Here is a 57,671-nt window from a genome sequence, read left to right as displayed (position 1 = left end):
ACAACCAAGACATCATTCGAGCCGGTTTCCATTAAATCGGTTACCTGCCCTAAGTTATAGCCACTGCGATTAACCACTTGCATGCCTATAAGGTCACGCCAGTAATATTCATCTTCAGCTAGCTCTGGTAGGTCTTGTGGCAATGCCGCAATATCCATTCCAGTTAAACTCTGTGCTTGTTCTCTTACATCAAAGCCCGCAAGCTTAACGATGAAAGATTTGCTGTGTCGCCGCCATTCTGTCACTTCAATTGAAGTATATTCGCCAGAACGACCTATCAACCAAGGTTGATAGTTAAATACAGCTTCTGAATCATCGGTGAATGAGTTAACTTTAAGCCAACCTTTAATACCGTAAACGGCACCTAAGCGACCTACCACGATGGGCTGTTCTGTATTGCTCATCTTAACTCCACCAAAAAAACTGAATTATGCTGCTTTAGAGTCTTTGATTAGCTTAGCTACACGGTTAGAAACCGCAGCGCCTTGGCCAACCCAGTGATCAATGCGGTCTTGTTCCAAGCGAATACGCTCTTCTTGACCTTTGGCGATCGGATTGAAAAAACCTAATTTCTCAATAAAGCGACCGTCACGTGAATTACGGCTATCAGTAACAACTACTTGATAGAATGGACGCTTTTTTGCGCCGCCACGTTGCAAACGAATGGTAACCATATCGTCCTCATACTAGTTAAAAAATTTAAGGTCCCGAAATGGGATCCCCGCTAATTGAAGCCGCGGAATTGTACTCCTTTTTAGCTTAATTGCAAGCCATACACCGCTTTAGCGACAATCTAAATACACCGCTTCTTGCCGGCTTTAATAAGCGTGGTAATTCCATCGTGATTTAGCACTAAAAAAGCCGAAGCACATCAAGCCACTAGCTAGATGCAGGCAACAACTCAGCGGGCTTTGACTTAATCTAAGACTTGCACCAACATAAGCTTCTTTTTGCAGATATGTAGGCGATAAGTTTATGCAGTACCAGTGGATATTGTTTGATGCCGATGAGACGCTGTTTCATTTTGATGCCTTTGCTGGCTTACAATTAATGTTCTCGCGTTACGGTGTGAGTTTTGAACAGCAAGATTACCAACACTATCAAGCCCGTAACCTGCCGCTTTGGGATGCCTACCAAGCAGGCCAAGTAAACGCTGAGCAGCTACAACAGCAGCGCTTTGAATACTGGGCTAATAAACTCGAGCAACACCCTCAGCAGCTTAATGACGCCTTTCTAGTGGCCATGGCAGACATTTGTAGCCTTTTGCCTGGTGCTAAAGACTTGCTTGATGCCTTAAAGGGCAAGGTGAAAATGGGCATTATTACTAACGGGTTTACATCATTGCAAAATATTCGCTTAGAGCGCACCGGCTTAACCGGGTATTTTTCACCGCTGGTTATATCTGAACAGGTAGGCGTAGCCAAGCCACATAAAGACATTTTTGAACATGCATTTGAACAAATGCAGTATCCAGAGAAACACAAGGTATTGATGGTTGGGGACAACCCGCATTCAGATGTGCAAGGTGGCTTAAACGCTGGTGTTCATACCTGTTGGTTAAATAGACATGGGAAAGACAGACCTGCAGGAATAGAGCCTCATCATGAAGTGAGCTCACTTAAGCAGCTGCAAACCCTGTTAGAGGCGGCATAACTTTACGTACGCTTAAAAAGTCAAAAGGGGCATAGCCCTTCAGCTTCTGCCCCTTTCGGTTATATGACCCTTTGCCTTTCTTGGGTCTTTCTACTTTTGCTTTAAATAATGGACTGGTTACCAGTGCCTTTATCGCATTGTCATTTATTTGCCCTCGGCCATGCTCATGAGTAAGCACCAGCTTGGCGGCTTTTTTATTAGCCATAATATCCTCGTTTAACGGTGTAATTAAGTGCCTAATTGGTCACTTGCTGCGCAGTATATCGTAAACTGGCATAAACCCAAATCATCTTCACTTCCTTTAATCTGTTTTTGCCCTTAAGTATTCGGATTAAATCTACCCACTAAAAAAGTAGGCCGAAGCCTACTTTAGAACAACTCTAACTAGCCAAGCTTAGTGACTAATCATCCACGGCCGCATAGACGGGAACATTTTCTCCCCACTGGCGGTATAAAACAGCTTTGAGCCTCCGCGTTTAGTATGAGTACAACCACAACCCTTTTTCACTTTCTCGGCATTTTCAGCTCTGGTATCAGCCGTTGAATGTTGCGGTTCGTGCCGCGCTTGCTCGTTTCTCTCTATAGCTTGTTTAGTTTCTGCCGCCATATCGAGTACCGAGGGTGGCAACATAATCACCCTTGCAGATAACGCGTCACACTTCGGGCACTTAGCTGGCTTAGCACTATCGTCCATAGCGGCTAATTCATAAAACAAACCATGTTCAGCACATTTATAGTCATAAACTGGCATAGTTCACCTCGCTTACTTATCTAGGTCAGGCGCTAAAGGCATGTCAACGCTACCGTCTAGGTACTTGGTTGGGCCATCGGCATTAGGTTTGATATCAAACTCAAAGATGTCAGTTGGCAGCCACAAGGTGGCACACGAGTTGGGTACGTCAACGACTCCACTTAAGTGACCTTGTACAGGTGCGGTTCCCAACAGTGAGTAGGCTTGCGCCCCGCTGTAACCAAACTTCTTCAGATACTCAATGGCGTTCAAGCAAGCTTGACGGTAGGCCACGTTGGCATCGAGATAATGCTGCTTACCGTTTTCGTCAACCGAGATACCTTCAAAGATCAGGTAATCGTCATACCGAGGGGCAATTGGGCTTGGTTTGAAGATAGGGTTTTTAATCGCGTACTTAGACATGCCGTCTTTAATTAAGTTAACCCGTAAGTGAATCCAACCGGCCATTTCAATCGCACCACAAAACGTGATTTCGCCATCGCCTTGGCTAAAGTGCAAATCGCCCACCGACAAGCCGGCGCCTTTTACATACACTGGAAAATAGATTTTTGAACCACGAGATAAATCTTTAATGTCGCAGTTACCACCATGTTCACGCGGCGGTACTGTTCTTGCGCCTTCTTCAGCGGCGACTTTGGCTTCTTCGGGTTTCATGTTACCCATATGTGCGGTTGGCGCATAAGGCAGTGCCGCTAACATAGGTACTCTGTCTGGGTTGGTATCAAACAGTTCTTTTTCACGGCGGTTCCACTCGTCTAACATCTTCTTATCAGGTAAGCAGCCAATTAAGCCAGGGTGGATTAAACCAGCGAACTCAACACCAGGAATGTGTCGAGATTTGGTGAACATACCATTGAAGTCCCAAATCGATTTTTGCGCTTCTGGAAAGTGTTCATCCAAAAAGCCGCCACCGTTTTGCTTTGAAAAGAAGCCGTTAAAGCCCCACTGCGAATCATCAAAGGTACCAATATCTAGAATATCAACTTCGAGCAAATCACCGGGTTCCGCGCCTTCTACGCCTACCGGGCCAGATAAAAAATGCACCTGAGATAAGTCAACATCGCGAACATCAGAAGCGTCGTCGTCATTTTTGATTTGCCCGCCAGTCCAATCTACACACTCTAAAATAAAGTCATCACCGGGCTTCACCGTTGCGGCCATTGGAATATCTGGATGCCAACGGTTATGTAGCTTTTCGTTGTCGTATGCTGATTGTTTTAGGTCAATTTTAATGATTGTTTCTGCCATGGTCTTTCTCCTTGAATGTAAACTTCACACACTGGCCGTTTAAACCGACAAATATGCGGCAACTTGTTGTTCATCAACCTCGTCACGCTGAACGTCGTGAACGATTTGTCCTTTCTCTATCACCAATATTCGGTCTGCCACATCAAGGGCAAAACTTAATACTTGTTCCGATACCACTATCGACAAACCACGCTGGTCGCGGATTTGCTTTAGTGTTTTGGCCATGTCTTTAATGATGGAAGGCTGAATTCCCTCGGTAGGTTCGTCTAACAGCAGTACGCTGGGGTTGCTGGCTAGCGCTCTGGCTATCGCTAACTGTTGCTGCTGCCCACCCGATAAATTGCCGCCTCGGCGATGACGCATCTCCCATAACACCGGAAAAATACTGTATAAGTCGTCGGGGATTTTGCTGGAGCCAATACTGGTTAAACCTGTTTCTATGTTCTCTTGCACCGTCATAGTGGAAAAAATCATTCGCCCTTGCGGCACAAAGCCAAGGCCAGAAGCCACTCGTTGATGACTTTTTTGCTCACTTAGCGATGTTCCCTCTAGCTTTACTTCACCAGAACGACTTGGAATCATGCCAATCAAAGACTTCATCAAAGTGGTTTTACCCATGCCATTTCTGCCAAGAATCGCCACAATTTCGTTCTTCTTCAGGCTAAAGTTCATTCCTGATATCACTTCACTTTGACCATAAGCCACGTGGTAATCTGTTAGTTCCAACATCGCCTTCTCCTTAATGACCTAAGTAAACTTCAATAACTTTGGGATCGTTCTTCACCCGCTGCATCGAGCCTTCAGATAGCACCTTTCCCTGGTGCAACACGGTCACCCGATCTGCAATGTCTTCGACAAATTGCATATCATGCTCAATCACCAGCACCGAACGCTGCTTAGTGATGCTTTGTAGCAACTCTGCAGTTTGCTTGCGCTCGGCCACTGACATGCCTGCTACAGGCTCATCAAGCATCAGTAGTTCAGGGTCTTGAATCAGCAACATGCCTATTTCTAACCATTGTTTTTGGCCATGGCTGAGTAAGTCAGCTTGGTCGTGAAGCTTGTCGGTGAGAAACACCATTTCTGCAATTTCTAGAATCTTGTCTTGTACTTCCTGGTCACGTTTAAAGGTTAAAGCACCCCAAACGTTACGCCCCCGCGGGTAAGATATTTCTAGGTTTTCAAATACGCTTAGGTCTTCGTATATCGATGGTGTTTGAAATTTTCGCCCAACCCCTGCGTGCACAATTTGGTGCTCTTTAAGTTTGGTTAGCTCCTTTTTCTTAAATTTAATAGAGCCCTCAGTGGCTTTAGTTCGGCCACAAATAAGGTCTAACACCGTAGTTTTACCCGCGCCATTGGGGCCAATAATGACTCTGATTTCCTGCTCTTCTACATATAATGACAAATCATCTACCGCTTTAAATCCGTCAAAGGACACCGTTAACCCCTCAACACTTAGTACAAAGTCTTTGTCGCTAGTTTTTTGATTAAGCTGGGACATTACGGCTCTCCTCAAGTGATGATGACAGGCTAGACGTCACTGGTTCTTTAGCTGGAGTGGTGGTTTTTTCTGGAATTGGCGCTGGCGGAGTTAGCCCCACTTTTTCACGATTAATAAAGTGCTTAAACCAAGGTTGAATGTAGGTTTGATACAAGCCAGCTAAGCCGTCTGGAAACGCCAATACCACGCCAATAAACAGCGCCCCCATGGCAAATAACCACAGCTCGGGAAAAGACTCTGAGAAGCTGGTTTTGGCTAAGTTAACCAATAAAGTGCCGTATACTGCGCCCAACAGCGACAAACGTCCGCCTACCGCACAAAAGATCACCATTTCAATCGACGGCACGATGCCCACAAACGAAGGCGACATAAAGCCCACCTGCAGAGTAAACATTGCGCCACCAATAGCCGCAAATGCTGCGCCTATACAAAAAACAAAGATTTTGAAGCTTGCTACGTTGTAGCCAGAAAAGCGCACTCGGTCTTCTTTCTCGCGCATCGCCACCAGCAAACGACCTAACTTACAGCGTTTGATATACAAGGCTGCAAACAAGCACGCAAATAGCAAAGCAACGTTCACGAAGTAAAGAAGATACTGAGCAGACTCGGTACGAATGTCCCAGCCTACAAAGGTGCGTAAATCGGTAATGCCGTTTACCCCACCGGTATAGCCTTGCTGGCCAATAATCAAAATGGTGAGAATAGCGGCAATGGCTTGAGTAATAATGGCGAAGTACACGCCACCTACCCGTCGTGTGAACATCGCAACACCAATGATAAAAGCAAATATCACCGGCACCGCAATCACCGCCAATAAGGTAAAGCTTAAGCTATGGAAGGGCTGCCAAAACCATGGCAACTCGGTGAGCTGATTCCAATCCATAAAATCAGGAATACCAGGAGTAGACTGAATGGCAGTGGCTTCTGGGTTTGACGCTTCCAGCTTCAGAAACATCGCCATGCAATACCCACCTAAACCAAAGAATACCCCTTGGCCTAGACTTAAAATGCCGCCGCATCCCCAGCACAACACCAAGCCAATCGCGACGAAAGCGTAGGTAAGGTATTTGCCGATTAAATTCAGCCGGAAAATATCTAATGCCAAAGGTAAAACAAGCAATAAGATTACAGCCAATAAAAGGTACTTCCACCAATCTACTGGGCTACTATTCTGCGCAGGCGCAGCACTAATTTGTGATGACATCATCATTCTCCCTAACGACGAACCTTGAGCGAAAACAAACCTTGTGGGCGTAGCATTAAAATGCCGACCACGGTCAATAAGGTGAGAACTTTAGCCATAGAACCACTAAGGAAAAATTCCATGGTGGATTGAGCTTGTGAGATGGTAAAGGCAGAGGCTACTGTGCCAAGTAAGCTAGAAGCGCCACCAAATACCACCACTAAAAAGGTATCTACAATGTACAATTGCCCGGCGGTAGGTCCGGTAGATCCCACCATGGTAAAGGCCGAGCCAGCGACGCCTGCAATACCGCAGCCCAAAGCAAAGGTATAGCGATCCACCCTCTCGGTATTAATGCCCACAGCACCGGCCATAGCGCGGTTTTGCACCACTGCGCGAGTTTGTTTACCCAAACGTGATTTTTGCATCAACAAGTAAACGCCAATGGTGATAAAGATGGTGAGCACCATGACAAATATGCCGTTAATCGGCACTTCAATAATGTCGGTGATGGCGTAAGATCCCATTAACCAATCAGGTAAGCTCACCCCCACTTCCCTAGCACCAAATACGGTGCGGTAAAGTTGCTGTAAAATTAGGCTTAAGCCCCAAGTCGCTAATAAGGTATCTAAAGGGCGCTTGTACAAATGGCGAATCATTGCCCACTCCACAAAAGCGCCTAAGGCTCCGGTGACCACAAAAGCCAGCAACATGGCAATAAAGAAGTAGCCGTCAAATAAGCTAGGTAAATAGGCGCTAAATAGCTGAGAGGTAAGGTAGGTAATGTAAGCACCGAGAATCATAAATTCGCCGTGCGCCATATTAATCACACCCATTTGGCCGAATATAATGGCCAAACCTAAAGCCATAAGAACAAATACAGAAAATAAAATTAGACCGGCAAATCCCTGCATGGCGAAAATGGCGGTAAGCTCTGAGCTGGTATAATCGGCAAACATCTTGTGTTCCTCATTAAAGCTATAGAAAAGGAAGGTGACCTAGCGCACTAGGTCACAACACGTGGTTACTGATAACCTTTAGGGAATGGGTTTGGCTCAATCAGGTCTTCTGTTTCATACACCACTTCATACTGGCCATTCGGTAAGGCATGACCGATACGTGTTTTAGACCATAAGTGATGGTTTTCATGAACCTTCACATAGCCCTCTGGTGCAGTGGTAAGTTCAAGATTTGGTGAAGCAGCACGCACTTTATCAATATCAAACGAGCCGGCTTTTTCTACTGCGGCTTTCCATAACCATGGGCCTAAGTAAGCCGCCTGTGTTACATCACCAATTACGATGTCATCACCCCAGCGCTTCTTAAAGGCAGCAACAAACTCTTGGTTATTTGTGTTAGTCAGGCTTTGGAAGTACTTCATCGCCGCGTAAGCGCCTTGCATGTTTTCGCCACCAATGCCTAAGATTTCATCTTCGGTAACTGAGATAGTCAGAACCAATGGTTTCTCTTTGGTCATATCAATGCCAGCCGCTTTAAGTTGCTTGTAAAAAGCCACGTTAGAGCCACCCACAACAATCGCGTAGATAACATCAGGTTTTTTCAATTTGATTTTGTTGATAACAGAGTTAAATGAGGTGTGACCTAGCGGGTAGTACTCTTCGCCAACTACCTTAAGGCCTAATTTGTCAATGTGCTTACGAGCAATTTTATTAGAGGTACGCGGCCAAATATAATCCGAACCTAACAAGAAAAAGCTTTTAGCATCTTTGGTCTTGGTTACCCAATCGATACCAGAAATGATCTGCTGAGTGGCTTCTTGACCCGTGTAAATAACATTCGGTGACTGCTCCAAGCCCTCATAGAATGTAGGGTAATAAAGCATGCCGTTGTATTGTTCAAACACTGGCAGTACCGCTTTGCGCGATGCTGATGTCCAACAACCAAATACCGCAGCGGCCTTATCTTTTACTAATAGTTTTTTAGATTTTTCAGCAAAGGTTGGCCAGTCACTGGCGCCATCTTCTTGCACATATTCAATTTGACGACCCAGTACGCCACCCATAGCGTTAATCTGTTCAATCGCCAACATCTCTGCTTGTACCGAACCCGTCTCACTAATGGCCATGGTGCCAGTGATGGAATGTAAGATACCTACCTTCACAGTATCGTCGGTCACCGCTAAACCGGTGGTATTCACCTCGGCGGTGCTCATGGCAGCGGCTAAGCTTAGCTGTGACACCAACATAGCTGCTGGCAATGCCATCATTCCTTTTAGAATGTTCCGGCGTAGCACATTGCTTAAGCCTGATTTATTAAGTTTTTGCATAGTGATAGTCCCTGCTGAGTGTGTAAGACAATGTGTCCATACTTGCTGACTACCATTTTGCAAAAATCGGCTAAACAGCAAAATTAGCTAATTGCTCTAGCCCACTACGTCATTTGACGCATAGCCACAATGCAACGATTGATTTAGGGTCAAGACTCATTAGCGCATGCTGATAACAAGCCATCCCCATATTCTCAACCTATCAATAACATACTGATTCTATTGATATTTATGACATTACCATGATGGTGATTCGGCGTGATTAATGCTTACTTCTGGCTAAGCCAATAAAAGGAAGGCGCGTAAACCATGAAGGATCAGCACGTATTTAAGGCGAGGCGAAACTACAACCGCTGGGTCGCCAATCAAACCTTGGAAGATTATGCGCTGAGATTTACCTCTAAAAGTGCTAGGCAATGGTCAGTTGCTCGCGTCTCTAATACTGCCTTAGGCGCTATCTCTTTTCTTGCCTTAGAAGCAATAGGCGGAGCGTTAATGCTCAGCTATGGGTTTAGCAACTCACTCGCCGCAATCTTAGTCGTTTCAGCGATTATCTTTTTTTGCGGTATGCCTATCTCTTACTACGCGGCACGTTACGGCGTAGACATTGATTTGCTCACCCGTGGCGCGGGCTTTGGCTACATTGGTTCTACCATTACCTCGCTAATCTACGCCTCTTTTACCTTTATCTTTTTTGCCATTGAAGCGGCGATAATGGCCTCAGCCTTAGAACTATTATTTGATATCCCTCTAAGCATTGGTTACTTAATTAGCGCGATCGTTGTTATTCCTTTAGTTACCCATGGCATTACGTTTATTAGCCGCTTTCAGCTGTGGAGCCAGCCCCTGTGGCTAGTATTACAAATCACCCCTTTTGTATTTATCCTGTGGCACGAATCGAGCGCCATAGACAACTGGCTACAATACCGCGGCAACCAAGAAACCGGCTCTACAGGCCAATTTAACCTGCATCTATTTGGTGCAGCTTCGGGAATACTGTTCTCTTTAATGGCGCAAATTGGCGAACAAGTCGACTTTTTACGCTTTATGCCAGAGGCCAACAAAAAACATCGAGCATGTTGGTGGTTAGCATTACTCTCGGCCGGTCCCGGTTGGATAATTGTCGGCGCGGTGAAAATTTTACTGGGATCATTTTTAGTGGTGTTAGCGATTAACGCAGGGGTGAGCCAAGATGTGGCCGGTGACCCGATTCAAATGTACCAAGTGGCATTTTCATATATGACGCAGTCACCGCTGGTTGCCCTATCGCTTGCCGGTATTTTCGTACTGGTTTGTCAGCTAAAAATTAACGTTACCAATGCTTATGCTGGCTCTATTGCTTGGTCTAACTTTTTTTCGCGTTTAACCCATAGCCACCCAGGGCGAGTGGTTTGGCTGGTGTTTAATGTCATCATCGCGCTGCTTATTATGGAGCTGGGTATCTACTCGGCCATCGAAGATATTCTAGGTATCTACTCTAACGTGGCCGTGGCTTGGGTAGGTGCGCTGGTTGCCGATTTGATCATCAATAAACCCTTGGGTTTAAGCCCTAAACATATTGAGTTTAAGCGCGCTCACCTCTACGACATTAATCCGGTTGGGGTAGGTGCCATGGTATTTGCCTCGTTTGCCGGAATATATTGTTATACCGGCAACCTCGGCGATACCGCCCAAGCGCTAGCGCCGTTTATCGGTTTGGGCTGTGCATTTGTTTGCTCGCCCATTATTGCTGTGCTCACCCAAGGGCGCTATTACCTGGCTAGGGAGTCCACACTACCTAATACAATCCAAGGTGAGTGTACGGTTTGCCAAAATAGCTTTGAGATTGAGGATTTAGCCAGTTGCCCAGCCTACGGTGGAGCAATTTGTTCTTTGTGTTGCACCTTAGATGCGCGCTGTCACGATCAGTGCAAAACCAACGCCCGATTTGGCCAGCAATTAAGTCAGTTTGTAGCCTTAATTCTCCCTAAATCTGTCTCGTCGTTAATGAATACCCGCTTGTTGCACTTTTCTGGCTTGATGGCGCTAATCGCCATGCTTATCGCGAGTTTGTTTTATCTGGTGTACGCACGAATACCAGGAAGCGAAGTAGCCACCAAAGCTGCTATTTCAGCCACCTTAAGCCATATATTCTTTTTATTAATGATCATTATGGGGGTGTTGGTGTGGCTGTTTGTATTGGCCAACGACAGCCGCCAGTTTGCGTTAGATGAATCGCAGCGCCAAACCCAGTTACTCAGCCAAGAAATCTCTGCCCACGAAGCCACTGACCAAGCCCTACAGCAAGCGAAAGAAACCGCGGAATCGGCTAACCATGCCAAAAGCCGCTATCTCACCGGCATTAGTCACGAGTTAAGAACACCGCTAAATTCAGTCTTGGGTTATGCCCAGTTATTAGAAAAAGCCCCCACCTTGGCTAACGAACATGTGGCTAAAGTTTCGTTAATCAAACGCAGTGGCGAGCACTTGGCCGACATTATCGAAGGCTTATTGGACATTTCAAGAATTGAAGCGGGTAAGCTTGAACTGCAGCGAGACCAAGTGGAAATAGGTGCCTTACTCAACGACTTGGTCGATATGTTTAGCTTACAAGCCAAGAATAAAGGCATTAGTTTTAGCTACCAACCGAGTCCTTATCTACCTCATTGGGTAGTGGCAGATGAAACCCACTTACGGCAAATTTTGATCAACCTATTATCCAACGCGGTAAAATTTACCCAGCATGGTGAAGTCTCGCTAAAAGTGCATTATCGCAATCAAGTGGCCGAATTTACCATTAGTGATACCGGTGTTGGCATAAGTGAACAAGACCAAGAACGGGTCTTCAAACCCTTTGAGCGAGTGCGTCGCAGTGGTTCAGTACAAGCTCAAGGAACGGGCCTTGGTTTAACCATAACTCAATTGCTCACTGAAATAATGGGTGGCAATATCAGCCTCACTAGCGAGCCTGGAAAAGGCAGCGTATTTAAATTGAGTCTGATGCTCTCAAGCATTGAAAAAGCCCCCAGCCAAGCGCCAACCTTAGGTAAAATAGAATCCATAGATGGACCAAGTAAAACCGTTATGGTAGTAGATGATGACCCCAACCATAGAAGTCTAGTGCTACAAATTCTCCAGCCTTTAGGCTTTAGCGTGTTAGAGGCCAGTGATGCTATTGACTGTTTAAGTGCTCTAAAACACAACAAGGTTGATTTGTTTCTATTAGACATCTCCATGCCCGTGATGAGTGGTTGGCAATTACTGGCTGAGTTGCGTAAACAAGCGGTAGAATCACCCATTATTATGGTGTCGGCGAATGCTAATGAACCCTCGTTTTTAGACGCAGGGATCCGCCATGTTGAACAAGCTCTTCACAATGACTATTTAGCCAAGCCAATACGTTACAACGCGCTACTTGAGAAAATAGCCAAAGCCTTAGCCATTACTTGGCGATTTAGCTCAATAACGCCGCCAACACCACCTCAACCCTCTTCGCTAGTGACAAATACAGCGCCAACGATCAATCAACATCAGCGAGAACAGCTAAACGAAATTAACCAGATGGCGCAACTGGGTTTTGTACAAGGCATTGAGCAAGGGTTGCAGCACTTAGAATGTGACCCAAAGCTTTTAGTCATTACCCAGCAGTTCAGACAAGACTTAAGTCAATTTCAGTTTTCTAAAATAAGCATGGCTTGCGAACAGCTCATAGAAAAGGAGGATTTATCATGAACACGGCAAGCTCGAAAGGCGTTATTTTAGTAGTCGACGACGCGGCCGAATCTTTAACCATGTTAAACACCGCCCTCAACGAACAAGGTTATACGGTACTCATTGCCATGGATGGACAGCAGGCCCTAGATATTAGCCTACGGATTAATCCAGATTTAGTACTCATGGATGCCTTAATGCCCAACATGGACGGTTTTGAAGCCTGTCAACTGCTTAAACAAGATAGCGATTTTAGCGATATTCCAGTGATATTTATGACCGGTTTGAGCGACAGCGAATCAATGATTAAGGGCTTAGAATCAGGCGGTGTCGACTATATCCATAAACCCATAAAGCTCGATGAGTTATTCGCGCGAATAAAAGTTCACCTTAGCAATGCGCGCCTCACTCGCAGCGCTCACGGCGCTTTAGATGAGTTAGGCCAAGCCACCTTCACCATCAACAATAAAGCAGCTGTTATTTGGCGTAGCTCTAAAGCGGCCGCGCTTTTAAGCTCAATAAACATAGAGCTTAATCAAAACCTTGAATTACTCACCCAACAACTAAAAACGTGGCTTATGCATAAGCCAGAGAAACATTCGATATTGTCGCTAGCTAAACTAGATAAGCCGCTGCAGATCCGCTATCTGGGGCAATCATCCCCCGGAGAACACTTACTGCGATTAGTCGACAACGACGAGCACAGCATGCGCGATTCACTGCGCCAACGCTTTGCCTTAACTGAACGTGAGTCTGAAGTGCTGTTTTGGTTAGCGAGAGGAAAAACCAATCGTGAAATTGCCCAAATATTGGATATGAGTCCGCGTACTGTCAATAAACACCTTGAAGCCATATTTCAAAAGTTAGCCGTAGAGAACCGAACCAGTGCAACGGCAGTCTGCTTGGCCTATCTAAATGAAATATAAGCTAATGAATTAACGCATTTTTAAATAATGATTGTACCTGAACCGAGCAAGTTGGCTCGGGCAAGTGTAAACAATAGCTAACTGCAAATAAGGCTTTTCTGATGAATCCACGCCTTAGTCCTTCCGCTTAATTGTATAAAAAAGCTTATTGCCACTAGGATTAACAGCTAGCGAGGAGGCTTTATGAAGATTTCTCAAATCCGCATAGAACACACAGCAGGACAGGCTATTTTACGTGCCGACTGCGCGGGTTTTGACTTGTGGTATAAGTTTCCAGAGCAGTACCCTCCGGCCTTAAGTGCTGATCCCTTTATTGCAGCCTGCTTGCTAATAAGCATGGCCAAGAATCAAGATTTACAACTAGAAGATAGCGCCAACTACTCACCCACTTTGCTGAATAACCTAGAGCAACTGCAACATATTTTTAGCTACTGGCAGCCCTACCTTAAGCATCAACTGAGTACGATTAAAGTAAACGGCGGTGTCGCCATGGAGCCGGCTAATGCTAACAACGACACGGTGTCTTTTTTTTCTGGTGGTATAGATGGGAGTTACACCTTTAACCAAAAACAACAGCAGATAGACTACCTATTGTTTGCCAAAGGCATTGATATGCAGCTTTCCAGCGATAATTTGTATCAACAAGCCTTTAACTGCAACAAGCAATATTTGGCCAGTAAAGGCAAACAACTAGTCCCCTGCGAAACCAATGTGCGTTTTTTAGGTTATCACCACCAGCTAAATTGGGGAGTGTGTTTTGGCGGCGGTTTATCGAGCATTGCTTTAGCCTTGGGCGTGAAAAAATGCTTTATCGCGTCTGGGTTAACCTATGAAAACAATATTCCAGAGGGATCTAATTACATCACCGATCATTTATGGAGTAATCACCATACTCAAATAGAACACCATGGTGCAGCTTGTAAAAGAATCGACAAACTAAAGGTGCTAAGCCAAGACCCTGACTACCTAAACATACTACGAGTATGCTGGCACGATCATGGTTATAACTGCGGCGAATGCGAAAAATGCCTACGTACCATGAGCAGCTTGCGAGCACTCGGCATAGAGTGCAACACCTTTCCTAAACTTAGCGACCAAAAAATCAAGCAACGCCTCCGCCCACTAAAATTGTATAACGTGCATGATGTGCAGTTTCTTGAAGAAAACATCGAGCAGGCAAAGCAAGCTCACGACAAGGTATTAACCGAAGCCCTTGAGCATATAAAGCGAAACTTTCAACTACGAGAACTGGCCAATCAATTTGATGACTTAGTGCTTCACGGCTACGCCCACAAACTAAAACAACTCGTTAAAAAGCACTAGTCCGCCTTATGCGAATTCATCAACTTAACCTAGAAAAGCACCGCCGTTACAATAAACTCTCAGCCATGCTTGGGCCTTTTCCCTTATGGTTTAAGAGCAGCCCCGATTTGGTTTTGGCGGGGAACGATGCCAGCCCATTTATTTGTTCAGCCTTAGCCCCGGCGATGTTTTTGGGTGAAGATATCGTGGTAGATAGGCAGTATTACGTATCCGCAACCTTGCTAGAAAACTTGCAGAAAATCCAAACCATCATGCATGCTTGGAACCCCATTTTTAAGATAATCAATATTCAAGCCACCACTCAAAGCTTTAAACCGTCAAATAAACAGTTGGGTCATAGCGTATTTTTTTCTGGCGGCGTAGACGGCACCTATTCGTTGATTCAGCATCTAAACCAGCTAGAGAATCTTATTCTGATAAACGGCTTTGATTTCAGCATGGACAAAACCACGTGGCGCAATATGGTGGCACGCTGTCAGAGAACGGCTCACATCTTCGACAAGCGATTGATTTGTGTTGAAAGCAATTTGAAGGAGTTTACCGGCTGGACCCGTTTAGCGCGTTTCGCTAATTTTGGCGCTTCGCTTGCCAGCGTGGCACTGCTGCTTAACCCTAAAAGTGCTTTGTGCAGCGCAGCGGTTACTTATGATGCAGTGCACCCATCAAACGGCCACCCATTGGTAGATCCACTCTGGTCATCGGAGTCCTGTGAGTTATCACATGTGGGTTTAGAAGCAGATCGAGCAAAGAAAATCGCCGCCATCAAACACTACCCCGATGCCCTGCACAACTTATGGGTATGCTGGAAAGATCCAAACTGCAATTGCGGGCGCTGTGCCAAATGTTATCGAACTCATATGGCGATGCAGCTCAACGATATTACTAATTTTAAATTTTCTGAACCAATTACTACCACAGACTTAAAACAGCTATCACCTAAGAGTGAAGAAGACTTGTCGTTTTATGAGTATCTTTACCAGCTGGCTATGACTAAGCAAAACAAATTTCTCAGCCGTGTATTAAAGCAAATAATATGGCGTTACCGCAGCAAGCAATTTCTTCGTGAAACCGACCGTTTATTGCTTAACGCTAGTTGGGCTAAATGGCGACGAGGCAGGCTTTCTATCAACCAACTTGCTGATGTGAGCGTATTCCCTAAATACAGCGACCAGCGCCAACTCAAGGACTTGCAGCAACAACTTAAACAACAAAACAGTTTTATCTCTACTTCACAGCTAGGCAGTATTTTCGATTAGCGTGTTGTTAAACCGCTACCGTCGCTTTTGAAAATAACTGAACCACAAAAAAGCCGACCCTTAGGTCGGCTAAGAATGAACCCATCAGGTTACTTAGCGATTAAGTCTTTATAAGCAATGGTTTTACCCTGTGGCTTCTCGTTGGCTAATTTGGCTTTAGGTGAGCCAGGTTGGTTTAACCAGTAAGAGGCATCTTGCTTAGGATTAAGCTTAGGTCCACATTCTCCTTGCGCGCCACTGCGTTCTAAGCGAGTTAACACTTTGTCTTGGGCTGCGGCTAAACCATCCATCGCTTCTTGAGGTGTTTTCTCACCGCTGGCTGCTTCTGCTACGTATTGCCACCATAGTTGAGCCAGTTTTGGATAGTCTGGTACGTTAGTTCCTGTTGGCGTCCACTGAACTTGTGCATCACTGCGATAGAACTCCACTAAGCCATCCTAGCCCCCCGATGAAGTTGCTTACAGCCTCGTGACTTTACCCTCTTGGCTTTGTTTTGAGCGAGATAACGAGCTCGGCCCTTGACCATGTTGTCGAGCATCAAAAGTATAAACCGAGGTCGACTCTCCAGCGTAGTCAACTATGACTTCATAACAAGGAAAATACTGGTGTTCCGCAGCGACAGACACCTTCAGTTGACCATGCTCCCAATTGAAGCTAACTTCAAACAGCGCGTGAACAGAGCCAAGACCAATTCGGTCAACTACGGCGGTAAACACATCTTTTAAGGGCAACTCAAAGTCCACATAATCGCCTAACTTTATGGTGCTCTTCATTTCGCCAAAACTCGCGCCATCGTAAGGTGCGTATGGCCGCGCCCCTAACACTGCCAAAGTCAAAATCCTTCCATTGGCCCCTAGCTCTAGCAGCGATTTATCGCCAAGATTAACGTCGGTTTTATCGAAAACTGTCGCATCAGTCTCCTTACCTTCAGCCCACCAAACGTCACCAACATTCCCCGTAGAATCTAACTGCGTATATAAGCCTGGAGTTCCAAAGGCCTTATTTTGTTCTGTCACTTGCCTAATTTCGCCCGTCGCCCTATTCAACTTAACTTGAACGCTCAACTCGAACATGGAGCCGATCCCCTGAGCATCACCTTCGCTAAACTCTCGGTCATCGCCTTCAAAGCGGAATATTGCCCGTAACAAATCGGCGCACTCAGTGTTGCCAAGCTCACTTTTAGCTACCGCTTTATCCCAGCCCTCACTGATCAACGTCGTAATAAAGTCTTTCATATCGACCAAAGTGCTCGCCACGGAAGTGACTGACATTTCGTTTATATCAAAGGCGTTTGACAGAGCCCATAACTGGCTGGGTACAAAGCCTCTCAGCGTGACATTCACGATTTCCGTTTGTGTTCCACCATGCCCAGAACCACCACTGCTGCCGCCACTCCCTCCAGAGCCACCACCTGAAGAGCTTCCCGCCCCGGCATTTGCGCCTGCACTAGCACCGGTAGCAACGTTAGTTTCATTGTTCGCGGCATTGTCATTTTGGTTATGATTATTATTTTGACTAGAGTTCTCACCATTAAAGGCATTTTGATTACTGTTATTAATTCCCAACCCCTGGTTAATTCCCGCTCCCGCTTCTGTCACATTGCTAGGATTGGCTATTGGACCAGATGGCTTGGAGTTAACACTGGCCAACACATCGGATACTTGTTGACCTAGCGAAACCGCACTATTTAAAGCATCACTGCGCGCATCGCCCGCCAGTGTTCCAGCGTGTTGTGCGGTTTGCAGTGCCACCTCGGCCAAGGTAGATAAGGTTGAGCTCAATAAGTCACTGCCTGAAGCATCGCGGAATAGTCCTGGCGTGCCCAGTGCGGCTAACGTCGCGGCGGCGGTCTGTGAGTTGGGCAAAGGCGTGGGCGGCATAATGCTGAGATTTCCGTCGGTTACCGTGGCATTCATATCGGAGATACCGCTGTCACGGCTCCCCGCTTGAATGGCGGCTATCTCTGAGGCTGTGTGCGGGATAAGCGAATCTTGCCAATTGAAATAACGACTGGCATCTATCTTCTCTGCGCTATTCGCCCGCCCTAGTATTGCTTCCCCAAAGACACCGGCCGAAGGAAGATAAATGGTGTCGGTAACGCGCTGTTGGCCAATGAGATCCACAAAGCTGCTACGCAGTGTTCTTAAATAACAGTCGATGCTTGAACGTAAAGGATGAGGCTCGGCAACAGCGGGGCTAATGACGCCCTCTAAGTCATAGTGGGTCACTTTACCCTGATTCAGAAATTCACTATAAAGCTCAAACTTAGTGTCCTGCCAATCCAAGCTAACCTTGTGAAGTGAAATGCTTAGTTCTCCGTCAGGACTAGGCTCTCGGATAAAGCCACTTCCCTGATAACTCGGACCTTGGCCATGCAGTTGTAGGGTAATTTCTGCAATGATGTCATCACTGCTGCGCTCCGCTGAAGACATCAACTCTATTTCTATTTGACAACACTCTCCCTGCTTTCGTACTTTTAAGCGCCCAGATAGTGGCCGATTAAAAGAAGCTTGCTGATCCTTACCGTGAACCGTACTCACAGCTTCACTTAGCACCAAAGATTGCTCTGCCGCTTGTTGTTCCGACTGATGAAGCTTAAGAATGATGAAGTTCTCGGTGAAGCCCACCGGTGTGGCGGAAGCCAACTCCATCAAGGGTAATGGTGGATGAAGTGCCGATTGGATGTGGAGACTTTCTAGCACCGCACTTAACTGCTCGCGTTCAGTCGAAAAAATCAATAAACGCGTAGCAGCATAACGCTGTCGATTAAAAAACAACTCAATCTCTTTAATGTAATCCAAGGGGACAATGCTCGCTTGCTGCTCAAGCGCACTGATCACTTCAGATTTCAAATCAGAAAACAGTACTTTAGAATCCCGAGCAAGCAAAGTATACGGGACGGATAGACTCACCTTAGTTTCGTTCGCTCCCTCATCGACTATTGTCATATCCAATTCAGCTTTGATAAATTGAATATGAGATAAATCCGGGCTACCTGCTACTGGAGGTAAAACAGCCGTCACTTCCAATGAAACTAAGTCATCCAAGCGCATGCGGTCGCGACCACTGAAATCAACATCGCGAGATATTTTAGGCCCGAGTCCCGTCACCCGGTGTTCAACCGAGCTACTGTTACGGTAGATCAAGGCCCAATGACTATCTTCAAGGGTGACAATATGAGCGGTGATCGCGGTAACAGAAAGATCGCTGCTGATATCAATCACTTCTGTCGAATAATCAGGCCGCTCTATGATTGAAGCAAAACGCTGATAGAGCCGTGCTGAATCCTGTTTTACTAAGGCTTGCAATACCCGCCAATGGGCACGGATAAACTCGAAGTCAAAAGTGATGGGGCGATAGGGCAAGTACATGATCGGGGTGTAATCGAGCGTATCTATTTCTACTTGATACTTCTGTAGCACCTCAAAATATTGCACGGTTAAGGCGTGCATATGATTGTAATTGGTAACATTACGGGTAGTGATTTGCTCAGATTCTTGTTGTTCATCAGTCACCACCACCGAAGAGCGAATAGAGCGCATTGATGAGGCGTTTTGCACGCTGCGGTCGGTAATGTTCTGCTGCAACTCAGACACCAGTTGCCGAGTAGAGTTGGTCTCGGTTTGCACCACCCCTTCTTGAGCCACATGCGAAAACACTGCAGAGCCCCCTGCCCCGCCAGCGCTGGATAAAATACTGGCAGCAGAGAGGTCTAGATCCATCGGAATACCGGTAAGCTCTTTAAGTGGCAAGGTGCCGCTGGCGTTTCCCCCATCGGAGCGTCCACCTCCGACACCGGCAGACAAGCCAGTACCCACCGAGCTGGTAGAGGCCTCGCTATTGGTTTGGCCACGTTGATGCTCCAAAGCCGTAGCTTGAGTCACTTCATCCAGGGCCCGAGTGTGAGTCATGCTATTGCTTAGTTGCTCGTCAATCCGCGTGGTCTCGCCTCTACTAGAGCTTTGTTTGCGATACCAATCAATCACGGCAATATTGCGCGACTCGCCGGGTGCTAGCGCCAACGAATGAATAACCTCGCCTAAATGTGTCCCCATGTTGCGCCAATATTGCTTAAGATGAACAATGTATCCAAGATAGAAACTTAGCGGTGGCTTTTGTTCCATAAGCGCCGACACGCTGTCACTCATTAACAGGCCAGCAAAGCTATTATCAGTAGTTTGAGCATCTATGCGTAACCCTTGCAGTTGATATCTCTGTCCCTTCACGTAGCTAGAGAAGCGAACGCTGCTATGAGTGCTACCAATCATCCCTGGCATTAGTTCATCGGGCGCAGAAGGGGCCTCATCGAAACCTTGTGCTGGTTGCGTTAAATAACGCTGAGCGGCATGATAAAGCCCAAATTCTGCCAGTTCATTAATTGAAACAATACCGAAAAAGCTTTCCAAGATTTGCGCTGACCTAGCGCTTAGTTCGCGCAAGGAATTTGGGGGCAAATAACCAACGGCAGCCACTTCAACTGCAGCAAACTCGTCCTTCAAGTAGGCTGCCCGCTCTATATGGTGATTAATCAAACCTTGGCTATATGCTTTTAGGATCTGGGCATAGTGAACAGGCTTAAAGTGCAATAAATCGCTCACTGAGAAGATATCTATTTGCCGCAGCGCTGCTATATCGCCTTGGCTAATCCCTGGTAGTGACTCCAGTGTAACCAAAGGATCCATCATTCGAGTAAAGCTGGAAGAGCTTGGCATAAGACATATTCCTCTTATCTCGCATTAAATACGGGCTGTCATAGAAGTTTAAAAGAGAGCTACAAGACGCCACACGGCTAAGTTGTGAGAATACTGACGAAGGCTAATCAAAAACTAATAGCTGACAAAACCTGAATAAGCCAATAGAAGCAGACGTTTTGTTAATGAGTTTATCCGCAGGCCTGTAAAAAATGGTGCACAAGCTTGGTAAAGAGCCTCTCAAGAAAAGGGGCTGATACACTTTTTTGCTTTAAGAAGGAAGTTGGCTGAGAATGAAAAGATTGGGAAGGACAAAAATAAAAACTCTATAGAAAAAGAAATAGCAAGACTACAGTTGTGTGAGCCCAACAAAGACAGAAGTAGGCTTATAAAGGCACACGAAGAAGAATAGAAAAAATATACCTAGCAAGCTCAAAAGTGTTGACTCTTATTTAAAACCAAACCTGCTATTTATCCCGACTTAAAAAGCTTACAAAAAGACCCAGCTTGGCTGGGTCTTTTGTTTGAGTCACTTGCTTATTGGGCGATTAAATCTTTATAAGCAATAGTTTTACCCTGTGGCTTCTCGTTGGCTAATTTGGCTTTAGGTGAGCCAGGTTGGTTTAGCCAATAAGAGGCGTCTTGCTTAGGATTAAGCTTAGGTCCACATTCTCCTTGCGCGCCACTGCGCTCTAAGCGAGTTAACACTTTGTCTTGGGCTGCGGCTAGCCCATCCATCGCTTCTTGAGGTGTTTTCTCACCGCTGGCCGCTTCTGCTACGTATTGCCACCATAGTTGAGCCAGTTTTGGATAGTCTGGTACGTTGGTTCCTGTTGGCGTCCACTGAACTCGTGCATCACTGCGATAAAACTCTACTAAGCCACCGAGTTTAGGTGCGGCATCAGTCATTGCTTGCGAGTTAATATCAGACTCACGAATAGGCGTTAAGCCCACCAAGGTTTTCTTCAACGATACCGATTTAGACACTACAAACTGGGCATACAACCAAGCAGCTTGGCGTCTGTCTAACGGCGTAGAGTTTAGGAAAGTCCACGAACCAGTATCTTGGTAACCCAGCTTCATGCCATCTTCCCAGTAAGGGCCACGCGGCGATGGAGCCATACGCCATTTAGGCGTGCCGTCTTCGTTCACTACTGGCAATCCAGGTTTAGTCATATCAGCTGTAAAGGCGGTGTACCAGAATATTTGTTGGGCCACGCTGCCTTGAGCAGGTACCGGACCGGCTTCGCCAAAGGTCATGCCTGGGGCTTCTGGTGGCGCGTATTTCTTCAACCATTCAACATACTTAGCGGTAGCGTAAACTGCCGCAGGACCGTTGGTTGCACCGCCGCGCTCTACACTTGAGCCCACAGGGTTACAGCCTTCTACTCGAATGCCCCATTCGTCTACCGGCACACCATTAGGAATGCCTTTGTCGCCCGCACCCGCCATAGACAACCAAGCATCGGTGAAGCGCCAACCGAGTGAAGGATCTTTTTTACCGTAATCCATGTGGCCGTATACACGCTCACCATCAATAGTTTTTACCTTCTCCGAGAAGAATTCAGCAATGTCTTCATAGGCAGACCAATTAAGCGGTACTCCTAACTCGTAGCCGTATTCCGCTTTAAACTTCTCTTTTAAGTCGGTGCGTTCAAACCAATCGGCACGGAACCAATAGAGGTTGGCAAACTGTTGGTCTGGCAGTTGATAAATTTTTCCATCTGGGCCGGTGGTAAAACTCAGACCGATAAAGTCTTCTAAGTCTAGGGTTGGGAGGGTGACATCTTTACCCTCACCTTTAATAAAATCACTAATAGGCACCACTTTACCGTAACGGAAGTGAGTACCAATTAAATCTGAATCGTTTACGTAGGCATCATAAATATTACGACCCGACTGCATTTGCGTTTGCAGTTTTTCTACTACGTCACCTTCTTGAATCAAGTCATGATTAACCTTGATCCCAGTAATCTCGAAAAACGCCTTGGCTAAGGTCTTACTTTCATATTCATGGGTGGTAATGGTTTCTGAAGCAACATTAATTTCCATACCGCGAAATGGTTTTGCCGCTTCTGTAAACCATGCCATCTCATCCATTTGCTGCTGCTGACTAAGCGTAGAAGGTGTAAATTCATCACCTACCCACTGTTTGGCGGCATCACTGTATTGATCTGCTAAGGCTACGCTACTGCAGCCGGCAATAACCATTGCCACACTAAGGCGAGCTAGCTTAAACATTGATTTTTTATTGTAGGGCATTTCTTCATTCCTTTTGTTTTTAAAGTGCATGTTGTTTTTTCTGCGGCACCTATTGATGCCTTCGCACATCCTTTTTTGCTCTCAAATTGTGTGCAGGTCACCCCCATTTCATCACAATAAACAGCCACACCACCGCTACCGAAAACGGTAACCAAATGCTCAGTTCAGTCATCCCAATAAAACCAAGATGAATAAACGCACTGCTTAATAAACCAATAAACAATCGGTCACCACGGGTGGTAGTGATCGGTAAAAACCCTTTACGTGCCACACAAGGGCTCTTTAGTTCCCAGCAAGTCATGGCAAACAAAATGCAGCCAATGCCGGTAAAAAATAATGCTGATGGAGTCGTCCAAGCCATCCAATTCATGTTGTTTCTCCTATACCCGTCCGAGGGCAAAACCTTTCGCCACATGGTTTCTCACAAACCAGATAACCAATACGCCAGGTAAAATGGTTAATACGCCTGCTGCCGCGAGCACGCCCCAATCAATGCCCGAGGCACTGACGGTGCGAGTCATTACTGCGGCAATGGGCTTCGCGTCTACCGAGGTGAGTGTTCTCGCCAGCAACAGTTCCACCCAACTAAACATGAAACAGAAGAAGGCGGTGACGCCAATGCCTGAGCGGATCAGTGGAATGAAGATTTTGGCGAAGAAGCGTGGGAAGCTGTAACCGTCGATGTAGGCGGTTTCATCAATTTCTCTTGGTACGCCAGACATAAAACCTTCGAGGATCCACACCGCCAACGGCACATTAAATAGGCAGTGCGCCAAGGCCACCGCAATGTGGGTATCGAACAAACCTACCGACGAATAAAGCTGAAAGAAGGGCAGCAAAAATACCGCCGGAGGCGCCATTCGGTTGGTAAGCAGCCAAAAAAACAGGTGCTTGTCGCCGATAAAACGAAACCGCGAGAAGGCATAAGCCGCAGGTAATGCCACCGCTAAGGTAATCGCCATGTTTAGCGACACGTAGTAAATTGAGTTGACGTAGCCCATGTACCAACTGGCGTCGCTGAAAATAGTGATGTAATTAGCCAACGTGAAATGCTCAGGCCAAAAACTTAAGCCGCCCAAAATTTCCTGATTACTCTTAAACGACATAATCAATAACCAATAAATCGGTAACAGTAGAAACAAGATGTAAGTGCCCATTCCTAGTGTTTTTTTAATGTTCATAGTTGCATCCTTTCGCTAGTGCTTACTTACCGTCGTTATGGGTCATGGCGGTATAGAACAGCCAGCTGACTAACAAGATGATTAAGAAATATATGATGGAAAATGCGCCCGCCGGGCCAATATCAAACTGGCCCACAGCCATTTTGGTTAGGGTTTGGCTTAAAAATGTGGTGGAGTTACCCGGGCCGCCACCGGTAAGCACGAAGGGTTCGGTGTAAATCATAAAGCTGTCCATAAAGCGCAATAACACGCCAATCAGCAGCACGTTTTTAAGTTTAGGAAGCTGAATAAAACGAAATACCGCCCAGTTTGACGCACGGTCGATTCGCGCCGCTTGGTAGTAAGCATCTGGAATAGCCCGCAAGCCTGAGTAACACAGCAAAGCCACCAGCGAAGTCCAGTGCCATACGTCCATCAGCAACACGGTAAACCAAGCGTCCATGGGGTTTGCCGCATAGTTGTAGTTGATACCAAGGCTATTTAAGGCCCAGCCAAATAAACCAATATCAGCCCGCCCAAAAATTTGCCAAATGGTGCCTACCACATTCAGAGGAACCAACAAAGGCAAGGCCAATACCAGCAAGCACACTACCGAACCAGGGCCGCGAGCAGGCATCATTAACGCCACTAAAATGCCCAATGGGATTTCAATTAACAATACCGAGCCAGAGAAAATAAACTGTCGAACCAGTGAATCGTGCAAGCGAGTATCGTTAAGGATTTCTCGATACCATTCGGTGCCCACAAAATAGCGAGTATTGGCATCAAAAATATCCTGAATCGAGTAGTTCACCACCGTCATCAAAGGGATGATGGCGCTAAAAGCCACCAGCGCAAATACTGGCAAGACCAAGTACCACGCTTTGTTGGTATAGGGTTTAATCATGATTGTCTTCCTTGGCTACCAAGTATTCATCGATGTACAGCATCAACCATTGTTCGGGAAAGCTAATGTAGGCATGTTGCTGCGGTACGCGTTGGTCTTCTTGTAAGCGGGCTTTAATCACCTGCTCACCCAGCTTTAAACTGAGGATTTTGTAGGTGCCTAGGTCTTCTACGAACAACACTTCAGCTTGGTAAGCATCGCCATTAGGCTTGTCCCATACATGCACAAACTCAGGGCGAATACCTACTTTTAGGTTATTGGACTGACTTGCGTTTACCGCAGCCATCTCGACTGGACTTAAGGCAATTTGTTGTGGCCCAAAACACACACCTTGCTCGCAACGCTCAACTTCCATCAAGTTCATCCCTGGGCTGCCAATGAAGTAGCCTACAAAGGTATGGTTAGGTTGCTCAAACAGCTCTCGCGGGGTGCCAAACTGCACCACTTGGCCGTTGTACATCACGGCAATTTTGTCGGCAAAGGTTGAGGCTTCTAGCTGATCGTGAGTCACGTAAACCATGGTAATGTTGAACTGCTCATGAATTTGCTTGAGCTTCCGGCGCAACTTCCACTTAAGATGAGGGTCAATTACAGTGAGCGGTTCATCAAACAAAATCGCTGATACGTCGTCACGTACCAAACCACGCCCCATCGACACCTTTTGTTTTTCATCGGCGCTTAGGTTGGCGGCCTTTTTATTGAGCACCGCGGTGAGATCGAGGATCTCGGCAATCTCGCCAACTTTTGACTGCACTTTGGCCTTGCTAGCGCCCATATTGCGCAGCGGAAAGGCTAAGTTATCAAATACCGTCATGGTGTCGTACACCACTGGAAACTGGAATACCTGAGCAATGTTGCGCTCTTGCGGCGGAATGTCGTTCACCTTCACCCCATCAAATAAAACCTCCCCGTCCGAGGGTTCTAGCAGACCAGAGATAATATTGAGTAAGGTTGATTTTCCGCAACCCGAAGGCCCAAGCAACGCGTATGCTCCGCCCTTTTGCCACACATGATTCATCTCTCTAATGGCATAGAGTGGTTCGTCTGCTTGCTTGTCATAGCAGTGAGCCAGTGATTTAAGTTGGATCTCAGCCATGGTAGTTGTCCTCAATGCGACGGCTCGAAGCCTGAATTAATTGCCCGTCACCGTTAAACACGTGTAGTTTGTGGGTAGGCACATAGATTTTTATTTTTTCGTCCACATGGTAGGAATGCACGCCAGATAAATGCAGCACCAATTGGAAGTGCTCATTACGTACATGTAAAAAGGTTTCGGAGCCCGAAATCTCAGCCAACTCAACTTGCACCGAAATTTCTAGATCATCGTCATTTTTAGGCAATAAACTCAAATGGCTTGGTCGAATACCAAACTGATAATCCCCCTCGCCCAAGGCTTTTAAGTCAGCATTAAGAGGAAAATGCACTTTGTCATCAAAGGTCACTTCAGTGGCGCTCATTTTGCCGGTGATGAGATTAATCGGTGGCTCATTAAACAACGCCGCAGCAGTCACATTGCAGGGCGAATGGTAGGTTTCAGCAGTGGGGCCACTTTGAATAATGCGCCCTTCATGCAATATGGTGGTGGTACCGCCTAGAGCTAAAGCCTCATTAGGTTCAGTAGTGGCATACACCGCAATGGTATTGCGCTGAGCAAACAAATCTCGCATTTCTTGGCGAAGCTCTTCACGTAACTTGTAATCTAAGTTCACCAAAGGCTCATCAAATAAAATAATGTCGGCATCTTTTACCAAGGCTCTTGCCATGGCTGTACGCTGCTGCTGGCCGCCAGAAAGCTCTAAAGGCAAACGCGATAGGTATGAAGTAATGTGCAGCATTTCTGCTGTTTCCATCACCCGCTTGTTAATCAGCGTTTCCGATTCGTTAGCTAAACGCAAAGGTGAAGCAATGTTGTCGTAAACCGTCATGTTGGGATAGTTAATAAACTGCTGATACACCATCGATACATTTCGTTCTTGTACCGACACTCCGGTGACATCTAATCCGTTCATCAGTACTCGACCAGTATTGGGTTTATCTAAACCCGCCATTAATCGCATCAAGCTGGTTTTGCCCGATAAGGTGCGACCAAGTAATACATTAAACGACCCCGGCTCAAAGTTGAGACTGGCTTGATTTATGTAGTATTGACCGTCAACCATCCGTGTAACGTTTTCCAATGTCAGTGACATGGGTGGGGGCTCTCCTTTTACTTAGCGCTAAACAATGTTCGCACTGTGTTCACAATCGCAAATCTACGAAGATGATTGCTAGAGCCGTGCCACATTCAATGATTTAATCAAGGCACTGATTTTAAAGAGTTTAATTTTAACTAAAGCTTTTATTGAAATTAAACATGTTCATAAAACGTGATCAATGTGAACATTTTGTTAATCAGTTTTGACCAAATAATGTTCGTATGCGAAAGTTCAGCCCTGATCAAGTTCACGTTTACTGATGTGATGCTGATTAAAGGACGAAAATGAGCGAAAAAACTCAGTGGTATTTGGAGCATGAAGCACTAATCAAACACTCTTGGCAGCGTTGCCGAGACTTGGGGTTAAGCCACCACAGTGAGCCGGAGGTTGAACATAAATCTGCGGGCGATTTGTCTTGCTTGTTAGAGCAGCATCATCAACTGTTAGAAACCACCCATCACCAAGTTTTGCCTTATTACGAGAACCTTTTAGCTAACAGCAACAGCCAAGTAATGCTGGCAGATCACCAAGGCTACGTATTAAAAAGCTGGGGCGAGCAGCGCTTTAAGCAACAACACCAAGAGATTTTTGCTCCAGGTACCGGCTGGCAAGAACCGGCATTAGGAACCAATGCAATTGGTACCGCACTAAAAACAGGGAGTGTGGTACAAATTCATCACGATGAGCACTTTTTAGTGGCTAATCGATTTATGACCGGGTCTGCTGCACCTATTTTTGGAGTAGACCGAGAAATGGTTGGCGTAATCGATATCTCTAGTGATACTTACCTACCTGAATCTCATACCTTAGGCATGGTAAAAATCATGTCACAAGCGGTAGAAAACCAACTCATTATCTCCCACTTTAACAGCGAACACTTTTTACTACGTTTTAATACCAGCCCCGAAAACATAGATAGCCAATGGTCTGCATTGATCGTATTTGACGAGAATGGACTCGTCATCTCAGCCAATCGCAGAGCAGAGCTGGTGCTAGCAACAGATTTAAAACTGGTAAATATCAGTGAATTATTCGACATAAGCGTGAGCCAGCTCATTAACCAGCCAGAGAGCTTTCAAGTTCCTTTGCTCACCTGTCAGCAATTTAGAGTGCATGGCATTTTACACAAACCTAAACAAGCTAAACCTAGGGTCTTAGACTTTAGGACGCTATTGAAAACTGATACCAACACCGATATCCAGCAAGGCGATAAGAAACAGCCGTTCTTGTTAGATGACCTCAACCTCGGCGATCCAGTAATGGCGAAAGCCGTGGCACAAAGTAAGCGTATTGTTGATAAAGAGATCCCAATATTGATCCGCGGGGAAACCGGTGTAGGCAAAGAAGTGTTTGTAAAAGCGCTGCACCAATCTAGCCTGCGTAGTAAACAAAATATGGTAACGGTAAATTGCGCTGCTATTCCACAAGAGTTGGTCGAGTCAGAGCTATTTGGTTATGAAAAAGGGGCGTTCACAGGTTCAAGTAATAAGGGGTATATTGGTTTAATACGTAAAGCCGATAAAGGCACTTTGTTTTTAGACGAAATTGGCGACATGCCCTTAAATGTGCAAGCTAGATTATTGCGCGTGCTGCAAGAGCGCCGTGTTAACCCGTTGGGCAGCACTGAGTCATACCCTGTAGATTTTAAACTGGTATCGGCGACTAATCGTAATTTAAAAGATGAGGTAGAAGCCGGCGGTTTTCGCCAAGATTTATATTATCGGGTCAGCGGTTTAAACATAGAGTTACCTGCGTTACGCCACCGCAGTGACCGCCAACACTTGATTCAGTTCTTACTTAATTATTACGCTGAGACGCCACAAGATGGCTTAATTACCGAGCGTGCCATGCAGAGCTTTTGCCAGCACCCTTGGCCAGGTAACATTCGCCAGTTAGTCAGCGTTATTCAAATTGCACAGGCCATGTCTGACAATCAAGCCATCGATTTTCAACACTTACCCGATGATTTCTTTGCTGACTTAGACGGCAAAAATAACAATGTGGAAGCCTTTACGCCTTCTGCAGAACCGCCCAGCAACGCCGCCGAACACCCAACTAAAAGCTCCAATACTCAAGATATTGTTGCGGTTTATCAATCCTTATCATGCAACATATCTAAAACCGCTCAGCAGCTTGGTGTAAGCCGAAACACTGTTTATAAGCGCCTAAGAGAGAGTGGTTACAAATAGCCTTAGCTGCCTAATGGTAACCATCAAACAATAAAAAAGGAGCCATATCGGCTCTTTATTTTTATCTACTGTTTAGATAATTAATTCAATACATCTAACTGTACTTGATAGTTACAGCCAGCGCCTTGCAATTCGATTTTGTAACGAGGCTCTTTAAATTTCGCGGGGTTTTCCACAAACCAATTAACAACATTAACTGCCGGGTTTGCCGGAGTGATAGGCGTAATCAATAAGTTACCCGCAGTTATCGAGCCATCACCATTAATAACCGGTTCTACCGGCACGTTAATCTGCCAAATAGCAGAAACACTATCCGCCACCACACACTGGTCAGTTACCAACACTTTGTTTGCGGTAAAACTAATATCTCGCTTCCACAAAGTGACCGAATCATAAGACGCATAAATACCACTTAGATCCATATTAATGACAGTTTCAGCACCATTTACGGTGTAATCCATAGTTGCTTCGGTGCCGCGTTTTTGGAGAATGGTTTCTCCTTCTTCGACAAAACGCACCATGTTATGTACTTCGGACTCTTGATGGATACCACTATGAGACCAAATGTTCTGAGTTACCGCTAACCAATCATTTTTATACAAACTGAACGAACCTTGATCACGGTGAGCGTGAGACTCATCATAAATACCCGCTACTGCTGATAACCAAGTGGCGTCACTATTCCAAGAAGATCTAACAAACAAGTGCCCAGCACTCGTTGCGTGATATACCAACTCTGTAGGTTCTAGTTGATTCAGTTCTTGCTGTAACAAGGTGGTATGTAGATTAAAACCGTAGCGAATAGGGTCAACTGAGTTATTGTCTAACCACCACTTACCGCGTTTAGCTTCATCAGTGCCTACATTTAGCGAAGCAGCACGCTGTACCAAGTTCTCGTGATAGTCAAAAAGCACCGGTTTAGATACACGAGACTGGTCGCCAATCGGAGCGAACATTTCTAGTGGTGGAGTAGTTGCATGAATCCAATAATCAATGGTTTCTTTAGAGTGAACAGATTTTGCTGAGAGGTCTTCACCAGTAGTGTCTTTCCAAATTTGGTAAAGTTCAAATAGCTTCCCTTGAGCCACCCCATAACCGGTTCCTTCTCGGCTGCCCCCCTTATCAAATCCTTCATAATAAGCCACTAACTTAGGCAACTTGTCATCGTTTAATAGATTTAGCCAAGTGTTATTTTGAGAGGCCAAACCCCAAGTCATGGTGGCCTTTAAAAAACTGAAATGGTAATTATTGCCTGGATTGGTGGTTGCCCAACCACTCCAAGGGAAAGAATTACCAGCCCATTCAGCCTCACCGTGATTCCATACATTCCAAATAGCTTGCTCGGCATAGTTTTTCCATCGAGTGCGCTGGCTTTCACTTAACAATTCATAGCCGTAGTCGTAGGTAAAAGCCAGTTCAGATATAAAGCCGCCTACATACAAATAAGAATCGAAACTGGTTTTAGGTTTGTCACCCTCTGCCATTTTTGCTTCTGCAGCAACAACTTGCGCTTCTACATCTTCGATCGCTAAATCAATGTATTTTTTATCTTGGGTCAAATAATACATGTAGACTGCGTCTGTAGGCGAAAAGCCGTAACCTGGATTACCTTCTACTGCTCTATCTACCCAAGCAGCAAATTTACTATAATCTTCATTGGAATAGCGCAAGTGGTCGAGAGAGGCTAAGGACAATTTACGTTGAGTAGCTGCAGAATCAACCACAGTGACCAGAAGCTGAGCAGTCTTTTCTTTCCAAGTAGCGGTACAAGTGGCTTGGCCTACACTCTCGGTGGTCAACACATTCTCTGCATCTAAGCTAACGTTACTAGTATCACAGCTCAATGTTGCGTCAGAAGGCTCAGACTCACTGGTGCCATTGGAGAAGTATCCGGTAAGCTTAATGTCTTGCTTAGTAGCCAAAGGAAGAATCAAATGCCCTTGAGGAATGGTACTAATAAAATCAGGTAGGACTTCACTGGCTGTTACTACGAAGTTTACAGAGAGCGTCAACGCGTTCCAACTGACTTTACAAATAGACTCGCCAGCTTTATATGCACTTAGGAAGCTAGTGGCGCTAATATTCACTGCTGGGCTATCACATTGCCAAACAAGCTCAGAGTTTGCTATAGGCGTAGTTGAATTATCAGCATAAACACCGTTAACAACTAACTGAGAGGTGTCACCTTCTTTCAAAGACGTTTCCCCAGCACCTAAACGAAGCTTGCCAACATCACTTGGTGAAGTGGTATCACCATCTCCTGGTGAAGTCGTATCACCATCTCCTGGTGAAGTCGTATCACCTTCTCCTGGTGAAGTCGGATTATCATTTGCTGCGACGACAAAATCTACTGCCAGTTGCAACATACTAAATGAAACAATGCAGTTTGACTCACCGGCTTTGACCGCACTCACTTCACTACTTGAACTAATATCTACAGCAAAGCCTTCACAGCGCCAAATAAGGCCTGATTTAGGCAAAGGCTTGGTAGTACCATTATTGTAGTCAGCATTAACAACCAACTGAGAGGAGTCACCAACGGCAAGCTCTGTAGTACCTTCTTGTAGGCGCAAGTTTTTAACCTGCACCGCTGCATCGGAGTTAGGTACAGGAGATACTTCTTCCTCTTCATCGATACAAGCAGTTAATAACAACAGCGAAGCAATCAAGCTCATTTTAAGAAATTGATTTAAAAGCCGGTTAATTTGAACAATCATTATTACTTCCCTGTATTTCATTGCTGTAACTACCAAAGCAGCCATGCCCAATAAGTGGGCAGCTAAATGCCTAATCTAACCAAGCAAAGCTGTTGCCACTTTGTATCCAAATAAAATGACTAAGCTATAGGTAAACCTACGTATCTCAAGTTTTAAAGAAAAGTAAACCTTAAAACTCACTAAGATTAAGGACTATTACTCAAGCCTATTACGCCTTTAAGACAATCTATAGGCGAGTTGACGGATAAGCTTAACGGGGAATAATATGAGAGATTAATCAATAGCGCAAATCAAAGATCTGCGCTTCGTGACAAAAGTTTGATCTGAATTAAACGCAGGTATCGATTGCGGCTTGAGCTAAAGTAGCGTCATCTTGCTCACTCATACCACTAATACCTAGCGCTCCAACCACTTGATCATCCAGATAAATTGGCACGCCGCCTTGAATACCGGTAAAACGAGCATCACTCCAATAGCCCATATCTTTGCCGGTTTCTTGAGCCCAAGCAGCTAAATTGGCGGTAGGCTGGCGGTCACGCGCCGACGTATAGGCTTTATTCTTAGCCAACACCGCGGCATGAAACGCAACACCATCCATACGGGCGAAACTCACTAACTCACCATGTGCATCTACTACTGCTACCGCAATATTTGCTTGTTTCTCACCAGCAAGGCCTAAAGCTTTTTCAGTTAATGCACGGGCAAGGTCAAAGGTAATATCCATAATTAATCTCTTCAAGTAACAATAAGTGGCTTGAGTCTAGAAAGGTTTAGGCTTAAAACCAATGCTTCACACTCAAATTCCTCGCACAATAGTTCGAAGGTTCGCCACTTAATACGAGTAGTAACGCTATTCAGTTAAGGTGTTAAGCTTGCTAGCATAGAATAAAGTGTTGAAGCGAAGGAGAGCATGGATGAGCAAGGTTGCTTTAGTTACTGGTTCGAGCAGAGGGATAGGCGCAGCCACGGCATGTTTGCTCGCTGAACAAGGCTATTCAGTATGTATCAATTATAAGAAAAACCAAGCCGCAGCATTAGAGGTCGTAGAACGTATTCAATCTACAGGAGGTACCGCCATTGCCGTGAGAGCGGATATCAGTGATGAACAACAAGTTGAGCAACTGTTTAATCACATTGACCAGCAACTTGGGCCAATCAACGCGCTAGTCAACAACGCCGCAATGTTGTTTCCTCAAATGCGGCTTGAAGCAATGACCGCTCAGCGAATTAATCAGCTTTTTAGCGTTAATGTAACGAGTGCATTCATGTGCTGTAAATACGCGATTAAAAGAATGGGAACTAACTATGGCGGATCTGGAGGAAGCATTGTTAATGTATCTTCAGCTGCGGCTCGTGTAGGTTCGCCTTTTGAATACATTGACTATGCAGCAAGCAAGGGTGCCATAGATACGCTAACCAAAGGCTTGTCTCTCGAATTAGCCGAGCAAGCAATACGCGTAAATGGTGTTCGTCCTGGGTTTATACACACAGAAATGCATGCAGATGGTGGCGAGCCAAATCGTATTGAGCGATTAAGAAGTGCAATTCCACTACAGCGAGGCGGCGAGCCAGAAGAAATAGCCGAAGCGATCGCTTGGCTTATTTCAGATAAAGCGTCTTACGTAACTGGTAGTATTTTGGATGTAACGGGTGGGCGCTAAGTGCCTAAAACCCAGTTATGCTGGACTAAGTAATATGACGTTATAAGTGAGAAAAATGGTAAAAGATCCTCGTGTCATCGATAAACGCATCCCTTTTGTATTAGCCTTATTAATTGCTTTGTTTTGCTACTACACTTGGGCCCCAGCCAGCCCATTTAAGAAACTCCCTAAACTAGCCCTAGAGCAAGCACTAAGCAGTAAAACTGCAGCTTGGGCAGAAGGAAGCATTGTGGTGAAAGGTATCAGCCCATTGCAAGACAATACCCTCTATATACATGCTAAAGTTTTACCCAACCAAGCTCTCTCGGTGATTATTATCGCTCCAGCGGCCAGCAATCCAAACTTAAACTCCCGCTGGCGAGTGGAAGGGAAGCTATTATGGCAAGACAACATTGCAGTATTAGATACCATAAGCAGCAAGGGGAAATTTGAGGTTGTAAGCAATCAGCCTTAGCCTGCGCTAGCGCAAAGCACACCAAATTTTACTGCTCAATAATAGTCGTCATCGCTCAAACCATAGACACTAGCAATGACTCAAAAGGCTTGGACATATTTGTTGTATATCGTAATCGCTATAGGTTTAGCGTTAGTGATACTGGGCGTGGGTTTAGCACTATTTTCCAACATTAGCGTATCAATGGGCGTTCGTGGTGTGCAGATTATCGCCGTTACTATTGGTCTGGGTTTATTACTAATGGTACCGAGTAAAATAGTACTGACCTTGCTGCTAATGAAAAACAACAGCCAATAGTTAGTCTGTCGCTGCTAAGTCACTTACTTATAAGCCCATTTTTGTAATCTCGCCTAGTTCTATCGCCTCACATAACGCCACCGCTAACCATCTTACAAAACAATAGACCAGCTAATGACTTTTATGTCATTATCTTGCGTTTTGTGAATCTAAGACAATGACATCATTCAAAGTATTAACGGAATAAACATGAATAAAACTTTAAGTGCCATAACGATAGCAATCAGTTTAACCTTGGCAGGATGTGGCGGAGGTGATGATGGAACGCCAATCGCAAACAAACCCACTACGCCCCCGACTACTCCTGGTGAGTTTTCACCTAGCAGATTGAGCTTAGAGCAGTACCAACAGATATTAAGCTGGGATGAAAGCTACATCGCTAACGTCTCCAACGATCCGCTCAACCACTTTGATGAAGATACCATCAATATCGAAGTATTTGCCCAAGATCCTCAGCCTTACTCCATTGCTTATTCGATGAGTGACAACACTTTTGAAGAGCAGCAGTCGGAGACAAGCTCACTTACCTCAAATGTTTGGAATGGAACGTCATGGAATATTCTTCCTGAAACAGAGTTCTTTAATGACGGCGATGACATGCAAGTGGTTGATGATTACTTGTTAGTATCCAGTGCTATTTTAGACATGAATTTTAAAATCTACGCAGAGCAAGTTGATCTATCTAAACAAGGCGCATTAAATGCAGCGCTAAACATTAGCGATGTCCCCTGGACCTGGGATGACGCTAACTTTGCAGGATATGGCTACAAAATGGTGTCTTATCCTACTGTTCCCTTGATTATGGTAGATGTCAGTGACGAAGATAGCTTCATCAGCAATGGTTCTATCGAGGGAAAAACTTTAGAGCAAATTGCTGAATTAATTCTTCCTGGGCAAGTTAACTACGTGTTGATAGACGACGATACCATCGAGATAGGTGATAGTCGCTGGACAGTAAAACATGACACGGTAGCTAATTTAGCTATTGTAAGAATAAGCTCTCCCTACGAGTATGCGGGCGCTTACATGGTAATAGACTGGGCCTTAATAGATTACCAAGGAGCTATCCATCAAGCGGTGTTAGCTGAGCCCGAAAGCTTAGAAACACTTTTGCTTGCCGAGCCCAATGTTGCCTTTTCTTTCGATAATGCGATTAAAGCCATCACTCACCTTCATAACTTAACGACCAACTAACTAAATTATGCCCAGTGATATGCTGGGCATCTTCACCTAGATACAGCTTTGACTCATTACACAAACTGCTCAATCCATTGCTGCATAGCTTGGGCAGGTAAAGCCCCTGCTTGTTGTCCGAGCAGTTTACCGCTTTTAAAGCACATCAATGTGGGAATAGAGCGAATTTGATAGCGCTGCGCTAAAGCTTGTTGCTCTTCAGTATTCACTTTTAAAAACTGTGCTTGGTGAGCAAACTGCTTAGCCACTTGTTCATAGGCTGGCGCCATGCTTTTACATGGGCCACACCAAGGTGCCCAAAAGTCGACGATAACGGGTAACTCGCCACCAATATGGCGTGCAAAACCTGCTTCATCAGTATCTATCGGTTCGCCCTTAAATAGGGCTTCACTGCATTTTCCACATTTAGCCTGTTCGCCAATACGCGATTGAGGCAAGCGATTACCTGCGTTACAGCTAGGGCAAATAACGATGAGTGATTCAGGCATTTATTTCATTCTCCAATAACGAGCAACTTACAGTGGCGCTAAATGCTCAACCATTAACTGCACACTACGGCGCCCTCGAAACTCATTTACATCTAATTTGTAAACCAACTGCACCTGTTTTAGGCTGGCATTTGGCCAAATACTTCGATCGACATTAAATGCTATAGCATCTATTTCTTGCGACATGCCGGGTAGCTTTACACTCATTTTTAAGTGTTTCTCGCCAACTACCCGTTGCGCACAAAGCTCGAATTCGCCATCAAATAATGGTTCAGGAAAGCCTTGCCCCCAAGGACCTGATTCCCTGAGCATTTCGGCAAAACCGAGTACCAATTGCTCGGGTAGCAGCTCGCCATCACTAAGCAGCATATGAGTAAGACACTCTTCATCTATAAAATCTTTCGCGGTATTTTCTAAACAGGCTTTAAACTCAGCAAAGCGCGCTTGCGGGAGAGATAAACCCGCCGCCATAGCGTGGCCACCAAACTTGCTAATTAAACCAGGATTCTGAGTATCGATACGCTCTAACAAATCACGTAAATGAACCCCCGCAACGGAGCGACCCGAGCCTTTCACCTCGCCATTATCGCCATCGGCAAACGCAAACACTGGGCGGTAATACTTTTCTTTAATACGCGAAGCCACCAATCCCACCACACCTTGGTGCCAATCTGCTTGATATAAACACAAGGCTTTAGGTAATGATTCTGCATCTAAGCTCAGCTCGTTCACACTAACTAGCGCTTCCTGCTGCATGCTTTGTTCAATATCTTTACGCTCGCTGTTCAGGCTATCCATTTCGCTGGCTAACTGGCGAGCATGATGAATATCGTCACTCAGTAAACAGTGAATACCCAAACTCATGTCATCTAGGCGACCTACAGCATTTAAACGTGGACCAATAGCGAATCCTAAATCACTGGCCACCATATTGGCTTTATTTCTGCCAGACACTTCAATTAAGGCTTGAATGCCGGGGCGACATGCACCCGCTCGAATACGCTGTAAGCCTTGGTGTACCAAAATACGGTTATTGCTGTCTAAAGGGACTACATCAGCTACTGTGCCAAGCGCCACCAAATCCAATAAGCTGGCAATGTTAGGTTCTTGCAAACCTTGTTTTGCAAACAATTCTTGTTCACGCATTTTGCTGCGCAGCGCCATTAGCAAATAAAAAGCAACGCCCACACCGGCTAAATTTTTACTAGGAAAAGCACAAGCCGACAAATTAGGGTTAACAATCGCTGCTGCTTTGGGGAGCTTCTCCCCAGGTAAGTGGTGATCGGTAATTAATACCGGGATCCCCAAGGCGCTGGCTTTTTCTACACCGCTAATACTCGAAATGCCATTATCAACGGTAATGATAAGCTCGGCGCCCTTAGCGGCAGCCAACTCTACAATCTCAGGGCTTAAGCCATAGCCATACTCAAAACGATTAGGCACTAAAAAGTCTACCGGACGAAAACCAAATTGTGGCAAGCCCGCCATTAACAGTGCGGTGCTGGTAGCGCCATCGGCATCAAAGTCGCCCACAATCACTATCTTCTTTCTTACGCTGAGATTTTCGATGAGTAAACTCACCGCATCGTCCATGCCTTGTAAACCTTGAAACGGCAACAAAGCTTGCGCTCGACGTTCTACATCGGCTGCGGTTTTTACGCCACGGCGTACATAAACCTGCTTTATCAGCTCTGGCCAGTCTTTGGGTAATGCTTGGGTATCTAGGTCTTCTCTGCGGCGTAATAACACGGTTGGTTTACTCTTTTTTGAAGTAAATAAAAAAGGCTCCGCTCTAATTAAAAAGCAGGAGCCCAATTATAGGCGCTTAATGTTTAGCCGCGCTCTAAATACTCAAGCAAAGCAGCGGGTGGGCGGTAGCCTGGTAACATAGTGCCATCTTCCAATACCATAGCTGGCGTGCCACGCACTCCAAAGGCTTCGCCTAATTGATACTGTTTTAATACCGTATTATCGCAGCTACTACGTGCTACGTTGCTACCATTTTTAGCCGCGCTCATAGCGGCTGTTTTATCATCGGCGCACCATACGCTTTGCATTTCACCATACACTGGTGACTCCACTCCACCACGCGGGAAAGCTAAGTAACGAACGGTAATACCCAAGTCGGTGTAACCTGGAAGGTCTTCCACTTTATTGGTTTCTGGGTTCTTATCTCTATAAGTATAAAGCTCGTTATGCAGCTTACGACAATAGCCACAACTCGTATCGGTAAACACCGTAATAACGTGTTTTTCATCCTTAGCTTTAAATACGATCATGTCATCTTCAAAGCTAGCCAGTTGCGTTAAACGCACCTTAGACATACTTTGGTCGGTTAGGTTTACCCGATTCACCAAATCAAACAAGCTACCTTGCAGTAAATAGTTTCCGTCTGAGCTTACGTAAAATAAACCTTGGCTGGTGGCTACTTCATAAATACCCGCCAGCGGCGTTTCAGCAATGGAGTCAACACTCACCCCTAAACGTGCTTCAATGACATGTTGGGTTTTACTGGTATCTAGTTTAACAGCGCTTAACTGGGCTGCGTCTTCACTCCACGCGCTATTTAGGCTCAGGCCGAATAAACTCATCGACAACAGTAAGGCCTTGGATAATTTCATTAAATCTTCTCCGAATTAGGGGTGTTTAAGCAGACCGTGCAAACACAGCAAAACTTACCGTCTCTATGGCTTAAATGCAAAATTTTAATTACAAAGCGGTTACTAGCGCATTTAAGCGCGCGGATGATGCTGCTGGTACACCGAGCGTAAACGCTCATTAGCAACATGGGTGTAGATTTGCGTAGTAGACAAATCGCTATGGCCTAACAGCATTTGTACCACACGCAAATCAGCACCATGATTCAACAAGTGGGTCGCAAATGCATGACGCAAGGTATGCGGCGACAAATGACTATTTATACCCGCCAAACTCGCATAACGCTTAATGCGATGCCAAAAAGTTTGCCGAGTCATTTGGCTACCACGCAAGCTAGGAAACAATACGTCACTCTCTTGTTTAAGTAACATTGGGCGGGCGTGTTTTAAATAGCGCTCTAATACATCGACAGCCTGTTCACCTAAAGGCACTAAACGTTCTTTACCGCCCTTACCTACAACTCTGACTAAACCTTGGCGCAAACTCACCTGTTCTATTTGTAAACTCACTAACTCGGTAACACGCAAGCCAGTGGCATACAAAACCTCTAACATGGCTAAGTCTCTATGCTGAATCGGATCATCGAGCTGCGGCTCATCTAACAAGGCTTCAACTTCACTTTCACTTAAGGTGCCAGGGAGCTTCTTCTCCAGCTTGGGCTGTACCAGCAATGCACAAGGGTCGTTGGTGCGGATTTTATCCTGCAGTAAAAAACGATAAAAACGCCGCATGGTAGATAACTGCCTAGCCGCACTAGCAGGCTTTTGACCTAACTCAAATCGCGAAGCGATAAACCCTTGCAAATCCAATGCTTCAGCTAATTCAATCGCAAGCTGTTTGCCCTGTAAATAACAGGCAAGCTGGTTAAGATCGTTTCGGTAGGAATTAAGGGTGTTTTCTGCAAGGCTATGCTCAAACCACAGTTGCTCGATAAAACGGTTGATATGTGGATTATCTATTTTGCTGGCTTTTGGTTTAACTTGCTTACTTGGCATTTCGCTCACTACATTACAAAGCTAAGACTTAGCATATTGGTGTTACTAAAGGCTTTTGGTACACTGCCCGCGCACTCTCCAACGCTTTAAAGGATGCATAGCATGCGCATTGGCCTGTTCTACGGCTCTTCTACCTGTTACACCGAAATGGCAGCTGAAAAGATTCAAGCTGAATTTGCTGAGCACAACCTTGATGTATTCAACATCAAAGATTGCGACGTGCAGCAAATGAGTGATTATTCGCTACTTATCCTCGGTATTTCTACCTGGGATTATGGCGAATTACAGGAAGATTGGGAAGCGGTATGGGACAACCTTGAAGGCCTAGATTTAAAAAACAAAACCATCGCCCTGTTTGGCTTGGGTGATCAAATTGGTTACAGCGAATGGTTTTTAGATGCAATGGGCATGTTGTTTGAGCAATTAGCCCCTTCTGGCGCAAACTTTATTGGCTTTTGGCCAAACCAAGGTTACCAATTTGAAGCCTCTAAAGCGCTTACTGAAGACGGAGAATTCTTCTATGGTTTAGCGCTAGACGACGAACACCAGTTTGAACAAAGTGATGAACGCATTCATCAATGGTGTGAGCAGCTGAAAGAAGAACTGAAACAGTTAGCCTAAACCTAAGCCAATGCTCGTTAGAAGCTTACTACTCCAAACATAAAAATGCCCTGACAGCTGTCAGGGCATTTGATGTTCACCTAAATATAAATTAGTTTACTTTACGCTTTCGAGCAAAACCAAGCCCCACCAAACCTAAGCCAAAAATGGCCAAGCTTGCAGGCTCAGAAACTGTTGCAGGAACGTCTTCATTTAGCACAATATCATCAACTAAAAAGATACCGCCAAAGCCCAAACGTAATTCATCGATCAAGCCTGCTTGAGCGCTATAGTACTCATAACTACCATTTAAACTAGTACCAACAGTCCACGCTAACACACCATTATTGTAACCTTGTAATACGCCAAACGAAGAGTCTGCGCCGCCAGATTCTTTACCTGTAGCCCATTTCTTCGCCCAAAGGCCATCAAAAGTAAAATCTGCACCATTTTGTTCTGTAATAACGCCCACACCACCACGGTTATTTAGCATACCAAATTCACCGCTTTTAGCGCCATAATTCCAACTAGAACCTTCTAAATCTAACCAGTCTAGAGTGCTAGAGAAGTTAAAACCTTTGTAAGTTTGGGCATGCCCATATTGGTTTTGCACACTACCGCCAGGTATATCTTCGAACGATAAGATAGTGGCACTTAGTTGATTGGCAAACAAAGTTAGAAACAATAAAGGGAACAGCTTAGTCATTGATAATTATCCTAAAGTAACATCATATTTTATATATTCATCGCGGGCTAAAGCAAAAAACAGACCAGCCGTAAATATTCAAATTAATCAGTAGGTTAGGATTATTTCGAATATCATATCACTAAAAATGTAAATAAAGCCGACACATTTAACCGGCTTTAATAAGGTTTAAATTATAAATATATGTAACTCAACGCTTTATCGTGCAAGAACAGTTAACTAGATACCCGACCTAAATAAACCTTAGCGCTTAATATTTAGCTCTTTAGTCAGTAGTTCCAGCACTTCTACCTGTTCTAACAAAGACTTAATCGCTTGGTCTGAACCTTGAACGAGTTCGGTCACCAACACTGTTTGATCACGCAACTGGTGAGTATCGTCCGAAATGCCTGTGGCTACCGCACCTTGTTCTTCGGAAGCGGTGGCAATCTCAGAAATTTTTGCCGAGACCATATCAGTACGCTGATGAATATCAGCAATAGTTTGGTGCACCCCGCCCATCATCTCTTTGCTGGTTTCGCCGCGCTGCACACTTTCTTTCACTGTAGAACTTAAACCGGAACTGGTAGATTGCAGCTCTTCAATCATTGATTGAATCTCTACCGTAGCTTGTTGGGTGCGCCCAGCTAAACTACGTACTTCATCGGCCACCACCGCAAATCCGCGGCCTTGCTCGCCAGCTCGTGCCGCTTCAATAGCCGCATTTAAGGCCAGTAGATTGGTTTGCTCTGAAATAGAGTTAATAGTGGTGACCACCGCGCCAATATCTTGCGTGCGCTGTTCTAGCTGAGTTACTGCTTGTTCCGCTCGTTGCACGTCATTCATTAGGTGCTCAATGGCGTCTACGGTTAGCTCAACTTTTTGTTGCCCATCACTGGTGGCTTGATTAGCTTGGTCGGTTTGCTCGGCGGTATCATTAGCGTTTGCGGCAACGTTGCGAATTGTCACCACCATTTGCTCAATAGCACTGGCCAGCGAGTCGACCCTGTCTTGCTGCTGAACACTAAGGCTGTTGCATTGTTCACTGGTACTGCTTAGTTGCTCGCAAAGCTGCTTTACCAAGCCATTGGTGGCATTGGTTTCGCTTACCAGTTGATGCTCGCGCTCTGCGACTTTATCAATAATGATGGCAATAGAGCTAAATTCATCACGTACTGGGAAATAGTTTAAACGATAGGTTAAGTCACCTTTGGCCAGCATATCTAGGGCGTTGTGTATTTGGTACATCGCCCCACCAATAAAGGTCATGATGTAATAAAACAGCAAACCCGCCACAAATAAAATGGCCGCGATACTGGCGTACTGAAATCCCGAAAACAAATCAAATATTGAGGTATCGTCGTGTTGTGAGGTCACTGTATTTTGCCGTAAAGAGTATCCCGCACGCGATAACACGCTGCGTAGTTGCTCTGGTTCGGCTTGAATCACTTGGCTTAGCAATTGCGCTTCTTGCAAATGTACCTGCGCCAAATGCTGTTCAAAATTACTTGATACAATCAGCAAAATGGCCACCAAGGCCAACATGGGGAAAGCAAACATTAACAGGAATTTCTCCTGTAACTTTAAATGAATGTTATAGCGATCGATCCATCTAAATGGGACTTCTTTCATGACAAACTCCATTTTGTATTGCACTGCGCAATTAATGATCATCCATGTTATGACCCGTGCTGAATGAATGCGAGATCTCGCCGTTCAGCTAATGAGATAAGACAAACAAAAAAATCGTAAGCTAACCGATTGTGTTGATTTTTTATGATGAATAAGTAGAACTAAAGCGCCAGCAGGGCTGCTAGCGCTTTAACAATTAAGCGGTTTCAACCACTTGTTGTTTGCTATCGCGAACAAATACGCTAACCATTACCGCTGCTAGAGTGGGTAGTAACCAAGCAAAACCTTGTGAGAAACCAGGCAGTACGTTAAAGGCATCCATATTTACGCCTGCCGCTTTAATCGCATCCAGTACCCCAAAAATAGCGGCTACACCAATAATTAAACGAGCCGCCATTTGTGGGCGATTAAACCAATCCACTAATAGATTAAAGGCAATCAATGCTACTGCAACCGGATAAATACCTATCAGAATAGGAATAGACACAACCAATAGTTGGTTCAAACCAATGTTAGCAACCAGCGCACAACACGCTGCCGTTAGAATAGCCGTGAGCTTGTAAGAGATTTTGGTATTGTCACTCACATAAGTAGAAAACGAAGAAATACCACCAATAGCGGTGGTGAAACAGGCTAAGCCAACCACCGTAGACAATAAAAACTGTCCTTTGGCTCCAAATAGCACGCCAACATAGGCAACAATGATTTCACCACCGTTTTTAGCCTCTGGCGCTACACCAGTAGCGGTTGCGCCTAAGTAGAACAGCACAACATAAAATAGAGTGAGACCCACCGCGGCAATTAAACTGGCTTTAACCAAGTAACCAAATTGCTCAGACTTACCCGATACACCTTTGCCATTTAGCGCATCAATCATCAATACACCAAACATTAGGGCAGCCAAGGCATCCATGGTGTTGTAACCATCGATAAAGCCTTGACCAAATGGCATGTCAGCAAAGTTTTGTTGAGCCGAGGCGATTTCGGCAAACGGAGCACTAAATACACTCACACCAATCACTGCGATACAAATAACCAACAGCGGCGTAATAATTTTACCTACGGTGTCGATCAGCCCGCCACGACGTAAAATAAAGAATAGTGCTGCAATAAAGTAAAACAGAGAGTAGCCAATTAAGGTTAGCTGGCTAGCGCTTTCTACCAAAGGTACAAAACCTAGCTCATAGGCCACTAAACAGGTACGAGGAATACCAAACATTGGCACTAACACTAAATAAATAGCCAGTGCGATAGCATTGGCCACTTTACTTGGCAAATAACGACCTAGATGAACAATGCCACCGCCAGCTTTGGCAATTGCCAACAAGCCTAGCAATGGCAAACCTACCGCTGTCACTAAAAAGCCAAGCATTGATAACAGCAAGTTATCGCCTGCTAACATGCCCGCCATAGGTGGAAAAATTAAGTTACCCGCGCCTAAAAAGAAGGCAAATACCATCATCCCTAAACTAATTGTGTTCCATGATCCAAGTGCTTTGGTCACGTGTATTCCTCGTTGTAGATTGCAATCATTTATAATTTTAAGCGGAGAAGTATATAGCATGGCTTTTAAACATAAAACCAGTATATCGAACTACATTAATGATATTTGATCCAACTCAACACCAACAAAAATCACATTTTAAGGTACAAATACCTACAGAGATTAACGAACTGAGTAGAGTAGCTTTTATCTTGTTGATAGATAAGAATTTGCTCTTGCTGGCAACACGAAACCGGTGATTTAGTAAGCAACAACATACTGCGAATAGCTGGCTTATTGGCGAAAGAATGAACTTGAGCACGCCTCGCTAAATGCCAATCATCCAATTCAGCTAAACGCAGCCATTGCTCGGCCACGTCACAAGGTAGGATCACCGCCAGTTGAGTGTGTTGATGGGCTAATTTTGCTAGCGCAGCAAAAAACGCTTGCGCATTTAAACTACCGCTATGCCTAGCTTGTTGGCGTTTTTCTTCAAACACTTGCCCAGCCGAAAAATATGGTGGGTTAGAAATAACCAAATCGTAGCTCTGCGCGCTCTGATGATTTTGCATACTTTGTAATTGAACATTAACCACCAAGGGCCAAGGACTATGTGCTACGTTTTGTTGGGCTTGAGAACAAGCATCGGCTTCGATATCGATGGCATCAATAACCACCTCACCAGCCAATCGCTGGGCCAAGATTAAACTAATCAGCCCAGTGCCCGTTCCTACATCTAAAACACGCTTAATATTATGCAGAGGCGACCAAGCAGCTAACAGGATCCCATCGGTTCCCACCTTCATTGCGGTTTGATCATGAGCCACGTGAAACTGCTTAAAAGTAAAACCTAGTCGTTGATTGTGTTCGATCACTTCTTGCTTGCCCCTGTTTGGCGCTATACTATGCCGCGAATGTAAATGACCCGCGCTTTTGGTTCAAGTCGATGGCGCCTGACAACTTGGTAGATTTATGACCTTTGAAGACCTCGACCTAGACTCACAAATATTAGCCGCTGTAAGCGACATGGGCTTGCAAAAAGCGACGATGGTCCAACAGCAAACGATCCCAGCTATGCTTGATGGTCGAGATGTATTGGCTAGCGCCCCTACAGGCACAGGTAAAACCTTGGCATTTTTACTGCCGGCTATTCAGCACTTGCTCGATTACCCGCGCCGTAAAGCAGGCCCAGGACGAGTACTGATTTTAACCCCTACTCGCGAACTTGCTATGCAGGTTGCCGAGCAGGCGCGTTTAGCCACTGCTCACACCAATCTGACTACCATCGATATTACCGGTGGAGTGAAATACGATGTACACGCCGAGCAGCTTAAAGGCAACATTGATATCGTTATTGCCACGCCGGGCCGGTTAATGGAGTACATCACCTACAAGGTGTTTGATACCCAAGCCATTGAAGTTCTCATTCTTGATGAAGCCGACCGCATGCTCGATATGGGCTTCATTAAAGACATGGAAACCATTAGTGATGCAACCAGTGAACGAGGCCAAACCGCGCTATTCTCTGCCACGTTAGAAGGTTCAGGTTTGTTACGTTTTGCTGAAAAAGTAATGGAAGACCCTGAGCAAATTGAAGTAGATTCACCGCGTCGAGAACGCGCTAAAATTCATCAAATATTGCACTTTTGCGATGATGCCGCCCACAAATACCAATTATTAAGTCATTACCTACTCAACGAAGAAATCGAGCGTTGTGTGGTTTTTGTAAAAACCCGTGACCGCCTATATGCGCTAGCGGAGCAACTACAAAGTGACGACATTAAAGCCTCTTACTTACGCGGTGAAATGGCTCAAGACAAACGTAACCAAGCGATGCAAGCCTTCCGTGATGGCGAAGTGAAGATCCTTATTGCCACTGATGTTGCAGCCCGCGGCTTAGATGTGCCAGAGATTAGCCACGTATTTAACTACGACATGCCTCGCACACCAGACGTATATGTACACCGCATTGGCCGTACCGCTCGCGCAGGTCGTAAAGGCATGGCTGTAAACCTAATCGAAGCGCATGATATGGGTGCGTTAGCCAAAGCAGAGCGCTATACCGATGAACCGATTAAACGCCGCGTGATTGACAGCTTGCGCCCGACACATCGTGTTGCAGCGCCGCCAGCCAAGAAGAAAAAGCCAAAAACAGTAGAGGCTAAAAAAGCGGCTAAGAAGAAGGCCAAGGGACGAGCTAAAAAGCTGGCCAAAAAAGCCAAAAAGTAAGCCTTAGCCAGCCACTAAAAAAGCCACGCTATGCGTGGCTTTTTGTATTTAAGAGAGCAGTAATGTTAATGGTATACGCGTACTTCCACTCTTCGGTTATGCGCGCGTCCTTCTTCAGTTGCATTACTAGCAATGGGAGCGGCAATACCTTTACCCTCTTCAACGGCAGCATCCCTAGTGACACCGGCAGCCAATAACGCTACACCCACGTTATGAGCACGGCGATTACTTAATTCTATATTGTAACCTGGGTCACCAATGTTATCGGTATAGCCAACCGCATCAATTTTGAGGTCATTGGCAATCACGGTTTTAGCAATACACTCAACTTTATGTTGCTCGTCGTGATGATATTCATCTTTATTAAAGCCAAACAAAATGTGTTCAAAGCTCATTATTTTATTGTCTTCAATCAACACATATTGCTCACAAGATTCGGGGATTAAAACCGCTGCTGCAACAGCCACTACCGCGACTTCTTCAATGACGACTTCCTCAACAACAATTTCTTCAACGATAACTTCTTCTACAATTTCACAGCCACGTTCATCAACTTTTGCACCAGCAGGCGTGTCTGGACACTCATCAATACTGTTGGCCACGCCGTCGCCGTCTAAATCAGGGTTTGAACATATTAAGGCACCGGCGATAACACCACCAACCATGCCTCCCCCGCCAGCAACAGAACCAAACGCGCCGCCAATAATGGGGCACAATACTCTAACATCTCCTTCAGGAGGACTTGAACACCCTGCCAAGGTGGTTGCGCCAACTAGCGCCAATATCACTGCAATCTTATTTTTCATATTATCTCCATATGGCCTTGCTCGACGATTCTTGTCGATTACCTTGAGTAAAAAATAAGTCAGTTATTTACCAAAAAAAGCTGCTCTCCGGCCGCTACTTTTGATATTGGCAGGGCTGGAGTAAAAGCTCAAGTGAATTTAAGGTTAAAATCAATAAGGTGGTTTTGTTAAGTCGATAAACTAACTCCAACAGAGGTCTTTAGCGACTCGCCATCAGGGCTTACAACAGTAGCAGAGCGGCTGCGTAGATCATAAGCGAAGTCAAAACAACAGTAAGCAAATAACAATTCATTAATATCTAAAAGGGGTTGGCGACACCTTGCTGAAGCATTCTTCTACCGTGTAATCCCCGCCAACTAACGCAGCCCTACATCTAGCTAAGTACTATCACCGGTTTACAAATTAGCGCGAAAATGTAGCCCCACCTAATACCACGCATAACTACCTTATGGCGAATAACGAATAACGAATAACGAGTTTGTCTAATTTGCAGATAGGGCTTCAGAGAAAATTATGGACTGGAGAACACTACAAACAATAGGCGCGAGCTTGGTTAAACTGAACCTTAGTGTAAACAGTTCACCTATGTTCGCGAGGCGCCGTAAAGATTTACGTATAAAAAAGCCCCATCGAAATGAGGCTTTATCATCTAAAAAAGAGAATGACTATTGCTGGGCTTCATCGCGCAGGAACACGAGAGTGCTGGCATCAGAGCTCGCTTCATCAAAGTAGTAACCCTGGTAATCAAAATCACTCAATTGTTCCAAGCTAGTCACCTGCTTATCGAACATGTAGCGAGCCATTAAACCACGCGCTTTTTTCGCGTAAAAGCTGATGATTTTGTATTGGCCGTTTTTTTGATCTTTAAAGACCGGCGTAATCACCGTGCCATCAAGTTGCTTGGTTTTTACTGCCTTAAAGTACTCATTTGACGCCAAGTTCACCAGCACATTGTCACCTTGTTCAGCTAAAGCCTGGTTTAACTTGTTGGTGATAATGTCACCCCAAAACTGATACAAATTAGTACCGCGAGCATTGGCCAGCTTTATGCCCATTTCTAAGCGATAAGCCATCATCAAATCAAGCGGGCGTAACAAACCATATAAACCCGACAATATACGTAAATGCTGCTGAGCATAATCCAGCTGTTTGCCACTTAAGCTGGCAGCATCTAACCCAGTATAAACGTCGCCTTTAAACGCAAAAATAGCCTGGCGAGCCAAGTCTTGCGGTAGCTCAGTGCTCCATTCAGCAAATCGAGCCGCATTTAACCCCGCAAGTTTATCGCTAATTTTCATCAAGCTAGAGATGTCAGCCGGGCTTAACTGCCTAGCCACATCAATTAGCTCAGCACTATGCTCTAACAACTCCGGGCGAGTATGCGATTGCTTGGCTAACTCTGAACTAAAATCTAAGGTTTTAGCGGGTGAAATAACGGCTAACATAATGCTCCTTTAATGACCTTAAAAATCGATGGTTACCCCATCTAACATTCCGCCATCTAAGTTATTCGATTTTTCAGAGCCATGCAATTTAATCATCAAGCGTAAATCGTTTGGCGAATCTGCGTGCGCAATTGACTCGGCATAGCCAATCACACCCGATTCATAGAGTTCAAACAAGCTTTGGTCAAAGGTTAACATGCCCTGTTCACGCGACTTAGTCATGAGCTCTTTCAGTTTATGCATGTCGCCTTTACGAATTAAATCTGCAGCCAATGGGGTGTTAAGCAGGATCTCAAATACACCACGGCGCCCATTACCATCTTTGGTTGGCACTAACTGCTGCGCCACAATTGCTCGCAAGTTAAAAGACAAATCAAAACACAACTGGCGATGACGCTCTTCAGGCACAAGGTGCATAATCCGGTCTAAAGCTTGGTTGGCGTTGTTGGCGTGCAAGGTCGCCATACATAAATGGCCGGTTTCAGAGAACTGCAGGGCAAATTCCATGGTTTCACGAGTACGGATCTCACCAATAAGAATAACGTCAGGCGCTTGGCGCAACGAGTTTTTCAACGCTTCTTCAAACGACGGCGTATCAATGCCCACTTCTCGCTGATTAACAATACAACCAGCATGTTTGTGCATGAATTCCACTGGGTCTTCAATGGTAAGAATATGCCCACTAGAATTGTGGTTGCGGTAATCAATCATGCTCGCCTGAGTAGTCGATTTACCGGCACCAGTTGCCCCTACAAACAGAATCAAACCACGTTTAGACATTCCCACTTCTTTAAGAATTTGTGGCAGTTGAAGCTGCTCAAAGCTAGGAATATCGGTTTCAATTCTACGAATCACCATGCTTGGCTGTTCGCGCTGAAAAAATGCGCTCACACGATAACGGCCCAAACCTTTACGGGCGATAGCAAAGTTAGCCTCTCGTCCGCTTTCGAATGCCTCAATTTGAGCAGGCGTGCGAATGGTCGCCAGCATTTCCATAACATTTTCAGGCATGAGCTTATGCTCGCTTAACGGTGTTAAGCGACCACTCACTTTTGCGCTAGGAGGAACGCCAACCGATAAGTATAAATCGGAGGCTTTACGCTCCGACATATCACTCAGTAGTTCATCAATAAACATGGTGACTCCTAAAAGTTATTTGCGTCAGCTGCTTTAAGCTTAGCGTCTTCATATGACACCATGCCTTGGTTCACTAACTCTTTAAGATTTTGATCAAGGGTTTGCATGCCATGTGCCATACCGGTTTGAATTACCGAGTACATTTGCGCCACTTTATCTTCTCGAATCAAGTTACGAATGGCTGGTATACCAATCATAATTTCATGGGCTGCAACACGGCCGCCACCTAGTTTTTTAAGCAGGGTTTGCGCAATTACTGCACGTAATGATTCAGACAACATTGAACGAACCATGTCTTTTTCAGCCGCTGGGAATACATCAATCACACGGTCAATGGTTTTAGCCGCCGAGGTAGTGTGCAAGGTGCCAAATACTAAGTGACCGGTTTCGGCCGCGGTAAGCGCTAAGCGAATGGTTTCCAAATCACGTAATTCACCCACCAGAATAATATCGGGATCTTCACGCAGCGCCGAACGTAAGGCGTTGTTAAAGCTGTGCGTATCACGGTGAACTTCACGCTGGTTAATCAAACAGTTTTTGTTTTTGTGTACAAATTCGATAGGGTCTTCAATCGTCAAAATATGCTCGTGGCGTTGCTCATTCACATAATCAATCATCGCCGCCAAGGTCGTTGATTTACCCGAACCAGTAGGGCCGGTGACCAAAACTAAACCACGAGGGTGATCTGCAATTTGGCGAAAGATAGCAGGCGCGCCCAATTGGTCTAAATTCAATACTTCCGAGGGAATGGTACGAAACACTGCTGCTGCACCGCGGCTTTGTTGAAAAGCATTTACCCTGAAGCGAGCAACACTTGGCACTTCAAACGAGAAATCGATCTCTAAGTTTTCTTCGTACTCTTTACGCTGCTTGTCGTTCATAATGTCATAAATCAAGCTGTGTACTTGTTTATGCTCTAATGCTGGCATATTAATTTTACGCACTTCGCCATCAACTCGAATCATTGGTGGTAATTCAGCAGATAGGTGTAGATCCGACGCGTTATGTTTTACACTAAAGGCCAGTAATTCAGTAACATCCATTTAATTGTTTCCTCAATGTGAGACTATGAGCAGTATTACCCAAGCACTTCAATTTGTTAACCACGAAATTCAGCAAGCGTTAGCTCAAGCACATCGCCCCAGTGATGCTGTTGATTTATTAGCCGTTAGTAAAACCAAGCCTTTGAGTGACATTGCTGCCGCTTATCAAGCTGGCCAGCGCAAGTTTGGCGAGAACTACGTTCAAGAAGGCGTGGACAAAATAAACCTTAGCCAGCAACAAGCGTGGCTAAACGATCCCATTGAATGGCATTTTATTGGTCCCTTACAATCCAATAAAACCCGCTTGGTCGCAGAACATTTCGATTGGATGCAAACACTAGATCGCGCCAAAATCGCCGACCGCCTAGCCGCTCAACGCCCTAGCAACATGGCACCGCTACAAGTATGTATTCAAGTTAATATTAGCGGAGAGCAAGCCAAATCAGGAGTGAGTCTAGAAGATGTTAATCATTTGGCTGCACACATATCGCAACAGCCACAGCTGTGTTTGCGCGGTTTAATGGCCATTCCACAAAATTTGAATCAAGGCCAAGAGCTTGCGCAACAATTTGCCGCAATGGCCAAAAAATATGCTGAATTGCAAAGCCAGTATGCTAGTGTCGATACCCTTTCCATGGGGATGAGCGGCGATATGCAGCTAGCCATCAATAACGGCAGCACCATGGTGCGGGTCGGCAGTGCTATCTTTGGCCAACGAAGCTAACTTTTACGAATAAAGGAATACAACATGACAGCTCGAATTGCGTTTATTGGTGGCGGTAACATGGCCAGCAGTTTAATTGGCGGCCTAATTGCCAACGGCGCAAATGCTGGCGACATTACCGCTAGCGATCCCAATGTTGAACAACAGCAAAAGCTTCAGCAGCAGTTTTCTGTAAATGTTACCGGTGATAATGGCCAAGCCATAAACCAAAGTGATGTTATTGTGTTAGCCGTTAAACCGCAGCTTATGGCGGTTGTTTGTCAGGCTATCGCCGACTTAGGTATAGACCTGAGCAGTAAGCTGTTTGTATCAATTGCCGCTGGTATTAGCGTACAACGCTTAAAAGGTTTGTTAGGTGAGCAGGTAGCCGTTGTTCGCACCATGCCTAATACTCCCGCTTTAGTTGGCCGCGGCATGACCGGTTTATACGCCCCTAGCGACGTAAGTGCCGAGCAAATCGCCGCTGCAGAACAGCTAATGCAAGCAGTAGGCGAAACCTGCTGGGTGAAGCAAGAAGACGACATTAACCACATTATTGCTGCGGCAGGTAGTGCTCCAGCCTATTTCTTCATGTTTATGGAAGCCATGCAACAGCATGCTGAGCAACTTGGCTTTAGCCCAGAGCAAGCCAGAAGCTTAGTGCAACAATCAGCCTTAGGTAGTGCCGAACTGGTTGCAGCAAACCCAGACCTTGATTTAGCGACACTTCGGGCCAATGTTACTTCTAAAGGTGGTACCACTGCCGAGGCGGTTCGAATTTTTGAAGAACAAGGTTTACGAGAAGTGGTTGCCAACGCCATGAACGCTGCGGTAGAACGCGGTCGTGAAATGGAAAGTTTGTTTTAATTTAATCAGAGGATCCTATGCAAGCGTCTAGTTACTTAATTGAAGTTGTATTCAACCTCTACTTAATGGTGGTGTTGTTACGTGTATGGCTGCAATTGGCTCGTGCCGATTTCTACAACCCACTCAGCCAATTTGTGGTTAAAGTTACTAACCCTGTGGTAGTGCCATTGCGTCGAATCATTCCCGGTTTTGCCGGAGTAGATTGGGCAGCAGTATTTTTAGCCTTAGTGATCTCTTTTGCTAAATGGGCGATTTTGATGCAACTTCGCGGTGGATTTGAAATCACTGCAGTAGCCATTCTAGCGTTGTTCAGCACCTTAAAAGAAGCTGGTATGCTGCTATTCTGGGTATTGTTACTGCGTGCTATTTTAAGCTGGGTAAGCCAAGGTAGAAGCCCGGTTGAATATGTATTAGGCCAGTTAACCGAACCGCTACTGTCGCCAATTCGCCGAATACTTCCATCGATTGGTGGTTTAGATTTATCAGTATTAGTGTTGTTTATTGGGCTTAACTTTCTTAACTTGCTAATTGCTGGTTGGGTACCGTTTTGGAGCTCTCTATAATTGGCCAGCCCGGTTAGTTATGATGACGTAAGCCTGCTTTTGCAGGTTTACGTGCAACCCAAGGCCAGCCGAGATGCCATTGTAGGTTTACATGGCGAAGAGTTAAAAATTGCCATTACCGCCCCACCCATTGATGGTAAAGCTAATCAGCACCTCGCCAAGTATTTAGCCAAGCAATGCAAAGTGGCTAAGTCTCAAGTGAGCATTATACGGGGCGAACTGGGGAGACATAAAACGGTGAGCGTAAGCAACCCCACTATTATTCCCGAGATAATTGCCAAGTTGATGTAACTTTTGTTAGCTACATTCTTTCTATACTAAAACCATATTTGTTTAAAAGGTCGCCATTATGAGTAAGTTTTTATTAATAAGCTTAATCTCAAGTTTGATGTTGTTTACCCTGCCTAGCCGCGCGGAACAAAAGGTAGTATTGGGTGATTACGAAGTCCATTACGTGGCATTTAATTCTACTTTTATTCCCGCAGAAGTCGCCAAAGTATATGGCCTGCAACGCAGCCGCTATAACGGCCTAATCAACATTACGGTATTGGATGGTAAATCGGCTGATAAAAAGCCAGTCGCCGTGAAAATATCAGGCACAGCGCGCAACTTAATTGGCAATCAAACCAATCTAGAATTTAAAGAAATTCGCGAAGGTGAATCGGTGTATTACATCGCCGAATTGCGCCACAGTAATGAAGAAACCTTTCGCTTTAAAGTGATTGTAGATGATGGAAAACGCCAGCAAACCCTCGAGTTTCAGCAAAAGTTTTACGTTGACTAAACGTTTTTCTGGCTAGGTTTCGCCCTAAAGTCATCATTAGGGCGAAAGATTTTAAGCCACTATCTCCATTCTTCAAGCATCGCTACTTTATAGGAACCTTCATGCAAAAAGTTGTACTGGCCACCGGTAACCCCGGCAAAGTTGCCGAGCTCTCTGAGCTACTCAAACCGCTGCAAAAACAGATTATTGCCCAAAGTGAATTTGCAGTTGAAGACGCAGACGAAACCGGCACTACCTTTGTAGAAAATGCCATCATCAAAGCCCGTCATGCTGCCAAAATCACTGGCCTTGCAGCCATTGCTGATGACTCAGGGTTAGCCGTAGATTATCTAAATGGTGCGCCAGGCTTGTACTCATCTCGCTATGCTGGCGCGAATGCAAACGACCACGACAATGTACTTAAACTGCTTGAAGCATTGAAAGATGTGCCCAGCAACCAACGCGGCGCTGAGTTTCATTGTGTATTGGTGTATCTACGCCATGCCGAAGACCCTGCCCCGCTAATTTGTCATGGCAAGTGGCGTGGCACAATTACCACAGATATTCATGGTGCTGGCGGGTTTGGCTATGACCCTGTGTTTTGGGTTGAGCAACACCAAGCAACTTCTGCGCAAATTAGTAAAGCCGATAAAAATGCCTTAAGCCATCGCGGCAAGGCATTACGCCAGTTGCTTACGCAAATGGAAATAGAAGCATGCTAAGCCCTGCGCTAAGTTTGTATGTGCACGTGCCTTGGTGCGTGCAAAAATGCCCCTATTGCGATTTTAATTCCCACGGCTTAAAGCAAAACCTGCCCGAGAAAGAGTACATTCAAGCCTTGCTGGCTGATTTAGACCAAGATTTACAACGCTTCCCTGCCATGCAAGGGCGAGAATTACACAGTATTTTTATTGGCGGTGGCACTCCTAGTTTGCTTTCCGCTCAAGCGATTAGTGATTTACTTAATGGTGTAAAGCAGCGCTTAGTCCTCAGCCCTAACACTGAAGTCACCATGGAAGCCAACCCAGGCACTGCAGAAGCCGATCGTTTTGCTGGCTATTTTCAAGCTGGCGTCAATCGCTTATCAATTGGTGTACAAAGTTTTCAGCAACAACACTTAGACAAACTAGGCCGCATCCATAACGGTGATGAAGCGATTCGTGCCTTTGAGTTTGCCCAGCAAGCGGGCTTTAAACGGATTAACCTAGATTTAATGCATGGCTTACCTAATCAAACGCTTGAGCAAGCCATGCAAGACCTACAGCAAGCTTTTGCCCTTGGCCCAAGCCATTTGTCTTGGTATCAACTAACCATTGAAGCCAACACCGCTTTTGCTTCACGCCCGCCTAAATTGCCTAACGAAGATTTACTCTGGGATATTTATGAACAAGGCCACCAGCAATTACAGCAAGCGGGTTTTAATCAATACGAAGTATCGGCGTATTGCCGCGATGATGATCGCTCGCAACACAACCTCAATTACTGGCGCTTTGGCGATTACCTTGGTATAGGCTGTGGCGCTCATGGCAAACTAAGTGACTTAACTGGCCAGCGTTTGCTTAGAACCGAAAAAGTAAAACACCCTAAAGGCTACCTGGAACACGACCGCGATTTTTTGTTTAAGCAATGGGCTGTGGAACCTGGCGACTTAGCCTTTGAGTACTTTCTAAATCGTTTACGTTTGTTTGAAGATATTCCTAAGGCCGAATTTGAAAACCTAACGGGCTTAGGGCTGGATACGCTTGAATCTTCATTAAGCGATGCCAAGCAGCAAAGCTTATTGGAAGAAAATGAGCACTATTGGATAGTGACAAAAAAAGGCCGTTTATTTCTAAACGACCTTCTTAATTGCTTTACCGATTAAGGATAGGCTTAGGCTTCTCTAGCGAAGATTAAATCCCACACGCCGTGGCCTAAACGGTGGCCGCGGTTTTCAAACTTGGTTAATGGGCGCCATTCTGGGCGTGGCACGTAATCATTGGTTTCTGAGGTGTTTTTATAACCTGGAGCCGCTTGCATCACTTCCAACATATGCTCTGCATAGTTTTCCCAATCGGTCGCCATGTGGAACACACCGCCAACTTTTAGCTTTTTGCGCAGCACTTCTACAAACTCTAATTGCACAATACGGCGTTTATGATGGCGAGATTTATGCCACGGATCAGGGAAGAACAATTGCACAGTATCTAGGCTGTTATCAGCAATACTATCATTCAAGATTTCTACGGCGTCGTGTTCAAATACACGCAGGTTTTTAATCTCAGCGTCAATGGCATCAGCCATACAAGCGCCTACGCCAGGGCGGTGCACTTCAATGCCAATAAAGTTGGTGTCTGGTGCGTTTTTAGCCATTTCAACCAACGATGCGCCCATACCAAAGCCAATTTCTAGTACCGTTTTAGCGTTGCGACCAAATACCGCCTCAAGCGAATAGTTGCTTGCCTGATGATCCAAGCCTAACATAGGCCAAAATTCGCTTAGCGCATTCTCTTGGCGTTTGGTTAAACGGCCTTCGCGTTTAACAAAACTACGAATCTTACGTAAACGTTTGTCTTCTACTTGCTCTTGAGGTGCCTCAGGAGTTGGATTTTGGTCTTGCTCGCTCATGATATTTCCAGACTAGATATTACAGTGACATTCTAAATGTAGAACAGGGCTGGCATTATCCAAAGATCTCGCAGTTGTGCAAGCTTTGCACGCGCGAGTCCTTAAGATTTGTTCTAGCGTTGTTCAGGTAATCTACCCGCCAAGCGCGTGACTAATGCCTGCTGAATCAGCGGGTCTACCGGCTTAACGACCCGCTCTGTGCTAGCGGGATAATTGGTGACACTATTGCCGTTTACCCAATCGTGCTTAGGCCGAATAGGCCGCGCAGTAAAACCACCGCCGCAATTAGGGCAAACATTATCTAAGTGGGTCTCCACGCATTCCACACAAAAAGTGCACTCAAAAGAGCAAATCATTGCGTTGCTAGCATCGGCAGGTAATGGTACTTCACAACACTCACAGCACGGACGTAATTCCAGCATAGTCACTCCTATTCGTTATTGAGTATCTATAATAGAACAAGAAACGGCTTTATAAACATATTGGATACAACACTATTGATGGCAAGCTTTAGGCAACAGCAATTTGGCTTCACCCTGATTGAACTAGTAATGGTGATTGTGATTCTTGCCATTATTGCGGTGGTGGCAGTGCCTAAACTTATCAACCTTAAAACCGATGGCAAAGCTGCAGTACTCAACACCATCGGCGGCTCTATGCAAGAAGGCCTGAGACTGGTTTACACAGAGGCAGCACTGGAAAATAAAGCCATTGGTAATCAGCAAATCAACTACCTTGGCACGCCTTTACCTATTTACAATGGTCATCCTGCCGTAGAGGGAACAGACAGCTTTGAAGAGCTGAATCGACAAATACAGGCTTGGCTAAGCATCGACTCTGTAGCACTAACCACCATTACCGCTAACAACGATGCTGCCCCCTTTTTTATAGATAAATCCACCGCGTTTAATCATATCTATATTTTCTTTTCTGAAGACTTAGCGAGTAAGAGTGTGTTCTTTAATTGTCATGTGCTTTATACCAATCAAGAAAATGGTAGCGGACCTAGCGTAACGGTAAAAACCAGTGATTGTTAAAGCAAACCGCAGCTTCATCATCCCACAGATATCTATTACACTAAGCTTGAATACATTAAAGGACACATCATGAAATCGAAGCCAACAGCGCGCTTGTTTAAAGAACAGCAATTTCATGGTGGCGACGACCCACTTTATCTCGGCAACGGACACAGTTTTAAGCAAGCAGAACACATGGCCACCGTGGTTTACCAACCCGCTCATTTAAACCACAACGCACCACAAGGCATGCAGGGTAAAGGCCGATTAGACGGCACTTGGATTTATAGCGAAGAGCCTGATAAAGCCGAAGGTATTCTGGCTAGCGGGATTGAACTGGTGATGGACTCAAGCTTAGAAGCAAACGCTAGCATCGGGCTACATCAGCATACACACACCGAAG

At 45.3% G+C, this 57,671-nt stretch carries 55 protein-coding genes (2 of these 55 running past the window's edge); 21 read left to right on the top strand and 34 right to left on the bottom strand.

What is annotated here, in order from left to right; translation table 11 throughout:
- Both rimM and rpsP read right to left on the bottom strand, forming a co-directional pair.
- Positions 1-404 carry the 5' portion of a ribosome maturation factor RimM gene (gene rimM, locus Q4549_RS11535; protein ID WP_303512433.1) on the bottom strand. Its footprint begins 127 nt before the window's first position, so the window shows 404 of its 531 coding nt (coding positions 1-404); it begins with the start codon at positions 402-404; its stop codon lies beyond the left edge, outside the window.
- Between the two features lie 24 nt (positions 405-428).
- The gene (rpsP, locus tag Q4549_RS11530; protein WP_016401327.1) at positions 429-674 is read right to left on the bottom strand and encodes a 30S ribosomal protein S16; all 246 of its coding nucleotides are present in this window, start codon (positions 672-674) and stop codon (positions 429-431) included.
- A gap of 301 nt (positions 675-975) precedes the next feature.
- Here rpsP and yjjG point away from each other — a divergent pair, with 301 nt between their 5' ends.
- Positions 976-1,653 carry a pyrimidine 5'-nucleotidase gene (gene yjjG, locus Q4549_RS11525; protein ID WP_303551364.1) on the top strand — a complete coding sequence of 226 codons (678 nt, stop codon included), beginning with the start codon at positions 976-978 and terminating at the stop codon, positions 1,651-1,653.
- Here the strand turns inward: yjjG and Q4549_RS11520 are convergent.
- The 8 genes from Q4549_RS11520 to urtA all read right to left on the bottom strand — a co-directional run bounded on the left by Q4549_RS11520 (position 1,619) and on the right by urtA (position 8,626).
- Positions 1,619-1,858: a ribosome alternative rescue factor ArfA gene (locus tag Q4549_RS11520; RefSeq protein ID WP_303551367.1), complete on the bottom strand. Its 240-nt coding sequence runs from the start codon at positions 1,856-1,858 to the stop codon at positions 1,619-1,621. The genes yjjG and Q4549_RS11520 overlap by 35 nt on opposite strands.
- Positions 1,859-2,047: 189 nt before the next feature.
- Positions 2,048-2,404, bottom strand: coding sequence for a zinc ribbon domain-containing protein (locus Q4549_RS11515; protein ID WP_303512418.1), 357 nt, complete (start codon positions 2,402-2,404; stop codon positions 2,048-2,050).
- A 12-nt stretch (positions 2,405-2,416) separates the two neighbouring features.
- Entirely contained in the window at positions 2,417-3,652 is a 1,236-nt protein-coding gene (fmdA, locus tag Q4549_RS11510) for a formamidase (RefSeq protein WP_137674891.1), read from the bottom strand.
- A 39-nt stretch (positions 3,653-3,691) separates the two neighbouring features.
- On the bottom strand, positions 3,692-4,381 hold the full coding sequence (gene urtE / locus Q4549_RS11505) for an urea ABC transporter ATP-binding subunit UrtE (protein ID WP_137674890.1): 690 nt from the start codon (positions 4,379-4,381) through the stop codon (positions 3,692-3,694).
- 10 nt (positions 4,382-4,391) lie between these two features.
- Complete coding sequence (gene urtD / locus Q4549_RS11500) at positions 4,392-5,156, bottom strand: urea ABC transporter ATP-binding protein UrtD (protein WP_303551370.1); 765 nt, start codon at positions 5,154-5,156, stop codon at positions 4,392-4,394.
- Entirely contained in the window at positions 5,143-6,360 is a 1,218-nt protein-coding gene (gene urtC, locus Q4549_RS11495) for an urea ABC transporter permease subunit UrtC (RefSeq protein ID WP_303557159.1), read from the bottom strand. The genes urtD and urtC overlap by 14 nt, the downstream gene beginning before the upstream one ends.
- Positions 6,361-6,371: 11 nt before the next feature.
- The gene (gene urtB / locus Q4549_RS11490; protein WP_303551376.1) at positions 6,372-7,298 is read right to left on the bottom strand and encodes an urea ABC transporter permease subunit UrtB; all 927 of its coding nucleotides are present in this window, start codon (positions 7,296-7,298) and stop codon (positions 6,372-6,374) included.
- A gap of 65 nt (positions 7,299-7,363) precedes the next feature.
- Positions 7,364-8,626, bottom strand: coding sequence for an urea ABC transporter substrate-binding protein (gene urtA / locus Q4549_RS11485; RefSeq protein WP_303551379.1), 1,263 nt, complete (start codon positions 8,624-8,626; stop codon positions 7,364-7,366).
- A gap of 309 nt (positions 8,627-8,935) precedes the next feature.
- On the opposite strand from urtA, the gene Q4549_RS11480 reads away from it, so the two are divergent.
- From Q4549_RS11480 to Q4549_RS11465, 4 genes are all read left to right on the top strand, one after another.
- Complete coding sequence (locus tag Q4549_RS11480) at positions 8,936-12,337, top strand: ATP-binding protein (protein ID WP_303551381.1); 3,402 nt, start codon at positions 8,936-8,938, stop codon at positions 12,335-12,337.
- A complete protein-coding gene (locus Q4549_RS11475; RefSeq protein WP_303551384.1) occupies positions 12,334-13,242 on the top strand; it encodes a response regulator in 909 nt (302 codons plus the stop codon). The genes Q4549_RS11480 and Q4549_RS11475 overlap by 4 nt, the downstream gene beginning before the upstream one ends.
- A 183-nt stretch (positions 13,243-13,425) precedes the next feature.
- Positions 13,426-14,565, top strand: a complete 1,140-nt coding sequence (locus tag Q4549_RS11470) for a hypothetical protein (RefSeq protein WP_303551385.1) — start codon at positions 13,426-13,428, stop codon at positions 14,563-14,565.
- 8 nt (positions 14,566-14,573) lie between these two features.
- A complete protein-coding gene (locus Q4549_RS11465; protein ID WP_303551388.1) occupies positions 14,574-15,821 on the top strand; it encodes a hypothetical protein in 1,248 nt (415 codons plus the stop codon).
- 89 nt (positions 15,822-15,910) lie between these two features.
- On the opposite strand, the gene Q4549_RS11460 is transcribed toward Q4549_RS11465, so the two are convergent.
- The 8 genes from Q4549_RS11460 to Q4549_RS11425 all read right to left on the bottom strand — a co-directional run bounded on the left by Q4549_RS11460 (position 15,911) and on the right by Q4549_RS11425 (position 27,030).
- Positions 15,911-16,249, bottom strand: a complete 339-nt coding sequence (locus Q4549_RS11460; protein ID WP_303551390.1) for a hypothetical protein — start codon at positions 16,247-16,249, stop codon at positions 15,911-15,913.
- A gap of 30 nt (positions 16,250-16,279) precedes the next feature.
- Positions 16,280-20,533: a hypothetical protein gene (locus tag Q4549_RS11455; protein WP_303551392.1), complete on the bottom strand. Its 4,254-nt coding sequence runs from the start codon at positions 20,531-20,533 to the stop codon at positions 16,280-16,282.
- A gap of 516 nt (positions 20,534-21,049) precedes the next feature.
- Positions 21,050-22,774, bottom strand: coding sequence for an ABC transporter substrate-binding protein (locus Q4549_RS11450; RefSeq protein ID WP_303551394.1), 1,725 nt, complete (start codon positions 22,772-22,774; stop codon positions 21,050-21,052).
- Between the two features lie 97 nt (positions 22,775-22,871).
- Positions 22,872-23,144, bottom strand: a complete 273-nt coding sequence (locus Q4549_RS11445; protein ID WP_137674880.1) for a DUF2160 domain-containing protein — start codon at positions 23,142-23,144, stop codon at positions 22,872-22,874.
- Between the two features lie 10 nt (positions 23,145-23,154).
- Entirely contained in the window at positions 23,155-23,955 is an 801-nt protein-coding gene (locus Q4549_RS11440; protein ID WP_303551395.1) for a carbohydrate ABC transporter permease, read from the bottom strand.
- A gap of 22 nt (positions 23,956-23,977) precedes the next feature.
- Positions 23,978-24,841 (bottom strand): carbohydrate ABC transporter permease, encoded by an 864-nt coding sequence (locus Q4549_RS11435; protein WP_137674878.1) that lies wholly within the window; start codon positions 24,839-24,841, stop codon positions 23,978-23,980.
- Positions 24,834-25,937 (bottom strand): ABC transporter ATP-binding protein, encoded by a 1,104-nt coding sequence (locus Q4549_RS11430; RefSeq protein WP_303551422.1) that lies wholly within the window; start codon positions 25,935-25,937, stop codon positions 24,834-24,836. The genes Q4549_RS11435 and Q4549_RS11430 overlap by 8 nt, the downstream gene beginning before the upstream one ends.
- Complete coding sequence (locus Q4549_RS11425) at positions 25,930-27,030, bottom strand: ABC transporter ATP-binding protein (protein WP_303551425.1); 1,101 nt, start codon at positions 27,028-27,030, stop codon at positions 25,930-25,932. The genes Q4549_RS11430 and Q4549_RS11425 overlap by 8 nt, the downstream gene beginning before the upstream one ends.
- 290 nt (positions 27,031-27,320) lie before the next feature.
- Here Q4549_RS11425 and Q4549_RS11420 point away from each other — a divergent pair, with 290 nt between their 5' ends.
- On the top strand, positions 27,321-29,225 hold the full coding sequence (locus Q4549_RS11420) for a sigma-54-dependent Fis family transcriptional regulator (protein WP_303551428.1): 1,905 nt from the start codon (positions 27,321-27,323) through the stop codon (positions 29,223-29,225).
- Positions 29,226-29,305: 80 nt separating this feature from the next.
- On the opposite strand, the gene Q4549_RS11415 is transcribed toward Q4549_RS11420, so the two are convergent.
- Positions 29,306-31,942, bottom strand: coding sequence for a hypothetical protein (locus Q4549_RS11415; RefSeq protein ID WP_303551431.1), 2,637 nt, complete (start codon positions 31,940-31,942; stop codon positions 29,306-29,308).
- Positions 31,943-32,270: 328 nt separating this feature from the next.
- Positions 32,271-32,666: a heme-binding protein gene (locus tag Q4549_RS11410; RefSeq protein WP_303551434.1), complete on the bottom strand. Its 396-nt coding sequence runs from the start codon at positions 32,664-32,666 to the stop codon at positions 32,271-32,273.
- A 190-nt stretch (positions 32,667-32,856) separates the two neighbouring features.
- Here Q4549_RS11410 and Q4549_RS11405 point away from each other — a divergent pair, with 190 nt between their 5' ends.
- The 4 genes from Q4549_RS11405 to Q4549_RS11390 all read left to right on the top strand — a co-directional run bounded on the left by Q4549_RS11405 (position 32,857) and on the right by Q4549_RS11390 (position 35,548).
- Positions 32,857-33,603, top strand: coding sequence for an SDR family oxidoreductase (locus Q4549_RS11405; protein WP_303551437.1), 747 nt, complete (start codon positions 32,857-32,859; stop codon positions 33,601-33,603).
- Between the two features lie 55 nt (positions 33,604-33,658).
- Positions 33,659-34,057, top strand: a complete 399-nt coding sequence (locus Q4549_RS11400) for a hypothetical protein (protein ID WP_303551440.1) — start codon at positions 33,659-33,661, stop codon at positions 34,055-34,057.
- Positions 34,058-34,132: 75 nt separating this feature from the next.
- Positions 34,133-34,354: a hypothetical protein gene (locus Q4549_RS11395; protein ID WP_137674870.1), complete on the top strand. Its 222-nt coding sequence runs from the start codon at positions 34,133-34,135 to the stop codon at positions 34,352-34,354.
- Positions 34,355-34,543: 189 nt separating this feature from the next.
- Positions 34,544-35,548, top strand: coding sequence for a hypothetical protein (locus tag Q4549_RS11390; RefSeq protein WP_303551443.1), 1,005 nt, complete (start codon positions 34,544-34,546; stop codon positions 35,546-35,548).
- 56 nt (positions 35,549-35,604) lie between these two features.
- On the opposite strand, the gene trxC is transcribed toward Q4549_RS11390, so the two are convergent.
- The 4 genes from trxC to xerD all read right to left on the bottom strand — a co-directional run bounded on the left by trxC (position 35,605) and on the right by xerD (position 39,689).
- Positions 35,605-36,036: a thioredoxin TrxC gene (gene trxC, locus Q4549_RS11385; RefSeq protein ID WP_303551446.1), complete on the bottom strand. Its 432-nt coding sequence runs from the start codon at positions 36,034-36,036 to the stop codon at positions 35,605-35,607.
- Positions 36,037-36,063: 27 nt separating this feature from the next.
- A complete protein-coding gene (recJ, locus tag Q4549_RS11380; RefSeq protein ID WP_303551449.1) occupies positions 36,064-37,785 on the bottom strand; it encodes a single-stranded-DNA-specific exonuclease RecJ in 1,722 nt (573 codons plus the stop codon).
- Positions 37,786-37,868: 83 nt separating this feature from the next.
- Positions 37,869-38,657, bottom strand: coding sequence for a thioredoxin fold domain-containing protein (locus tag Q4549_RS11375; RefSeq protein WP_303551451.1), 789 nt, complete (start codon positions 38,655-38,657; stop codon positions 37,869-37,871).
- Positions 38,658-38,768: 111 nt separating this feature from the next.
- A complete protein-coding gene (gene xerD, locus Q4549_RS11370) occupies positions 38,769-39,689 on the bottom strand; it encodes a site-specific tyrosine recombinase XerD (protein WP_303512355.1) in 921 nt (306 codons plus the stop codon).
- 102 nt (positions 39,690-39,791) lie between these two features.
- Between xerD and fldB the strand changes: the two genes are divergently transcribed.
- Positions 39,792-40,310, top strand: a complete 519-nt coding sequence (gene fldB / locus Q4549_RS11365; protein ID WP_303551454.1) for a flavodoxin FldB — start codon at positions 39,792-39,794, stop codon at positions 40,308-40,310.
- 91 nt (positions 40,311-40,401) lie between these two features.
- On the opposite strand, the gene Q4549_RS11360 is transcribed toward fldB, so the two are convergent.
- The 4 genes from Q4549_RS11360 to Q4549_RS11345 form a co-directional block, all read right to left on the bottom strand.
- Entirely contained in the window at positions 40,402-40,995 is a 594-nt protein-coding gene (locus Q4549_RS11360) for a PEP-CTERM sorting domain-containing protein (RefSeq protein ID WP_303551457.1), read from the bottom strand.
- A 243-nt stretch (positions 40,996-41,238) separates the two neighbouring features.
- A complete protein-coding gene (locus tag Q4549_RS11355) occupies positions 41,239-42,606 on the bottom strand; it encodes a methyl-accepting chemotaxis protein (RefSeq protein WP_303512352.1) in 1,368 nt (455 codons plus the stop codon).
- A 196-nt stretch (positions 42,607-42,802) separates the two neighbouring features.
- Positions 42,803-44,110, bottom strand: coding sequence for a branched-chain amino acid transport system II carrier protein (brnQ, locus tag Q4549_RS11350; protein ID WP_303551460.1), 1,308 nt, complete (start codon positions 44,108-44,110; stop codon positions 42,803-42,805).
- Positions 44,111-44,241: 131 nt separating this feature from the next.
- Positions 44,242-44,916: a tRNA1(Val) (adenine(37)-N6)-methyltransferase gene (locus tag Q4549_RS11345; protein WP_303551462.1), complete on the bottom strand. Its 675-nt coding sequence runs from the start codon at positions 44,914-44,916 to the stop codon at positions 44,242-44,244.
- A gap of 145 nt (positions 44,917-45,061) precedes the next feature.
- Here Q4549_RS11345 and srmB point away from each other — a divergent pair, with 145 nt between their 5' ends.
- Positions 45,062-46,318: an ATP-dependent RNA helicase SrmB gene (gene srmB, locus Q4549_RS11340; protein WP_303551465.1), complete on the top strand. Its 1,257-nt coding sequence runs from the start codon at positions 45,062-45,064 to the stop codon at positions 46,316-46,318.
- 65 nt (positions 46,319-46,383) lie between these two features.
- Here the strand turns inward: srmB and Q4549_RS11335 are convergent, their stop codons facing one another.
- The 4 genes from Q4549_RS11335 to Q4549_RS11320 all read right to left on the bottom strand — a co-directional run bounded on the left by Q4549_RS11335 (position 46,384) and on the right by Q4549_RS11320 (position 50,749).
- Complete coding sequence (locus Q4549_RS11335; RefSeq protein ID WP_303551467.1) at positions 46,384-47,124, bottom strand: OmpA family protein; 741 nt, start codon at positions 47,122-47,124, stop codon at positions 46,384-46,386.
- 665 nt (positions 47,125-47,789) lie between these two features.
- The gene (yaaA, locus tag Q4549_RS11330; RefSeq protein ID WP_303551469.1) at positions 47,790-48,569 is read right to left on the bottom strand and encodes a peroxide stress protein YaaA; all 780 of its coding nucleotides are present in this window, start codon (positions 48,567-48,569) and stop codon (positions 47,790-47,792) included.
- An 18-nt stretch (positions 48,570-48,587) separates the two neighbouring features.
- Positions 48,588-49,706 (bottom strand): PilT/PilU family type 4a pilus ATPase, encoded by a 1,119-nt coding sequence (locus Q4549_RS11325; RefSeq protein WP_303551472.1) that lies wholly within the window; start codon positions 49,704-49,706, stop codon positions 48,588-48,590.
- An 8-nt stretch (positions 49,707-49,714) separates the two neighbouring features.
- Positions 49,715-50,749 (bottom strand): type IV pilus twitching motility protein PilT, encoded by a 1,035-nt coding sequence (locus tag Q4549_RS11320; protein ID WP_137674185.1) that lies wholly within the window; start codon positions 50,747-50,749, stop codon positions 49,715-49,717.
- Positions 50,750-50,774: 25 nt separating this feature from the next.
- Between Q4549_RS11320 and Q4549_RS11315 the strand changes: the two genes are divergently transcribed.
- The 7 genes from Q4549_RS11315 (at position 50,775) to hemW (ending at position 55,509) form a co-directional block, all read left to right on the top strand.
- Complete coding sequence (locus Q4549_RS11315; protein ID WP_303551475.1) at positions 50,775-51,473, top strand: YggS family pyridoxal phosphate-dependent enzyme; 699 nt, start codon at positions 50,775-50,777, stop codon at positions 51,471-51,473.
- 24 nt (positions 51,474-51,497) lie between these two features.
- A complete protein-coding gene (proC, locus tag Q4549_RS11310; RefSeq protein WP_303551478.1) occupies positions 51,498-52,319 on the top strand; it encodes a pyrroline-5-carboxylate reductase in 822 nt (273 codons plus the stop codon).
- A gap of 17 nt (positions 52,320-52,336) precedes the next feature.
- Complete coding sequence (locus Q4549_RS11305; protein WP_303512327.1) at positions 52,337-52,882, top strand: YggT family protein; 546 nt, start codon at positions 52,337-52,339, stop codon at positions 52,880-52,882.
- Positions 52,883-53,173 carry a DUF167 family protein YggU gene (yggU, locus tag Q4549_RS11300; protein WP_303512326.1) on the top strand — a complete coding sequence of 97 codons (291 nt, stop codon included), beginning with the start codon at positions 52,883-52,885 and terminating at the stop codon, positions 53,171-53,173. It abuts the gene before it with no gap.
- A 58-nt stretch (positions 53,174-53,231) separates the two neighbouring features.
- Positions 53,232-53,666 carry a DUF4426 domain-containing protein gene (locus Q4549_RS11295; protein ID WP_137674190.1) on the top strand — a complete coding sequence of 145 codons (435 nt, stop codon included), beginning with the start codon at positions 53,232-53,234 and terminating at the stop codon, positions 53,664-53,666.
- A 101-nt stretch (positions 53,667-53,767) separates the two neighbouring features.
- A complete protein-coding gene (gene rdgB / locus Q4549_RS11290; protein ID WP_303551481.1) occupies positions 53,768-54,367 on the top strand; it encodes an RdgB/HAM1 family non-canonical purine NTP pyrophosphatase in 600 nt (199 codons plus the stop codon).
- Positions 54,361-55,509, top strand: coding sequence for a radical SAM family heme chaperone HemW (gene hemW / locus Q4549_RS11285; protein ID WP_303551485.1), 1,149 nt, complete (start codon positions 54,361-54,363; stop codon positions 55,507-55,509). The genes rdgB and hemW overlap by 7 nt, the downstream gene beginning before the upstream one ends.
- Positions 55,510-55,517: 8 nt before the next feature.
- On the opposite strand, the gene trmB is transcribed toward hemW, so the two are convergent.
- Positions 55,518-56,252, bottom strand: a complete 735-nt coding sequence (trmB, locus tag Q4549_RS11280; RefSeq protein ID WP_303551488.1) for a tRNA (guanosine(46)-N7)-methyltransferase TrmB — start codon at positions 56,250-56,252, stop codon at positions 55,518-55,520.
- A 113-nt stretch (positions 56,253-56,365) separates the two neighbouring features.
- Positions 56,366-56,674 carry a DUF1272 domain-containing protein gene (locus Q4549_RS11275; protein WP_303551490.1) on the bottom strand — a complete coding sequence of 103 codons (309 nt, stop codon included), beginning with the start codon at positions 56,672-56,674 and terminating at the stop codon, positions 56,366-56,368.
- Positions 56,675-56,752: 78 nt separating this feature from the next.
- Between Q4549_RS11275 and Q4549_RS11270 the strand changes: the two genes are divergently transcribed.
- Positions 56,753-57,289: a type II secretion system protein gene (locus Q4549_RS11270; protein WP_303551492.1), complete on the top strand. Its 537-nt coding sequence runs from the start codon at positions 56,753-56,755 to the stop codon at positions 57,287-57,289.
- Between the two features lie 69 nt (positions 57,290-57,358).
- A protein-coding gene (locus Q4549_RS11265; protein ID WP_303551498.1) for a cupin domain-containing protein crosses the window boundary here: on the top strand, positions 57,359-57,671 show its 5' portion. Its footprint extends 179 nt past the window's final position; 313 of the gene's 492 nt are visible here — the first part of the coding sequence; it begins with the start codon at positions 57,359-57,361; its stop codon lies off the right edge, out of view.

Origin of the sequence: Agarivorans sp. 2_MG-2023, from assembly GCF_030548085.1 — a bacterium.
Taxonomy (GTDB): domain Bacteria; phylum Pseudomonadota; class Gammaproteobacteria; order Enterobacterales; family Celerinatantimonadaceae; genus Agarivorans.
The sequence above is the reverse complement of the archived record's forward strand: the minus strand, read 5'-3'. Positions and strand labels throughout refer to the sequence as shown.

Excerpts from the sequence above, each read along its gene's own strand:
- rpsP (WP_016401327.1), bottom strand. The coding sequence starts at position 674 with ATGGTTACCATTCGTTTGCAACGTGGCGGCGCAAAAAAGCGTCCATTC.
- yjjG (WP_303551364.1), top strand. The coding sequence starts at position 976 with ATGCAGTACCAGTGGATATTGTTTGATGCCGATGAGACGCTGTTTCAT.
- Q4549_RS11520 (WP_303551367.1), bottom strand. The coding sequence starts at position 1,858 with ATGGCTAATAAAAAAGCCGCCAAGCTGGTGCTTACTCATGAGCATGGC.
- Q4549_RS11515 (WP_303512418.1), bottom strand. The coding sequence starts at position 2,404 with ATGCCAGTTTATGACTATAAATGTGCTGAACATGGTTTGTTTTATGAA.
- fmdA (WP_137674891.1), bottom strand. The coding sequence starts at position 3,652 with ATGGCAGAAACAATCATTAAAATTGACCTAAAACAATCAGCATACGAC.
- urtE (WP_137674890.1), bottom strand. The coding sequence starts at position 4,381 with ATGTTGGAACTAACAGATTACCACGTGGCTTATGGTCAAAGTGAAGTG.
- urtD (WP_303551370.1), bottom strand. The coding sequence starts at position 5,156 with ATGTCCCAGCTTAATCAAAAAACTAGCGACAAAGACTTTGTACTAAGT.
- urtC (WP_303557159.1), bottom strand. The coding sequence starts at position 6,360 with ATGTCATCACAAATTAGTGCTGCGCCTGCGCAGAATAGTAGCCCAGTA.
- urtB (WP_303551376.1), bottom strand. The coding sequence starts at position 7,298 with ATGTTTGCCGATTATACCAGCTCAGAGCTTACCGCCATTTTCGCCATG.
- urtA (WP_303551379.1), bottom strand. The coding sequence starts at position 8,626 with ATGCAAAAACTTAATAAATCAGGCTTAAGCAATGTGCTACGCCGGAAC.
- Q4549_RS11480 (WP_303551381.1), top strand. The coding sequence starts at position 8,936 with ATGAAGGATCAGCACGTATTTAAGGCGAGGCGAAACTACAACCGCTGG.
- Q4549_RS11475 (WP_303551384.1), top strand. The coding sequence starts at position 12,334 with ATGAACACGGCAAGCTCGAAAGGCGTTATTTTAGTAGTCGACGACGCG.
- Q4549_RS11470 (WP_303551385.1), top strand. The coding sequence starts at position 13,426 with ATGAAGATTTCTCAAATCCGCATAGAACACACAGCAGGACAGGCTATT.
- Q4549_RS11465 (WP_303551388.1), top strand. The coding sequence starts at position 14,574 with ATGCGAATTCATCAACTTAACCTAGAAAAGCACCGCCGTTACAATAAA.
- Q4549_RS11455 (WP_303551392.1), bottom strand. The coding sequence starts at position 20,533 with ATGCCAAGCTCTTCCAGCTTTACTCGAATGATGGATCCTTTGGTTACA.
- Q4549_RS11450 (WP_303551394.1), bottom strand. The coding sequence starts at position 22,774 with ATGCCCTACAATAAAAAATCAATGTTTAAGCTAGCTCGCCTTAGTGTG.
- Q4549_RS11445 (WP_137674880.1), bottom strand. The coding sequence starts at position 23,144 with ATGAATTGGATGGCTTGGACGACTCCATCAGCATTATTTTTTACCGGC.
- Q4549_RS11440 (WP_303551395.1), bottom strand. The coding sequence starts at position 23,955 with ATGAACATTAAAAAAACACTAGGAATGGGCACTTACATCTTGTTTCTA.
- Q4549_RS11435 (WP_137674878.1), bottom strand. The coding sequence starts at position 24,841 with ATGATTAAACCCTATACCAACAAAGCGTGGTACTTGGTCTTGCCAGTA.
- Q4549_RS11430 (WP_303551422.1), bottom strand. The coding sequence starts at position 25,937 with ATGGCTGAGATCCAACTTAAATCACTGGCTCACTGCTATGACAAGCAA.
- Q4549_RS11425 (WP_303551425.1), bottom strand. The coding sequence starts at position 27,030 with ATGTCACTGACATTGGAAAACGTTACACGGATGGTTGACGGTCAATAC.
- Q4549_RS11420 (WP_303551428.1), top strand. The coding sequence starts at position 27,321 with ATGAGCGAAAAAACTCAGTGGTATTTGGAGCATGAAGCACTAATCAAA.
- Q4549_RS11415 (WP_303551431.1), bottom strand. The coding sequence starts at position 31,942 with ATGATTGTTCAAATTAACCGGCTTTTAAATCAATTTCTTAAAATGAGC.
- Q4549_RS11410 (WP_303551434.1), bottom strand. The coding sequence starts at position 32,666 with ATGGATATTACCTTTGACCTTGCCCGTGCATTAACTGAAAAAGCTTTA.
- Q4549_RS11405 (WP_303551437.1), top strand. The coding sequence starts at position 32,857 with ATGAGCAAGGTTGCTTTAGTTACTGGTTCGAGCAGAGGGATAGGCGCA.
- Q4549_RS11400 (WP_303551440.1), top strand. The coding sequence starts at position 33,659 with ATGGTAAAAGATCCTCGTGTCATCGATAAACGCATCCCTTTTGTATTA.
- Q4549_RS11395 (WP_137674870.1), top strand. The coding sequence starts at position 34,133 with ATGACTCAAAAGGCTTGGACATATTTGTTGTATATCGTAATCGCTATA.
- Q4549_RS11390 (WP_303551443.1), top strand. The coding sequence starts at position 34,544 with ATGAATAAAACTTTAAGTGCCATAACGATAGCAATCAGTTTAACCTTG.
- trxC (WP_303551446.1), bottom strand. The coding sequence starts at position 36,036 with ATGCCTGAATCACTCATCGTTATTTGCCCTAGCTGTAACGCAGGTAAT.
- Q4549_RS11375 (WP_303551451.1), bottom strand. The coding sequence starts at position 38,657 with ATGAAATTATCCAAGGCCTTACTGTTGTCGATGAGTTTATTCGGCCTG.
- xerD (WP_303512355.1), bottom strand. The coding sequence starts at position 39,689 with ATGCCAAGTAAGCAAGTTAAACCAAAAGCCAGCAAAATAGATAATCCA.
- fldB (WP_303551454.1), top strand. The coding sequence starts at position 39,792 with ATGCGCATTGGCCTGTTCTACGGCTCTTCTACCTGTTACACCGAAATG.
- Q4549_RS11360 (WP_303551457.1), bottom strand. The coding sequence starts at position 40,995 with ATGACTAAGCTGTTCCCTTTATTGTTTCTAACTTTGTTTGCCAATCAA.
- Q4549_RS11355 (WP_303512352.1), bottom strand. The coding sequence starts at position 42,606 with ATGAAAGAAGTCCCATTTAGATGGATCGATCGCTATAACATTCATTTA.
- srmB (WP_303551465.1), top strand. The coding sequence starts at position 45,062 with ATGACCTTTGAAGACCTCGACCTAGACTCACAAATATTAGCCGCTGTA.
- Q4549_RS11335 (WP_303551467.1), bottom strand. The coding sequence starts at position 47,124 with ATGAAAAATAAGATTGCAGTGATATTGGCGCTAGTTGGCGCAACCACC.
- yaaA (WP_303551469.1), bottom strand. The coding sequence starts at position 48,569 with ATGTTAGCCGTTATTTCACCCGCTAAAACCTTAGATTTTAGTTCAGAG.
- Q4549_RS11325 (WP_303551472.1), bottom strand. The coding sequence starts at position 49,706 with ATGTTTATTGATGAACTACTGAGTGATATGTCGGAGCGTAAAGCCTCC.
- Q4549_RS11320 (WP_137674185.1), bottom strand. The coding sequence starts at position 50,749 with ATGGATGTTACTGAATTACTGGCCTTTAGTGTAAAACATAACGCGTCG.
- Q4549_RS11315 (WP_303551475.1), top strand. The coding sequence starts at position 50,775 with ATGAGCAGTATTACCCAAGCACTTCAATTTGTTAACCACGAAATTCAG.
- proC (WP_303551478.1), top strand. The coding sequence starts at position 51,498 with ATGACAGCTCGAATTGCGTTTATTGGTGGCGGTAACATGGCCAGCAGT.
- Q4549_RS11305 (WP_303512327.1), top strand. The coding sequence starts at position 52,337 with ATGCAAGCGTCTAGTTACTTAATTGAAGTTGTATTCAACCTCTACTTA.
- Q4549_RS11295 (WP_137674190.1), top strand. The coding sequence starts at position 53,232 with ATGAGTAAGTTTTTATTAATAAGCTTAATCTCAAGTTTGATGTTGTTT.
- rdgB (WP_303551481.1), top strand. The coding sequence starts at position 53,768 with ATGCAAAAAGTTGTACTGGCCACCGGTAACCCCGGCAAAGTTGCCGAG.
- hemW (WP_303551485.1), top strand. The coding sequence starts at position 54,361 with ATGCTAAGCCCTGCGCTAAGTTTGTATGTGCACGTGCCTTGGTGCGTG.
- trmB (WP_303551488.1), bottom strand. The coding sequence starts at position 56,252 with ATGAGCGAGCAAGACCAAAATCCAACTCCTGAGGCACCTCAAGAGCAA.
- Q4549_RS11275 (WP_303551490.1), bottom strand. The coding sequence starts at position 56,674 with ATGCTGGAATTACGTCCGTGCTGTGAGTGTTGTGAAGTACCATTACCT.
- Q4549_RS11270 (WP_303551492.1), top strand. The coding sequence starts at position 56,753 with ATGGCAAGCTTTAGGCAACAGCAATTTGGCTTCACCCTGATTGAACTA.